General features: G+C 41.4%; 54 protein-coding genes and 2 pseudogenes (1 of these 56 running past the window's edge). 23 read left to right on the top strand and 33 right to left on the bottom strand.

Going from position 1 to position 57,671, the window contains the following annotated elements:
• Nucleotides 1-184, top strand: partial view of an Ig-like domain-containing protein gene (locus tag HC246_RS00280; protein WP_169361640.1) — the 3' portion only. 1,310 nt of this gene lie to the left of the window's left edge; 184 of the gene's 1,494 nt are visible here — the last part of the coding sequence; its start codon lies beyond the left edge, outside the window; it ends in the stop codon at nt 182-184.
• A gap of 56 nt (nt 185-240) precedes the next feature.
• Here HC246_RS00280 and HC246_RS00275 read toward each other — a convergent pair.
• Nucleotides 241-432 (bottom strand): annotated as a pseudogene (locus HC246_RS00275) (NADH-quinone oxidoreductase subunit C); the annotation flags it as partial.
• A gap of 309 nt (nt 433-741) precedes the next feature.
• Between HC246_RS00275 and HC246_RS00270 the strand changes: the two are divergent.
• Nucleotides 742-1,656: a restriction endonuclease gene (locus HC246_RS00270; RefSeq protein WP_169361639.1), complete on the top strand. Its 915-nt coding sequence runs from the start codon at nt 742-744 to the stop codon at nt 1,654-1,656.
• Here HC246_RS00270 and HC246_RS00265 read toward each other — a convergent pair.
• The 7 genes from HC246_RS00265 to HC246_RS00235 all read right to left on the bottom strand — a co-directional run bounded on the left by HC246_RS00265 (nt 1,635) and on the right by HC246_RS00235 (nt 6,654).
• Nucleotides 1,635-2,174, bottom strand: coding sequence for an ASCH domain-containing protein (locus tag HC246_RS00265; RefSeq protein ID WP_169361638.1), 540 nt, complete (start codon nt 2,172-2,174; stop codon nt 1,635-1,637). The two genes, HC246_RS00270 and HC246_RS00265, sit on opposite strands and share 22 nt — an antisense overlap.
• Nucleotides 2,171-3,253, bottom strand: a complete 1,083-nt coding sequence (locus HC246_RS00260; RefSeq protein ID WP_169361637.1) for a hypothetical protein — start codon at nt 3,251-3,253, stop codon at nt 2,171-2,173. Before HC246_RS00260 ends, HC246_RS00265 begins: the two co-directional genes overlap by 4 nt.
• Nucleotides 3,229-3,594, bottom strand: coding sequence for a PIN domain-containing protein (locus HC246_RS00255; RefSeq protein WP_169361636.1), 366 nt, complete (start codon nt 3,592-3,594; stop codon nt 3,229-3,231). The genes HC246_RS00260 and HC246_RS00255 overlap by 25 nt, the downstream gene beginning before the upstream one ends.
• A gap of 82 nt (nt 3,595-3,676) precedes the next feature.
• On the bottom strand, nt 3,677-4,612 hold the full coding sequence (locus HC246_RS00250) for an IS5 family transposase (RefSeq protein ID WP_169364403.1): 936 nt from the start codon (nt 4,610-4,612) through the stop codon (nt 3,677-3,679).
• A 34-nt stretch (nt 4,613-4,646) separates the two neighbouring features.
• On the bottom strand, nt 4,647-4,973 hold the full coding sequence (locus HC246_RS00245) for a PIN domain-containing protein (protein WP_169361635.1): 327 nt from the start codon (nt 4,971-4,973) through the stop codon (nt 4,647-4,649).
• 45 nt (nt 4,974-5,018) lie between these two features.
• Nucleotides 5,019-6,200: a transposase gene (locus HC246_RS25705; protein WP_169361634.1), complete on the bottom strand. Its 1,182-nt coding sequence runs from the start codon at nt 6,198-6,200 to the stop codon at nt 5,019-5,021.
• 103 nt (nt 6,201-6,303) lie between these two features.
• Complete coding sequence (locus HC246_RS00235; protein WP_169361633.1) at nt 6,304-6,654, bottom strand: GNAT family N-acetyltransferase; 351 nt, start codon at nt 6,652-6,654, stop codon at nt 6,304-6,306.
• Nucleotides 6,655-6,943: 289 nt separating this feature from the next.
• On the opposite strand from HC246_RS00235, the gene HC246_RS00230 reads away from it, so the two are divergent.
• Nucleotides 6,944-7,171 carry a hypothetical protein gene (locus tag HC246_RS00230; protein ID WP_169361632.1) on the top strand — a complete coding sequence of 76 codons (228 nt, stop codon included), beginning with the start codon at nt 6,944-6,946 and terminating at the stop codon, nt 7,169-7,171.
• Between the two features lie 74 nt (nt 7,172-7,245).
• Complete coding sequence (locus HC246_RS00225) at nt 7,246-7,929, top strand: Uma2 family endonuclease (protein ID WP_169361631.1); 684 nt, start codon at nt 7,246-7,248, stop codon at nt 7,927-7,929.
• Between the two features lie 70 nt (nt 7,930-7,999).
• Here HC246_RS00225 and HC246_RS00220 read toward each other — a convergent pair whose 3' ends face one another.
• The 3 genes from HC246_RS00220 to ndhC are packed head-to-tail and all read right to left on the bottom strand — an operon-like array spanning nt 8,000 to nt 9,616.
• The gene (locus tag HC246_RS00220; RefSeq protein ID WP_225902884.1) at nt 8,000-8,527 is read right to left on the bottom strand and encodes an NAD(P)H-quinone oxidoreductase subunit J; all 528 of its coding nucleotides are present in this window, start codon (nt 8,525-8,527) and stop codon (nt 8,000-8,002) included.
• Entirely contained in the window at nt 8,517-9,257 is a 741-nt protein-coding gene (locus HC246_RS00215) for an NADH dehydrogenase subunit K (protein ID WP_197725198.1), read from the bottom strand. The genes HC246_RS00220 and HC246_RS00215 overlap by 11 nt, the downstream gene beginning before the upstream one ends.
• The gene (gene ndhC / locus HC246_RS00210; RefSeq protein ID WP_126385882.1) at nt 9,254-9,616 is read right to left on the bottom strand and encodes an NADH-quinone oxidoreductase subunit A; all 363 of its coding nucleotides are present in this window, start codon (nt 9,614-9,616) and stop codon (nt 9,254-9,256) included. The genes HC246_RS00215 and ndhC overlap by 4 nt, the downstream gene beginning before the upstream one ends.
• A gap of 340 nt (nt 9,617-9,956) precedes the next feature.
• On the opposite strand from ndhC, the gene HC246_RS00205 reads away from it, so the two are divergent.
• Entirely contained in the window at nt 9,957-10,691 is a 735-nt protein-coding gene (locus HC246_RS00205; protein WP_169361630.1) for a biliverdin-producing heme oxygenase, read from the top strand.
• Between the two features lie 83 nt (nt 10,692-10,774).
• A complete protein-coding gene (locus tag HC246_RS00200) occupies nt 10,775-10,978 on the top strand; it encodes a hypothetical protein (RefSeq protein ID WP_169361629.1) in 204 nt (67 codons plus the stop codon).
• 41 nt (nt 10,979-11,019) lie between these two features.
• Here the strand turns inward: HC246_RS00200 and gorA are convergent, their stop codons facing one another.
• Together gorA and HC246_RS00190 are read right to left on the bottom strand one after the other, a co-directional pair.
• Nucleotides 11,020-12,387 (bottom strand): glutathione-disulfide reductase, encoded by a 1,368-nt coding sequence (gene gorA, locus HC246_RS00195; protein ID WP_169361628.1) that lies wholly within the window; start codon nt 12,385-12,387, stop codon nt 11,020-11,022.
• 231 nt (nt 12,388-12,618) lie between these two features.
• Complete coding sequence (locus tag HC246_RS00190; protein ID WP_225902883.1) at nt 12,619-13,425, bottom strand: carbonic anhydrase; 807 nt, start codon at nt 13,423-13,425, stop codon at nt 12,619-12,621.
• A gap of 230 nt (nt 13,426-13,655) precedes the next feature.
• Here HC246_RS00190 and HC246_RS00185 point away from each other — a divergent pair, with 230 nt between their 5' ends.
• From HC246_RS00185 to HC246_RS00165, 5 genes are all read left to right on the top strand, one after another.
• Nucleotides 13,656-14,180, top strand: a complete 525-nt coding sequence (locus HC246_RS00185) for a Ycf51 family protein (protein ID WP_169361627.1) — start codon at nt 13,656-13,658, stop codon at nt 14,178-14,180.
• Between the two features lie 471 nt (nt 14,181-14,651).
• On the top strand, nt 14,652-16,748 hold the full coding sequence (locus HC246_RS00180; protein WP_169361626.1) for a putative bifunctional diguanylate cyclase/phosphodiesterase: 2,097 nt from the start codon (nt 14,652-14,654) through the stop codon (nt 16,746-16,748).
• 295 nt (nt 16,749-17,043) lie between these two features.
• Nucleotides 17,044-18,915 carry a glutamine--fructose-6-phosphate transaminase (isomerizing) gene (glmS, locus tag HC246_RS00175; RefSeq protein WP_169361625.1) on the top strand — a complete coding sequence of 624 codons (1,872 nt, stop codon included), beginning with the start codon at nt 17,044-17,046 and terminating at the stop codon, nt 18,913-18,915.
• A gap of 71 nt (nt 18,916-18,986) precedes the next feature.
• Complete coding sequence (locus HC246_RS00170) at nt 18,987-20,414, top strand: flavin monoamine oxidase family protein (protein ID WP_169361624.1); 1,428 nt, start codon at nt 18,987-18,989, stop codon at nt 20,412-20,414.
• 257 nt (nt 20,415-20,671) lie between these two features.
• Nucleotides 20,672-21,394, top strand: a complete 723-nt coding sequence (locus HC246_RS00165; protein ID WP_169361623.1) for a ComF family protein — start codon at nt 20,672-20,674, stop codon at nt 21,392-21,394.
• Between the two features lie 26 nt (nt 21,395-21,420).
• Here HC246_RS00165 and HC246_RS00160 read toward each other — a convergent pair whose 3' ends face one another.
• Nucleotides 21,421-21,744 carry a DUF1825 family protein gene (locus HC246_RS00160; protein WP_169361622.1) on the bottom strand — a complete coding sequence of 108 codons (324 nt, stop codon included), beginning with the start codon at nt 21,742-21,744 and terminating at the stop codon, nt 21,421-21,423.
• A 126-nt stretch (nt 21,745-21,870) separates the two neighbouring features.
• Nucleotides 21,871-22,125: a hypothetical protein gene (locus HC246_RS00155; protein WP_169361621.1), complete on the bottom strand. Its 255-nt coding sequence runs from the start codon at nt 22,123-22,125 to the stop codon at nt 21,871-21,873.
• A 266-nt stretch (nt 22,126-22,391) separates the two neighbouring features.
• Between HC246_RS00155 and moeB the strand changes: the two genes are divergently transcribed.
• On the top strand, nt 22,392-23,564 hold the full coding sequence (gene moeB / locus HC246_RS00150; RefSeq protein ID WP_169361620.1) for a molybdopterin-synthase adenylyltransferase MoeB: 1,173 nt from the start codon (nt 22,392-22,394) through the stop codon (nt 23,562-23,564).
• Between the two features lie 140 nt (nt 23,565-23,704).
• Here moeB and HC246_RS00145 read toward each other — a convergent pair whose 3' ends face one another.
• A complete protein-coding gene (locus HC246_RS00145) occupies nt 23,705-24,601 on the bottom strand; it encodes a branched-chain amino acid ABC transporter permease (protein WP_169361619.1) in 897 nt (298 codons plus the stop codon).
• 211 nt (nt 24,602-24,812) lie between these two features.
• Here HC246_RS00145 and HC246_RS00140 point away from each other — a divergent pair, with 211 nt between their 5' ends.
• Nucleotides 24,813-26,828, top strand: coding sequence for a serine/threonine-protein kinase (locus HC246_RS00140; protein WP_169361618.1), 2,016 nt, complete (start codon nt 24,813-24,815; stop codon nt 26,826-26,828).
• A 240-nt stretch (nt 26,829-27,068) separates the two neighbouring features.
• Here the strand turns inward: HC246_RS00140 and HC246_RS00135 are convergent, their stop codons facing one another.
• From HC246_RS00135 to hemH, 7 genes are all read right to left on the bottom strand, one after another.
• Nucleotides 27,069-28,409, bottom strand: coding sequence for an ArsB/NhaD family transporter (locus tag HC246_RS00135; protein ID WP_169361617.1), 1,341 nt, complete (start codon nt 28,407-28,409; stop codon nt 27,069-27,071).
• Nucleotides 28,410-28,522: 113 nt separating this feature from the next.
• The gene (locus HC246_RS00130; protein ID WP_169361616.1) at nt 28,523-30,277 is read right to left on the bottom strand and encodes an ABC transporter ATP-binding protein; all 1,755 of its coding nucleotides are present in this window, start codon (nt 30,275-30,277) and stop codon (nt 28,523-28,525) included.
• A gap of 168 nt (nt 30,278-30,445) precedes the next feature.
• Nucleotides 30,446-30,811 carry a Rieske (2Fe-2S) protein gene (locus HC246_RS00125; protein WP_169361615.1) on the bottom strand — a complete coding sequence of 122 codons (366 nt, stop codon included), beginning with the start codon at nt 30,809-30,811 and terminating at the stop codon, nt 30,446-30,448.
• A 162-nt stretch (nt 30,812-30,973) separates the two neighbouring features.
• Nucleotides 30,974-32,272 carry a serine hydroxymethyltransferase gene (glyA, locus tag HC246_RS00120; RefSeq protein WP_169361614.1) on the bottom strand — a complete coding sequence of 433 codons (1,299 nt, stop codon included), beginning with the start codon at nt 32,270-32,272 and terminating at the stop codon, nt 30,974-30,976.
• A 301-nt stretch (nt 32,273-32,573) separates the two neighbouring features.
• Entirely contained in the window at nt 32,574-33,938 is a 1,365-nt protein-coding gene (accC, locus tag HC246_RS00115) for an acetyl-CoA carboxylase biotin carboxylase subunit (RefSeq protein ID WP_169361613.1), read from the bottom strand.
• Nucleotides 33,939-34,303: 365 nt separating this feature from the next.
• Nucleotides 34,304-34,570: a hypothetical protein gene (locus HC246_RS00110; RefSeq protein WP_169361589.1), complete on the bottom strand. Its 267-nt coding sequence runs from the start codon at nt 34,568-34,570 to the stop codon at nt 34,304-34,306.
• A gap of 844 nt (nt 34,571-35,414) precedes the next feature.
• Nucleotides 35,415-36,566, bottom strand: coding sequence for a ferrochelatase (hemH, locus tag HC246_RS00105; protein WP_169361612.1), 1,152 nt, complete (start codon nt 36,564-36,566; stop codon nt 35,415-35,417).
• 553 nt (nt 36,567-37,119) lie between these two features.
• Here hemH and HC246_RS00100 point away from each other — a divergent pair.
• The 5 genes and pseudogenes from HC246_RS00100 (at nt 37,120) to coaD (ending at nt 41,791) form a co-directional block, all read left to right on the top strand.
• Nucleotides 37,120-38,718: a phycobilisome linker polypeptide gene (locus HC246_RS00100; RefSeq protein WP_169361611.1), complete on the top strand. Its 1,599-nt coding sequence runs from the start codon at nt 37,120-37,122 to the stop codon at nt 38,716-38,718.
• 172 nt (nt 38,719-38,890) lie between these two features.
• Nucleotides 38,891-39,528, top strand: a pseudogene (locus HC246_RS00095) (Uma2 family endonuclease).
• Nucleotides 39,529-39,646: 118 nt separating this feature from the next.
• On the top strand, nt 39,647-40,474 hold the full coding sequence (locus HC246_RS00090; protein WP_169361610.1) for a YaaW family protein: 828 nt from the start codon (nt 39,647-39,649) through the stop codon (nt 40,472-40,474).
• Nucleotides 40,475-40,579: 105 nt separating this feature from the next.
• Nucleotides 40,580-41,200, top strand: a complete 621-nt coding sequence (locus tag HC246_RS00085) for a chorismate lyase (RefSeq protein WP_169361609.1) — start codon at nt 40,580-40,582, stop codon at nt 41,198-41,200.
• Between the two features lie 117 nt (nt 41,201-41,317).
• Nucleotides 41,318-41,791 carry a pantetheine-phosphate adenylyltransferase gene (coaD, locus tag HC246_RS00080; protein ID WP_169364400.1) on the top strand — a complete coding sequence of 158 codons (474 nt, stop codon included), beginning with the start codon at nt 41,318-41,320 and terminating at the stop codon, nt 41,789-41,791.
• Nucleotides 41,792-41,925: 134 nt separating this feature from the next.
• Here the strand turns inward: coaD and argF are convergent, their stop codons facing one another.
• The 7 genes from argF to HC246_RS00045 form a co-directional block, all read right to left on the bottom strand.
• Nucleotides 41,926-42,837 carry an ornithine carbamoyltransferase gene (gene argF, locus HC246_RS00075; RefSeq protein ID WP_169361608.1) on the bottom strand — a complete coding sequence of 304 codons (912 nt, stop codon included), beginning with the start codon at nt 42,835-42,837 and terminating at the stop codon, nt 41,926-41,928.
• Between the two features lie 137 nt (nt 42,838-42,974).
• Complete coding sequence (locus HC246_RS00070) at nt 42,975-43,511, bottom strand: YqeG family HAD IIIA-type phosphatase (protein WP_169361607.1); 537 nt, start codon at nt 43,509-43,511, stop codon at nt 42,975-42,977.
• An 87-nt stretch (nt 43,512-43,598) separates the two neighbouring features.
• Nucleotides 43,599-44,693 carry an endolytic transglycosylase MltG gene (gene mltG / locus HC246_RS00065; RefSeq protein ID WP_225902882.1) on the bottom strand — a complete coding sequence of 365 codons (1,095 nt, stop codon included), beginning with the start codon at nt 44,691-44,693 and terminating at the stop codon, nt 43,599-43,601.
• Entirely contained in the window at nt 44,656-45,210 is a 555-nt protein-coding gene (locus HC246_RS00060) for a DUF3727 domain-containing protein (protein WP_169361606.1), read from the bottom strand. The genes mltG and HC246_RS00060 overlap by 38 nt, the downstream gene beginning before the upstream one ends.
• A gap of 238 nt (nt 45,211-45,448) precedes the next feature.
• Nucleotides 45,449-45,877: a Holliday junction resolvase RuvX gene (gene ruvX, locus HC246_RS00055; RefSeq protein WP_169361605.1), complete on the bottom strand. Its 429-nt coding sequence runs from the start codon at nt 45,875-45,877 to the stop codon at nt 45,449-45,451.
• Nucleotides 45,878-45,911: 34 nt separating this feature from the next.
• A complete protein-coding gene (locus tag HC246_RS00050; protein WP_169364398.1) occupies nt 45,912-46,553 on the bottom strand; it encodes a bifunctional 4-hydroxy-2-oxoglutarate aldolase/2-dehydro-3-deoxy-phosphogluconate aldolase in 642 nt (213 codons plus the stop codon).
• A 105-nt stretch (nt 46,554-46,658) separates the two neighbouring features.
• Entirely contained in the window at nt 46,659-47,948 is a 1,290-nt protein-coding gene (locus HC246_RS00045; RefSeq protein WP_169361604.1) for a glucose-1-phosphate adenylyltransferase, read from the bottom strand.
• Between the two features lie 417 nt (nt 47,949-48,365).
• On the opposite strand from HC246_RS00045, the gene HC246_RS00040 reads away from it, so the two are divergent.
• The gene (locus HC246_RS00040) at nt 48,366-49,682 is read left to right on the top strand and encodes a thioredoxin domain-containing protein (RefSeq protein ID WP_169361603.1); all 1,317 of its coding nucleotides are present in this window, start codon (nt 48,366-48,368) and stop codon (nt 49,680-49,682) included.
• Nucleotides 49,683-49,789: 107 nt separating this feature from the next.
• Here HC246_RS00040 and HC246_RS00035 read toward each other — a convergent pair whose 3' ends face one another.
• Together HC246_RS00035 and HC246_RS00030 are read right to left on the bottom strand one after the other, a co-directional pair.
• Nucleotides 49,790-50,455: a hypothetical protein gene (locus HC246_RS00035; RefSeq protein WP_169361602.1), complete on the bottom strand. Its 666-nt coding sequence runs from the start codon at nt 50,453-50,455 to the stop codon at nt 49,790-49,792.
• Nucleotides 50,456-50,748: 293 nt separating this feature from the next.
• Nucleotides 50,749-52,578, bottom strand: coding sequence for an iron uptake porin (locus HC246_RS00030; RefSeq protein WP_169361601.1), 1,830 nt, complete (start codon nt 52,576-52,578; stop codon nt 50,749-50,751).
• Nucleotides 52,579-52,931: 353 nt separating this feature from the next.
• Here HC246_RS00030 and HC246_RS00025 point away from each other — a divergent pair, with 353 nt between their 5' ends.
• Together HC246_RS00025 and HC246_RS00020 are read left to right on the top strand one after the other, a co-directional pair.
• Entirely contained in the window at nt 52,932-53,555 is a 624-nt protein-coding gene (locus HC246_RS00025; protein ID WP_169361600.1) for a hypothetical protein, read from the top strand.
• 273 nt (nt 53,556-53,828) lie between these two features.
• On the top strand, nt 53,829-54,242 hold the full coding sequence (locus tag HC246_RS00020) for a bacteriohemerythrin (protein WP_169361599.1): 414 nt from the start codon (nt 53,829-53,831) through the stop codon (nt 54,240-54,242).
• A gap of 29 nt (nt 54,243-54,271) precedes the next feature.
• Here the strand turns inward: HC246_RS00020 and rpmF are convergent, their stop codons facing one another.
• On the bottom strand, nt 54,272-54,445 hold the full coding sequence (gene rpmF / locus HC246_RS00015; RefSeq protein ID WP_169361598.1) for a 50S ribosomal protein L32: 174 nt from the start codon (nt 54,443-54,445) through the stop codon (nt 54,272-54,274).
• 117 nt (nt 54,446-54,562) lie between these two features.
• Between rpmF and HC246_RS00010 the strand changes: the two genes are divergently transcribed.
• On the top strand, nt 54,563-56,182 hold the full coding sequence (locus HC246_RS00010; protein WP_169361597.1) for a SagB/ThcOx family dehydrogenase: 1,620 nt from the start codon (nt 54,563-54,565) through the stop codon (nt 56,180-56,182).
• Between the two features lie 299 nt (nt 56,183-56,481).
• A partial coding sequence (locus HC246_RS00005) for an AsmA family protein (RefSeq protein ID WP_169361596.1) occupies nt 56,482-57,671 on the top strand: 1,190 nt, incomplete at its 3' end.

Genomic DNA, 57,671 nt, shown 5'->3' with positions numbered 1-57,671 from the left:
TAGCGATGATGCCTCCGTTTCTCAGGCTATTCCTGAAGATTCAGCAAAAGCTACTCGCAGTGGTCGTAATTCTCAAGTTCCTACTCAGTTAATTTTGCTACCTATTAATACAGCAGAAAGTAACAAATTACCGCAACCTGATGTGTTGCCAATGTTTGGAACATTTCCTAAATGGTTGCCCTAAAGTTTCTTTCAAAAGACTACATATTAAAAAAGAAGCACCCCATGGGTGCTTCTTTTTTAATATGCGTCTTGCAATTCGTAAAAGTCTGGCGTGACGTAATCCTTTCGCATCGGATAGCCGATCCAGTCTTCGGGTATGAGAATGCGCTTGAGATTGGGATGTCCTTCGTAGACAATGCCATACATATCGTAGGTTTCGCGCTCTTGCCAATCCGCAGTTTTCCAGATCCAGTAAACTAAGGTAAAACGGATAATGGCGAAGATAAGTTTGATTGGGCAAGTAATTACCATCATTATCTAGCTTTACGCCAAGAATTAGAGATTAAGATAAAAAATGTCGCGTAATAGCTTTAGGGATTATTTTGATCAGTTAATTGCTTATAGTTAGCCGAATATTGCAATGGTTATTCAAGATGCGATCGCTTTTCTTAAGGGATTTGAAAGTAATGATATAGATTAGCGATCGCCATATCTGACGATTGTTTAACTACATCTGCTTTTAAAGCTTTAGTACAAAATAAAGGTATAATTTCGGTAAACCCTCTTAATTGTTTATAAATGGTTGTACCCACATATCAAGATTTTCTTTTGCCATTGCTCAAGGTTGCTAGTGATGATCAAGAACATTTGCTTAGTCAGACAATTGAACTTTTGGCAAATCAGTTTAACTTAAATGAAGAAGATCGAAAAGAACTTTTACCTAGCGGTAGACAAACAAAGCTGGCAAATAGAATTGGTTGGGCTATTACATATTTAAAAAAAGCAAAATTACTTGAAAGCGGAAAGAGAGGGACATTCTATATCTCTTTACGAGGGAAAGAAGTATTAGAGTCTCAACCTAGTTCAATTGATCGAAGCTTTCTCGAAAGGTTCACAGAATTTAAAGAATTTCAAAATATTAGATCAAGTGATGATCTGAAGATTGATATTTCAATAGTAGAAGATATCGATCAAACACCTGAAGAGAACTTTGAGATTAGCTATCAAAAATTGAAAAAAGAGTTAGGTGAGAAACTTCTTGAACAAATCAAGAATTGCTCTCCAAAATTCTTTGAGAAGCTTGTAGTTGATTTATTGCTTGCTATGGGTTACGGAGGTTCAAGAAAAGATGCTGGTGAAGCAGTTGGGAAGAGTGGCGATGGTGGAATTGATGGAATTATTAAAGAAGATAATTTAGGGCTGGACTTAATTTATATTCAAGCGAAAAGATGGGAAGCTTCTGTAGGTAGACCAGCAGTGCAAGCTTTTGCTGGAAGCTTGGAGGGCATGAAAGCTCGAAAAGGGGTAATGATTACTACATCTCAATTTACAAAAGAAGCTAAAGAATACGTCAAGATTATCGAAAAAAGAATAATTCTTATTGATGGTGATAAATTAACTCAATTAATGATTGACTTTGGTGTAGGTGTAAGCGAAATTCAAACTTATATACTCCAAAAAGTTGATTCTGATTATTTTGATGAAGACATTTGACATATATTAAGTTCAACTTGTTTAGATCTAGGTTGGAGTCTCATAGATATATTGGTCATATCATGTTCTGCCATAGTTCCTATCAAATCTACTTCCTCTATTGTTAAATATCTATAGCTTTGTGGAGGATGAAATCCATCCCATTCTCGTTGAAGTCTTGCAAGTCTTATTGGCTGATTAAATTTCTGGACATTTTGCACACAAATTGCATAGCCAGTTGAAACACCATTAAAATACTCAAGAAATTCTGATCTTTTTAGTCCTGAATCTTTATTAACAAGTTGCCAAAGATTACTTGGACTACTCTGTATAACTTCCTTGACTTCGCAAGAACCCAATAATACTTTCTCAGGTGAAGATACATATATAAAAAGAAAGTCACCCTTATCAACTCTAGGGCGAATTCTTCTTAGTTCTGCTTTTTTTGTCTCATTGAATATTAATTCAGCATATCTTGGCTGAAGCGATAAAAGTAAAACATATCCATCACTAGAAACTTTTATTGATTTATTATTCATATTGCAGTACCAAGAGAATAAATTTTAAAAAATGCTTCATTCGTGACTAGTCTTGGTGATTGTATTTGTGCTTTACTTGCTAAAACTTCATGTATTTTATCCAGAGAAATAGGGTTTATAAATATCTCTGTGTTACTAAATCTAATAGCCATGATTTCATTTCTTGAGTTTTTCGAGATTGATTTTATATCTTCCATCTTAAAAATACCAAGCCTTTGAAATTTCAGATAAAGTTCTTTAGAATTTCCAATAGCCACCTCATCTAGCGTTGAACAAGCACAAATTTTAGATGTTTTACTTGCATAAGCTCCATCTTTGTCACTAGATACATACCATAAAATACGTGCAGGACATGAAAAATTAACAGGTGTTGACTTTGTACTTCTATAATATACAGATTCCCAATTTAATGCTAATTCTGATTTTGATGCACCAAATAAACTTTCTCTAGCTAGTTCTTCATCAAACAATTCTTTTGCCCAGTGTGGCTTGATAGGAATTATAAAATTTGGAATGTTTGTATCAACAATCTTAGTAGGATACAATAGCTTCTCTAAATCAAATATAGAATCAGGGTTAGATTTGTCATTAGATCTCAAATTGTCAGAAAAACGTCTACAGATACTTTTATATTCTTCTGTAAGATCTAAACTAATATTGATTAAATGTTCTGACACTTCGACTGTTGATTTAGTGATTTTGGAGTTAATTTTAATCCAGTTTCCATCTATACAATAAAAGCCAGCATCTTGAATAACTCTAATAACAAAATCATCAATTGGACTTTCATTTATTCTAGTAAAGTTTCTTCCCTCCGAAACAGCCAAATTAATTGTACTCCAAACAATATGTCTAGTAAGTGTTTCTGATAAAGATTTGTAGCTAACTCTGAGTATTGGGACAGATAGTTCATACGAATTTTCTCTACTATATACAATTAAAGCGACAGGAGTATTACTATCCCAAACAGCAATACAATCATATTTATCTTTCTCAATAAGCATTCGAGAAAACTTATTTTTAAAATCAACTTCTTCATCTAAGGAAAAAGATTCTATAAGAATTTGTTTCTCTTCCAAGGCAACTTTTTTTTCGATAACTGAGTCCCTGCTAATCTTTCAGGTTGATATTCTGACTCTTTCCTAAGCTTATCTAACTTAACTATTAACTCAGTAGGGCTAACAAGTAGAACGCCGTGTTCTTTTTTGACTTGATCTGCATAGGATAGAAGATTTACATCTGTAGTTACAATAAATGTAGATTTTCCAGAAGCTATTGTTCGAGCTATCTGGCGAATATTCATGTCTGTAATTGGAAAGCTTTTATTAGCTAATAACTGAATCTTCAATGATTCATAAATATTATCGAATCTATCAGATGTACAACTTATCTTAAAGAAACTATCTGCAAATGAACGCATCTTATTTCTTTCTTTTACTACAGATCGTCTAGGCTTTGTTGCATGAATAAAAAGAAGCCAAAAGATGGAGGATCTTAGAAAATTAACGAACAACAGGAGAGGAGAGAGGTTTAGCCAGTTGAATCATGCGATTAAGAGCAGCACATTTGATGAACAACTCAACCGCCTGATTGTCAAATTTACGAGAACATAAAGTAGCACCAAAGATTTTTTTGAAACGAAACATCGTAGTTTCTGCCAAAGAGCGCCGATGATAACCTGAGTCACGTTTCCATTTTTTACGCCCATGTTTACGGATATAACGGAGATTTTGGTCACGCGGATGTGGTGGAGCATTGGTATTGCCATGCTGCCAGATTTTGGCATCTTTGCGCGGAGGAATCACGGCTTTAGCACCATGTTGGGCAATCTCGTCATAACAATGACGATGGTCATAAGCTCCATCTGCGGAAACTTGAGCAATTTCAGCATCAATCGCATCGAGAATATCGGCGAGTACTTCTCCATCGTGGCAATCATTCGTGGTGACGACCGCAGCCAGTATTTCTCCTGTTGATTCATCGGCTCCTAGGTGTAATTTGCGCCATGTCCGTCTCTTACTAATTCCATGCTGCCGTGTTTTCCATTCCCCTTCGCCGTATACTTTGATCCCTGTCGAATCAACTACTACATGCACTGCTCCCTGTTTCGGGATTACTGGTAAGGTCACACTTAAACTTGCTGTCCGTCTTGACACGGTGCTGTGGTCTGGTACTGGTAAATCTATTCCCATCAAGGCAAATATTGACTCTAACAGTCCTTGCGTTTGTCTTCCTGCTTGCTGATATACCGCTTTGACCGTGATAAATGTCGCTATTGCTATATCACTGTAATCTTTGGAAGCTCCCCGTTTGCCACTTAATGTTTGATTTAACCATCCTTCAATTACTTCTTCGCTCATCCAAAAAGTCAGGCTTCCTCTTTGTTTTAGCCCTGCGTTATACTCTGTCCAGTTGCGGATCTCATGTTTCTGTGTCATTTGCTGGGACTCCATCTCCTGATTTTTATCTAATTTACCTTCTCTTCCCCTTTTTATGCAACAACGCCGATCGTCTATTAATTTCATTGTATATTTCGTCAGTAGTACACAGTTCTAATTCGTCTTGAACCCAATCTGCCAGTAAAAAAGCGGATTCTCGATTATCTATAGCTTTTGACAAGCTCATTTGATAAAAGTCAAAAAACACACAAGAGTCAAGGACTACAAAAGTTTTTGTACTTACAATAGTTGAAAAAAGATCTGGATGACCGTGATTGTAAACCCAAGTTGTTACAAGTTTTCCTAACTTATTATTTCCAGAACACTCATGCATGGGGGTAAATCCAAATTTTTCCCACATACCATCAATACCGTAGTCTTGACGACCTGATTGACTGACAAAAGTCTATGAAGCATAGTCGAGAGTAGAAGCATAGAACTCAATGCGGAATAATTTCTGAAGATGTTTTCGACGAGAAGCAATAGCAGGGTGAGAGTCAAGATAAGAAGTAAAAGAGTAGAAAGGCAAGAAAGCCCAGTTTTTAGTGATAGCGGTGTGAATCCAGTTCCAGCCAATCTTGAGATAACTAAGCCCACGAAACCAATGAGGATCAACCAAACGACGATAGCCAGAATCAGCAACCGCCAGTCCTTGAGCCGTTAAAAACAAGGTGGTCAGTGCTATCACAAAACAAAGGCGAGAAATGGCAGGAGCCGAACGTAAACGCGAAGATTCTAAATCAAAGCCATTAGATTTATCATCCAAGAAATTCTCCTCAATATCGAATCTCAGACCATACTCCCAAAAAGTTTGGAGTGTGGTAGGTTCAGTACTGAGAATATACCAATACTCTCGGCTCCCAGATTCCCAAGCCGCCGCAATATGCACATCGGTAAGACGCTTGGACTCAGTTTTGTGAACTTTAACATTGTGGATCAACTTAGCTTCACCAAGACGAAGATGTAATTGTTTGACTGTTTGCCAGCCATGCTTGGGGGCATATATCCAGAAATTACCCTTGATCCGAATCCGACATTGCCATTTTAATTCCCACACATAGCGCACCAGTTCTGGATTAGCAAATGCTCGGTCTGCTAATAAAACTACTTTGACATTCACGGGCAACAGTTTCGATGCGCGTTTGAGCATGTCTTGATAGCTACTCATCTCCACACTACTACTGCGATGTTTGATTACACGCCAACATAACGGTAAAGCTCTTCCCTGATGAACTACACACAATCGGATCATGCTGTATTCTTCCCACAGTTGACTGGTATCAAAACTCAGATATATTTCTGGCTCTTTCCATTTAGCGATTAACTCTTTGATTACTGGACTGTATAGCTTAGCTGGATTTATGCGCGGATTGTTCAGCCATCTTGATAGTTGTCTTTGCGTGCTTTGGGCGATCAATGCTTTTGTGTTGATATGGCTTAACCACTTCGTTAAATTCACACTCCCTGTGGCGATCATTCCCACCATCATCCACGCCATTACTCCCAAATGGCGCACATCTGACCACTGGCTGTATTGACTCCCGAATTTTATTAGTTCATTATAGATACGTGAGGCGTTTTGGGTCATTTGTCCTATGCTCCTTTTTCTTCAAAAAACAGCATACGCCTCTTTTTTACTCAAATTCAATCTCTGTATACTTTCTCGCAACTTCTCTTACCACTTTTGTCAGTCAATCAGCTTGACGACACACAAGACGTATATCAATCAAATCTCTTGTTATGGTTTTTAGATGTTCTATGAGTTGTCTCGCTATACCTTTACCTTTGGATTCTTCTTTTAGACATAGATGATATATCCTGATTCGTCTTTCCTTTTTCTTAACTGTATATAGAAGATATCCAAGAAAATTATCATTTTCATCCAAAGCCACTAAGATATTCCCTTTCCATATATAGTCATCGAAAGCCCCTTCAGGAAAGAGAGATAAAGTACTTGAATTAGCTTTTCCCAGAGCTTTTACTTGTTCGGCATATTCTGATTTCCCTTTAATAGCCTTTATGTTAACGCCATTATTTTTCATAAATATATTATTTGCCTTGTATTCTTTATGTTTTAATTTGGATTTTATAATTTATTTAAGTTATTTTAGTTTAGCATCATAATTTATTATTGTACACTTATCAAAAAATGCCTTGTATATGGGTAATTTAATTACGAGTTGTACGATAAATAAAAGCTAAAGATATTCCTCAATCTTTGGTGTCTTATAACTTGAGGGGAGGAAACAGCAAGAAGAAGGCGATCGCTTACGTTCTCTAATCTCTGGTAAAAAACAAGAATTTGAAAATACTTTAAGGAGATAAACAACCATGCTCAAAAGTTATGAAGCAACCTATGAAAACGGACAAATTAAATGGCTTTCTGAACAACCAGAAATTAACTCAGCAAGAATTATCGTCACCATTCTAGAGGAAACTAAACCACAAATAAAACGCCGCCGCTTTCCTATCCCTGACATGGCTGGTAAGGGCAAAACATTAGGCGATATTGTTAGCCCAATCGTAGATGAAGAAGATTGGGAATGTCTGAAATGGTAGTTTAGGAAAATAGTAAAAAATTTGAGATCTTCAATTGCTGACAAAAAAGAAAATAAAATCCGTAGGAAATTACGATGACTGCGACAACACTAAGCAAATCCGTTAATTCATCTTTGATCGCTGATCAAGATCGCCCCCTTTCCGAATATCGCGTGACCTTACATAACGTTAGTTGGCAGACTTTTGAAAGTTTACTTGCCGATCTAGGCGATCGCCGCAACACCCTATTTCATTACCTCAATGGCACATTAGAAATTATGTCTCCCCTCTCAATTCATGAAGGTAGCAATCGGTTTATCGATGATTTAATTAGAGCATTTTCTGATGAGCTAGAAATTGATTTGCGAAAGCTTGGCTCTTTACTGATGAAAATCCCAGAACTAAAGTTAGGAGCAGAGCCAGATTCTTGTTATTACATTCAGAATGAGCCAATAATTAGGAATAAAGAAGTAATTATTGTGGGAGAAGATCCGCCACCTGACTTGGTTTTAGAAGTAGATATTACCAATCCTAGCGATCGCCGTTTACCGATATATGCCTTACTCGGTGTGCCTGAAGTCTGGCGCTATGATGGCTATAGTTTAGAATTTCTAGCTTTAGAGAATGGAGAATATAAACCGATTGAGAAAAGCTTAGCTTTTCCTGATTTACCCGCCATGATTATTGTCGAATATGTACAGCAGCGCTTAACTTTAGGAGAAAGTGCAACCTTAAGGGAATTTCGGAAATGGGTACGGGCTAATGTCGTAGTCACATAATATGCTAGAGGCGGCGCATTGCGCCGCCTCTTGTATATTAAGAAAGAAGCACCCATTGGGTGCTTCTTTCTTAATATGCGTCTTGTAACTCGTAGAAGTCTGGTGTGACGTAATCCTTTCGCATCGGATAGCCAATCCAGTCTTCGGGCATGAGAATCCGCTTAAGATTGGGATGTCCTTCGTAGACAATGCCATACATATCGTAGGTTTCGCGCTCTTGCCAATCCGCAGTTTTCCAGATCCAGTAGACCGATGGACAGCGAGGATCGGTGCGAGGGAGAAATACCTTAACGCGAACTTCCTCAAGGCGATCGCTTTTATCAATGCCCTCATCAGTTAGCTTAGCGAGATGGTAAACACTCACCAAACTGTCACCTGCGCCAGCATCATAACCACATTGACACATCAAGTAGTTAAAGCCATAGGCATAGAGTGCTGTGGAAAAGGGAAGTAAAAACTGGCGATCGATTTTGAGAATGGGAACGCCTTGTTGGTCAAGCCCTAGAAACTCATGCTCAAAGCCATTGTTAGTTAGCCATTGAGAAACTGGGGCAGTTGCCTCAGTCGTGACCAATGCTGCTTCTTGATTATCTGCCAACTGTCTCGACCTCCTTTTGAGCCATTTGCAATGCGGGTAAAGGAATGCCCGACTCGACTAGTTCCTTAGGCGGAGCCATACGGCTAGGCATTTCTAGATATTGTCCTGTGAGGATGGGACTAACCACCTTCATTTCATGCTTGACGGCATAGTAGCGATGGGTACGATTGAGGTTGGCTCTTTCGTTAAAGCCTTCAGTACCAATCTTTTTACGCAATTTGATAATCGCATCCATGATTGCTTCAGGACGGGGAGGGCAACCGGGGATATACACATCAACGGGAATTAACTTGTCAACGCCGCGTACTGTGGTGTAGGAATCGGTGCTAAACATACCGCCTGTAATCGTGCAAGCACCCATGGCAATTACATATTTGGGTTCTTGCATTTGTTCGTAAAGGCGCACCAGTGCAGGAGCCATTTTCATGGTGACTGTGCCTGCGGTGATGATCAAGTCAGCTTGACGAGGGCTAGAACGGGGTAATAGACCAAAGCGGTCAAAGTCAAATCTAGAGCCGATCATGGCAGCAAACTCAATGAAGCAACAGCTAGTGCCATAGAGCATCGGCCAAAGGCTAGACATTCTCGACCAGTTGTAGAGGTCATTGAGAGTGGTCAAAATGACATTATTAGATAAGTCTTGGGTGACTTGTGGCGTTGCGGCAGGATTAATAAGGCGCTGAGTTTGTTCTTCAATGCTGAAGTCCAGACCAACGTTTTCGGATTTCATGACCATTCTAAGGCTCCTTTTCTCCAAGCGTAGACTAGACCTAAGATGAGAATGCTAATAAAGATAAGTGCTTCAACAAAGGCAAGTAAGCCTAGTTTGCTAAATGCGACTGCCCAAGGATATAAAAACACTGTTTCCACGTCGAATATCACAAAGGCAAGGGCGAACATGTAATAACGAATATTAAACTGGATCCAAGCTCCCCCAACAGGTTCGCAGCCAGATTCGTAGGTAGTACGACCTGCGGCTCCAGACTGTTGGGGACTTAAAAGACCAGATAGGACTAATCCCGATATCGGGACAAGCGTACAAACGATGATGAATACCAGTAAGTATTCGTATCCGCTTAAAACCAAGATGTATTACCTCTTCAAGCTAGCTTGACTAAATCTAATTTATAACGGCGGATGTTAGCAACTGTTACAAATTAGGAGATCGTGACTACATTATATGGTCGCAGTGGTAGATGAAAATTTGTTACAGACTAGAAATTTTTCTATACATTGGCTTATATACTTGAATACTGTGCCAAATGCTTGTGATTTAAGGCTTTAGCGACAATCGCAGTTTTTTCGGCATATTGGCATCATCTTGATAAATCTCACCAATTTATCCCAAAATATATTCTTAATAACAAATTTAACTATCAATAAATTCGCTTAAATTCACCATCTTGATTTAAAAGTTTTAGGAGTTTTCATGAGTCAAGGTTTAGCAACAAAGTTGCGCGTAGGTACACAAAAATCTCACTCAGCAGCAGAGAGTACCGATTTTATTAAATGTTTTTTAAAGGGCGTAGTTAACAAGACCGCCTATAGCCGACTCGTCGGTAATCTTTACTTTGTTTACAAAGCGATCGAAGCAGAGTTTGAAGTCCACAAAAATGACCCGATCCTCAGCAAGCTCTACTATCGTGAGCTATGGCGCGAAAAGAGCCTAGAACTCGATATGTTGTTTTACTTCGGCTCTAACTGGCGTGAAGCAGTAAAGCCCACACCTGCTTGCGAAAAGTATCTGGCTCGTATCCGCGAAATTTCGGCTACTGACCCTGTATTGCTTGTAGCTCATGCCTACACTCGTTATATGGGTGATCTATCTGGTGGTCAAATCCTCAAGAAAATCGCTAAGGAGTCGATGGGTCTAGCCGATGGCGATGGTACTGCTTTCTATGAATTCGATGATATTCGCAATCACGGTGAATTTAAGAAAAACTATCGTGCTGCTCTCGATACTTTGCCTGTAGATGAAGCAACTGCCCAGCGCATTGTCGATGAAGCAAATGCTTCCTTCCATATGAACATGGCAATGTTCCGTGAGTTGGAAGGCAACTGGCTATTGGCTCTAACTAAGTTTGGCTGGAACTCCTTGGTCACCAAAATCAAGGGTGAACCCAAAACCACCTCTGTCCGCCGCGAATCAAATGCTGCTAGCTAAATAAAAAAGGGCGCGAAGCGCCCTTTTTTATGATCATTCAGATATGATAAAAGTATAAGCATAGGTTATAAACATTAAGCTTTATGGACAGCTATCAAGAAACTGAATATGTTTTGAGTAATTCCATCCTGATGCAACAGATCAGGCAGTTTCAAGATAACGCTAGAAAATCGTCAATTAATCAATTAAGCCAGTCAATTGATTTTGAATATCTTGTGAGCAATATCTATAGTTTTGATGATGAGAATATATACATCATTGCGATCGGGGGACACTATGAAGAATAAATTATCAAAGGGAGTATGTGCAAATCACATACTCCCTTTTGTTACATGGTGACAAACTCCTCGGCAGCAGTGGGGTGCATTGCCATCGTATTATCTAGATCTTTTTTGCAGCCGCCCATGGTGACGACTAGAGACATACCTTGAATGATCTCGGCGGCATCTTTCCCGACCATGTGTAAACCGACAACTCGTTCCTCTTCACCAACGACAATTAATTTCATCATTGTTTTGGCTTCACCACCTGCCAGACTGTAAAACATGGGGCGGAACTTTGTTTTATAGACTTTCACGCGATCTCCATATAGCTCAATGGCTTTTTCTTCAGATAAGCCAACGGTAGCGGCTTCAGGTTGGGAGAATACAGCCGAGGGAATATTTTTGTGGCTGATAAATCTTGGTTTATGTCCATAAACAGTGTCGGCAAAGGCGCGACCTTCGGCGATCGCTACAGGAGTTAAATTCACGCGATTGGTGCAGTCACCGATCGCATAGATATGCGGTTGATTGGTGCAGCTATCTTCAGTAACAGCGATCGCGCCATTAACGACTGCAATTCCTGCTTGGTCTAGACTGAGGGTTTCTAGATTGGGCTTGCGTCCTGTGGCTGCTAAGACAACATCAGCATTGACTTGTTGCGCCTTGCCTTCTCCATCATTAAAGGAAATCGTGAATGCATTTTCCTGTTCCTGACTATTCTTAGTGATCTTGAGGGAATTGCTATCAATGCAGGTATGGAAATTGATGCCATGATTGACCATCCCTTCTTGCACATTGGTACGCACATCATTGTCAAACCCTTTTAAGATATAGCGATCGCGGATGATTTGGGTAACATTGGCTCCAAGTCCACGCATGATGCCCGCAAACTCAGTCCCAATATAGCCACCCCCAATCACCGCAAATCGTTTGGGAAACTGCGGTAACAAAAACATCTCCTTGGAAGTGATGGCATATTCAATACCTGCTAAATTAGGCTTGAAGGCTTCACCACCCACCGAGATCAAGATGCGCTCGGCAGTAAATTGGCGATCGCCCACTGCCACCGTATGAGCATCAACAAATTTGGCAAATCCCGAAATTAGTTCCACATTGTTCTTTTCTAAGAAACTAATGTGCAATTGGTTTAAACGCGATACTTCCGATTGAATTGCATTACGAAGTTTCTCCCAATCCAAAGTCCCTTCAGGAATTGTCCAGCCATAGCTTGCGGATTCATGGGGGAAATGGGAAAAGTGGGACGCATAGACCATCAACTTTTTGGGGACACAGCCACGAATTACACAAGTGCCTCCTACTAAGTCACCCTCCGCGATCGCTACTTTTGCCCCGTAGCTGGCGGCGCGTTTTGAGGCGGCAAGTCCACCGCTACCTGCGCCAATTACAAATAAGTCATAATCAAACTTGGTCATATTATTCTTTGTAAATAATCTTATAAATATTATTTTAATGTGGGTTCGATATAGCTATTTGCGCTATGCTTCGCACTTCATAAATGACAGAAAATGGTAAGAATCGCTATGTGATTCTTACCATTTTCTGTCATTTGGCGAACTGACGTTATTTATGATTGTATTCATGGGAAACGATTCCAAACAAAAGACAACGAATCGCGTTGCTCTTATGTTTATCATTGATGCTTATCATTGATGTAGTTCGATGGTTCTTCCATTTGTTGGCTGGATTGGACGCGCATCAACTTGATAAATTTTGGCAAAAGCTTCAATTTGCTCTTCAGAAACAGTAATTGGCTCTACGAGAACATTCCATTTTACATCTTCACTACAGGGTGGAGTGGTTAGAGAGCCAGCATAGCTGTAATAGGATCTACCTTTTGGCAATAAATTAGCCGCATTGATTGTGCGATCGCTAACAGTATTTGTTTTGCCTGTTTCAGGAATATTCTGCCACACTTCCTCAATGACAGGGTTAGCATTACCTTCAGTAAGCAAAACTCCTACTACAGCAAGTTTTCCTGCATCGTTCCGATGAACTAAATGTAGTTCCAAAGCAGAGGCTTTGCTATTAATCGTATGTTCGCTAGGAGTATGAAAATGGAACTGAAGTAGAGAATACTTTTCACCATTAACATTCACGCTACTGCCTTGCTCATAGTTCACCTGAATGGTGTGACCATTATTGACTACTACTAAAGGAGTAGGCTTGTAATCAAAATTGATATTTGTTGGTGTACTGACGACAGGATTTTTGATATTGATAGGCGATTGCGATTTACCCAATTCACATAGTGCAAAATCCCTGTTAAGTTGTCCCCACTGTGTCGGGTTTACAGTACCTCCATATGCCCAATGCAAAGAATTGCCAGTACCTGCTGAACTAGCAAGTACTGGTGGTGATAAGAGCAAAGTTATTATTGTCACTATAGCGATCGCGAACATTAACAACATTCCATTGCTACTTTTATTACAATTTTGATTGGGTAAATTCATAGGAGTACTAGCTCTTTTTCTGAATAAGAACAAATATTAGCAACTATCAATCTAGATTCCTTGCAATCATAAACTAGACTTATACCATTCATCAGAAAATCTCTAGTTATTTAAGACCAATGAGGAGCAAACTTTTCAGGGTAGATACTGTCACTTTAATTTGGTTTGCAGTACAAGCCACTATAAAATGAACTCAGTAGTTTATTAAATAATTTAAGAATAGATAAGTTATGTCGCTAACGCCTGCTTTATTTGGTCAGCTTGCACAGGGAATGGGCATATTTGTCTTGGTATGTGCTTTGATTACAGGATTGGCTGTGTCTCAGCAGTGGAGTTGGCGCTATCGCATGGTAGGTGTGACCCTATTTTCAGTAGTACTAGTTGTCGGGCTATTTTCTCTCAGTTTCGAGCCAATTACCCGCTCATCAATCGAAGGCTCTGTCCCATATAAACTGGTTTATGATCGTTTTGGTCCCCAAGCAACGATCGCAGTTGAGCCAAACATCACACCTGAACAACTAGCATCAACCCTAGCCCAAGCCAGTAACAACCTATTCTCATCTGGGAGGAATGGTCAAGGTGAAGAACAACTGACAATTTACGCCAGAACCATTGTGCATCCTCAAGAAGGATTGTCGCAGCCTGTATATCTCGGTCGAGTCAAGCGATCGCTCAGTTTACGCAATGATCCCAATATTGAAATTGAAGTTTTTTCAGATCAATTCGCTAAGCTGAATCAGGATACGACTTCATAGAAAGTGTTCATCACAAACTTTAATATCCTCAAAATTGCAATTCTCATATAAAGATTTACAGATGTTTATTGCCCCACCTTCGGCGGGGCTAGTAAATCGCTTTAAGGTGTTATGAGGACAAGCCAGAGAAAATTTTGAAAGCGCGGCTTTGCCGCGCTTTCAAAATTTTCTCTGGCTTCAAAAGTCTGTGACTAATTTTTTAATCCTAATATTCAGCTTGTTTAGAAATGTATGACAATTATATGGAATAAACTTGTCCATCCATTTTGATAACCTTTAAATAATAAGTAAAATTTAACACAACCTCTATTAAAGTTTTTAAAATATACATAGCGATCCAAGATCATTGATCATTTGTAAAATTAAATGATTTAAGAAATTATCTCCTTAACGACATAATCTCTTAAATCATTTAGAATTGCTACATGGTTGAATTTTATGATTTATCCGTAACTAAACTTTTTGGAAATTATGCGAAAAAATTTTGCTGAGACACTCTTAGATTTATTGACAACTGTAGAGAGACTGAAGGCATCAGAAACTCTAAATAGTCAACAGCAAGATAGTCTAGAAAGCATCAAATCTCTTGGGGAAAATCTAGGTAAATATTTTGATAATGCGGAAAGAGAGATATCTAGTCTCAAACAAAGACTCAAACAGCTTTATCAGTCTAATCAATATATAGATTCGGAGAATGAGAATGAAATTGACACTTTACTTGCTTTAATGTTTGCAAGGCTGCGACAGTCGATCACTATAGATGAATTACTAGAAACAGTAGTATTAGAAATTCATCAGCTACTACAAAGCGATCATGTAATTGCCTATCAATTAAGTAATCAGTCTTCAGAGTCTAATAGCCCATTCGTTGAATATGAAGTGGTTAACGATCCGATCCGATCGCTATTAGGTAGGAGGCTACCCACCGCTTATACCGATTCCGATTGGCTAGAAAATTATCAAAGCTGTCTTAGTCAGGTTATTAATGACATTAACCTACCAAATGTTGATCCGAAGCTTAAAGAATCACTTATTCCTTTAGGCGTACAATCAACAATCGCGATCGCAATTCCCAGTGGCAAAAAATTGTGGGGACTGCTAATTATTCATAAATATGACATTGCTCGCGATTGGCAACCTTGGGAAGTCGAACTGCTCGAAAAATTGGGAACCCAGTTAGCGATATCCATTCATCAAATGCAATTATTAGTCAAATCCGACTCGATCAGATTAGAAAGAGATCAGATTATTGCGAGATTGCACTATAGCCAATTGCATGACTCGCTAACAGGACTTCCCAATCGTGATTCATTTATGGATTCCCTCAATCTTGCCTTTGCAAGGTTACAAACTACCTCCAATCGTAATTTTGCGATCCTCTTTATTGATTGCGATCGCTTCCAAGCGATTAATGATAACTTCGGCATATCCACAGGCGATCAGCTATTAAAAGGAATAAGTCAAAGGCTGAGCGTCTATCGCAAAATCAATGTGTCTATTGCTAGGGTTGATAGTGATGAGTTTGCAATTTTAGTTGAAAATATTGATGGTCAAGAGCCAATTATTGAGTTAGCCGAAACAGTTCTCGAGAGTATTAAACAGCCATTTATCATTGACGATAATCAAATTTTTACTTCTGTGAGTATTGGCATTGCGATTAGCGACTTGGAATATATTTATGCCAATGAAGTTCTCAGAGATGCCAATATTGCAATGCATTACTCCCGCCGCCTAGGTAGAGGTAAATACGCTCTATTTAGCGCTAGCATGAGCCAAGGTGCAAAAGTACGCTGGCAGTTAGAAAACGATTTGCGTCATGCCCTTGAACGCCAAGAGTTCCACTTAGTCTACCAACCAATAGTTTCACTACATCAACATCAATTAACGGGGTTTGAAGTCTTATTACGGTGGGTACATCCTTTACAAGGATTAATTTCTCCACAGGAATTTCTGGCGATCGCTGAAGAAACGGGGGACATTGTTGAGATTGGCTATTGGGTATTAAAAACAGCTTGTAACCAGTTGCAGCAATGGCAGCAAACTTTTCCACATATTCCAACACTTACATTGGGGGTTAATGTTTCCACCTTGCAGGTTGTACAGTCTGATTTTGTCGAACGTATTCAAGAAATAATTATCGAACGCCAAATTTCACCGAATTTAATCAAGTTAGAAATTACCGAGTCAATCTTGATGGAAAATATCGAAATCTCTTCACAAAAACTAGAGCAGCTTCGAGAAGTAGGGGTACAAGTCTATATTGATGATTTTGGTACTGGGTTTTCATCCTTTAGCTATCTCAAAAATTTACCGATCGATGTTTTAAAAATTGATCGGAGCTTCACCAATAAGGTCTCTACTGACATCAAGAGTCAAAGAATCATTCAGTCGATTCTAAGATTAGCCAATAGTCTTGGTATGGGAATTGTCGTTGAAGGGGTTGAGACATCTGAAGAGCTAGATTATTTTGAAAGTCTAGGGGGTAGCAGTATCGAGGTACAAGGTTACTTTATTTCGCATCCACTAGATACTGAGAAAGCAACCCAGTGGATTCAAACAACAATCTAAAACTCTAATTTGTTGTGGTAATGCAAAGCCTCGCCACAACAAATTAGAGTTTTAGCCGAAGGCTTAAAGTATTTTAAAAGCATGGCGAAGCAGCGCTTTTAAAAATTTCTCTGTATTTCAATAAATATAAAGCCCTAAAACCTGTAGCGCACGCGCAGCGTGCACTACAGGTTTTAGGGCTTTATATTTAATTGTGCTCAGCTACTTAGCAGGAACCTCACATGGTTAAATACGATCATAAATTTTCTGCGCTCAGCGTACAAAATTGTAATCGTATCTACTTCAACTTGACATTATGTGTGGAATTGTTGGCTACATCGGACATCGCTCGGCTAATGAAGTTTTAATCTCAGGACTACGCAAACTAGAATATCGCGGCTATGACTCCGCAGGCGTGGCAACAATTCCCCTAGGCGATCGCAGTTTGCATCGGGTCAGAGCCAAGGGCAAGCTGATCCAACTCGAAGAAAAGCTCAATGCCGATACGGCTCCCGAAGCACCCATTGGCATTGGTCACACTCGTTGGGCAACTCATGGTAAGCCCGAAGAACACAATGCCCATCCGCATACTAATACTATGGGTAACTTGGCGGTAGTCCAAAATGGCATCGTCGAGAACTATCACATTCTACGAACTGATTTAAAAGCGCTTGGTCATATTTTTGTCAGTGAGACAGATACAGAAGTAATTCCCCACATGATTGCCGAATTTCTGACCCAGCTAGAAAAGCAAGGCAATATTATTCCTGAGAAATCACCTTCAATTCTATTTGAAGCCGTCCGATTGACTGTGGCGAAATTGCAAGGAGCCTATGCGATCGCTGTAGTTCATGCTGATTATCCCGATGAATTGATTGTCGTGCGTCAGCAAGCACCACTTGTGATTGGTATTGGCAAAGATGAAAATTTCTGTGCTTCTGATACCCCTGCATTAGTTGCCTATACTCGCACTGTCATAGCTTTAGAAAATGGGGAAATTGCCCGACTAACTAAAGACTCGGTGCAGGTATTTAATGCCAAAGGCGATCGTTTGCGTCGTTCCCCCCAGACCCTCAACTGGAATCCGACGATGGTTGAGAAGCAAGGCTTTAAGCACTATATGCTCAAGGAAATCTACGAGCAACCGGGGGTGTTTCGGACAGGGCTAGCTAGTTATATTAGTGAAACTAACCAAATTCAGTTAGGACTTCCTCCTGATTTTATTAATTCCATCGAACGAGTAGAAATTCTTGCTTGTGGAACCAGTTGGCACGCTTCTCTGGTTGGTAAATATTTACTAGAGCAGATTGCAGGGGTTCCCACGAGCGTTCAATATGCCTCGGAATATCGCTATTCGCCACCACCTTCTTTAAAAAATACGCTTGTGATTGGAGTAACGCAATCGGGGGAAACGGCGGATACTCTGGCGGCTCTAGAGCTAGCTAAATCTAGAGGCGATCGCTGTCTTGGCATTACTAATCGTACTGAAAGCTCGATTGGACGCATTGCGGATGCAGTGATTGATACCCAAGCAGGAATAGAAATTGGTGTAGCAGCCACCAAAACCTTTGTAGCTCAATTACTAATGTTCTATTTACTAGCCATAGAATTTGGCATTACCAAAGGAACTTTGTCAGCAGAGAGAACTCAAGAATTAATTGAGGGATTACGCCAGCTTCCTGCCTATATGGAAAGGATTCTGGAAAGTCAAGAGCGCTATATTGAAGATCTCTCACGGCAATTTACCCATACGAAGGATTTCATTTTCCTCGGTCGAGGCATCAATTTTCCAATCGCCCTCGAAGGTGCGCTCAAACTCAAGGAAATCAGCTACATTCATGCTGAGGGCTATCCCGCAGGTGAGATGAAACATGGACCGATCGCCTTGCTGGATGAAGATGTGCCTGTAGTGGCGATCGCCACCCCCGGAGCCGTATATGAGAAAGTTCTTTCTAATTCGCAAGAGGCAAAAGCGAGAGATGCCAAATTGATCGGGGTTGCGCCTTTAGATGATCCTGCGGCGCATGAAGTATTCGATCACATTTTGCCAATTCCTGTAGTAGAGGAAATTTTCTCACCAATTCTCACGGTAATTCCTTTGCAATTGCTCTCCTACCATGTAGCAGCACATCGCGGCTTAGATGTCGATCAGCCCCGCAATCTCGCCAAATCTGTCACGGTTGAATAATCAAAAAGGCGGCGCATTGCGCCGTCTTTTTACTTGCAGAAATAGAAAATCGTCTTTCATAGACAAATTTCATGGACAAATATAATCGTCGTAAGTTTTTACTTCAGGCTCGTAACTTGACCTATGCTGGGGCAACAAGTTGGTTGTGTGGCTGTGGAGGAGCATTTAGCTCTAATCAGGGTTCAGCCAAGTCATCACCAAAAGAGAGCGAAGATGAACAGCAAATTATTGTGATTGGGGCAGGGATTGCGGGTATCGCGGCAGCCAAAAAATTACAATCTCAAGGTTATCGAGTAATCATCCTAGAAGGTCGCGATCGCATTGGGGGCAGAATGTGGACTGATGATTCTTTAGGTGTTCCTTTAGATCTTGGTGCTGCATGGATTCATACAGTTGATGATAATCCGATCTCTCCCTTAGTCAAACAATTTGGTATCCAAACTGTAGTTTCAGATATTCAATCGCAATGGAATTATAAAGGTATCAATCAACTGCTCAACGAATCAGAAGAACAGGATATAAGTCGAGCATTGCGAGTCTTTAAGAATAGAGTTAACAAACTCAAAAAAGCTCCTAGTTCATCAAGGCAGACTACTCTCGCAGAGATTGCTCAACAAATAATTGAGTCTGAAGAAATCACAGGTATCACTCTTAAAGGATTTCGAGCAGCCCTATCTTCAGCGATTGAGACTGAAGTTGGCGATGACCTTGCCAATTTAGGGGTCAAAGGTTTTGACGAAGATTCAGGATTCTCAGGGGCGGATGTTGTCTTTCCTAAAGGATATATTCAACTTGTGCAGGCTCTATCCAAAGATTTGGATATTCGTACTCAGCATCTTGTGCAGCAGATCGCCTATGATGATACAGGTGTGCAAGTGACGACTGATCGCGGAGTTTTTAGCGGCTCGCGAGTGATTGTTACGGTTCCTTTAGGTGTCCTAAAACGTGGAACGCTCAAGTTCTCCCCACCATTACCTGAATCGAAATTAGCGGCTATTCAGCAATTGGGAATGGGGGCATTAAATAAATTAGTCTTGAAATTTCCAAAACAGTTCTGGGCATCTGAGCCACACACGATGGCGTATGTCAATGGCAATAATCCCGATCGCTATGTTGAATTTTACAATTGGCAGAAATACATTCAACAGCCAATTTTAGTAGCTATATTTAGCGGTAATTTTTCGCGATCGCTTTCGCAAATGCCTCCAACTGATGCAGTACAGAACATCATGGCGGATTTACAAGCAATGTTTGGCAAAGATATTCCCTTGCCAACTGCCACCTTCTTAACTCAATGGCACAATGATCCTTTTGCCTATGGTTCTTATTCGACTTTTTCTCTCAATGGTTCTATTCAAGATTGCGATCGCTTAGCAGAACCCATCGGTGATCGGGTGTTTTTTGCTGGTGAGGCGACCTATGGCAAGCACTTAGGAACTGTCCATGGAGCTTTACTGAGTGGAGAGAGAGAAGCAAATAGAATTGCTAAAGTATCTTAAAACTTAAGTTATACCAATTCGCGAAAGTGTGACAACACTTTCGCGAATTAAAAAACAAACCCAGTAAGGATTTTGAAAACTAAAAATGGCGTAGCCATTTTTAGTTTTGGTATTAAATATGTCTTGGCTCAGACAATACTGACTGAGCGAAGCTAATGGCGAAAAATGGTAAAAATTGCGAAGCAATTTTTACCATTTTTCGCCTTCGTCGAACTGACGTTAAACTAGGTGATACCAAAAGACTAAATACAAAAACTATGCAGTGGCTCAAATCTATTGGTAGCAGTTTAAAAATTAATCACTTGGCGAATACTGTTAGAGACTCTCTTTGGCAAGCAAATTGTCCATTATGTAAGCGTCCTGCCGATCACATTTTATGCAGAGACTGTGATCGCCAAATCACAGCTTATCAATCACCAGAATTTTTACAGAAAGATAATCCTATTGCTCTAGAGATTCCGCTTTATAGTTGGGGGATTTATGATGGTGCATTGAAACGGGCGATCGCTGCGTGCAAATATGATAACCATCCTGAAATTATGGAAGTAATTGGCGAAAAAATTGCAAATACTTGGCAGCGATCGCCAATTACTAGAGCACTTGTGCAAAAGTACAAACAAATATCAGTAGTACCAATTCCCCTCCATGCCAACAAATTAAAATCTAGGGGATTTAACCAAGCAGAAGTTTTAGCGAAGCAATTTTGTGACTTGGCGCAAATTCCCTGTAAGCCCCAAATACTCCAACGGATTAAAGATACCAAAGCGCAGATGCAAACGAAAAGCGTTATAGAACGGGAAGAGAATCTATCGCAAGCTTTTACAGTTCCATCGATCAAAGCAAACTATCGAGATGTCATTTTATGTGATGACATTTATACAACTGGCGCAACGATCCGCGAAGCGATCGCTACTCTTCGTCGTCGAGATATTAATGTGCGAGCCGTAGTAGTTATGGCGCGTCCACAGTTCCAAAGGTAAAAAATATACTGATGTTTTTTCCTTCCCTAAGGTTGATTCTCCAATTCCGCCTTCATTCTTTCTAAGGTCAAATTCATTTGATCGAACATCTGCTGAGGAGTGATTCCAAAATTACCTAATTGGCTTTCCAACTGCTTTAGGGTCATCTGTGCCATAAAGTCATCGGATAATTCAAATCGCTTCATAAAAATTTTATAGCGATCCATCATCTCTTCCATCTTTTCAATGAAAAGGATTTTACCTTCGCGATCGAACTTGCCATAACTACCGCCAAGCTGAGTCAAGGCTTGATAATCTTGAAATAGATTACGAGCTTCATGTTGAACAATCTCAGAATCAAAAAATGCCATGATTAATGCTCTCGTTAACTTACATCTATAGTTAATTTTACAAGCTGACTCAACTTTACAGAAATTAACTAAAGTGGGGATATCACCCCCTTACAAAAAAATCGCGCTTTGCGCGATTTTTTTTGTTTAGGTCATGATTGGTACGGCGCGCTCGCGTTTGCGGGGTAAATATCTAACCGAAACACGCTTCAGACCAATTTTATTTTCAAGCTCATGGATATAGTCCACTGCTTCACCCTCATGCTCGCGATTGTCGAGAGTTTCCAATAAAGTGAGGATTTCTGTATCTAAACCTGGATTACCTATAAATAAGTGCATTAAGGTTTCGCAGTTGTCATCGTCTGGATAGATGGGAATGTAGTAGATATAAGGGATGTCCATAAGCTCCGTTAGCTATATTTTGCAGTTCAAATTTGGGGATGATGATCTACAGTACATTTGTTCAGCAAATCATCACTTCTTTAGGATTACCAACTTTTGTAAATACTAGATCGGAGATTAGCTAGTTAGCAGAACTGCAATAAAGATATAACATTCCTACAAAGCGTAAACTAGGAAACTACAATATAAATATCAAACAAGCATAGGCGATCGCCTTATGCTTTTAACGTGCCATTGCACGAATCAAAAGTGCGATTTATTTAATCATGCTCAACCCAGACCCAAATTCGATTCAACTCACCCAAGATGACTACGAGCGCTATTCGCGTCACCTGATCTTGCCTGAAGTTGGGGTAGAAGGACAAAAACGCCTCAAGGCTGCCAGTGTACTGTGCATCGGTACAGGTGGCTTGGGTGCGCCCTTGTTGTTATACCTCGCCGCCGCAGGTGTCGGACGCATCGGTATCGTAGACTTCGATGTGGTGGATACCTCTAACCTTCAGCGTCAAATCATTCATGGCACTAGTACTGTTGGTAAACCTAAGATTGAGTCAGCAAAAGCGCGAATCTTGGAGATCAACCCCTATTGCCAAATTGATCTGTACAACACGCATCTATCCTCGGCAAATGCTCTAGAGATCATGGCTCCCTACGACATTGTGGTTGATGGTACGGATAACTTCCCCACACGCTATCTCGTCAATGATGCCTGTGTATTGCTAAATAAACCTAACGTCTACGGCTCAATTTTCCGATTTGAAGGACAGGCGACGGTCTTCAATTATGAAGGTGGTCCAAACTATCGCGATCTCTATCCAGAACCACCACCACCCGGACTAGTACCTTCCTGCGCTGAAGGTGGTGTTTTAGGAATTTTGCCGGGGATCATTGGCGTGATCCAAGCGACGGAAACCGTCAAAATTATTCTCGGACAAGGCAATACCCTGAGTGGACGTTTGTTGCTTTACGATGCCTTGAAGATGACCTTCCGCGAACTCAAGCTACGTCCTAACCCAGTACGTCCTGTCATCGAGAAATTGATCGATTATCAGCAGTTCTGTGGTATTCCCCAACAAAAAGAAACTGAAATGGAAGCACAAAAGGCGATCGCCGAAATTAACGTCAAAGAACTTAAAGAGATCATTGATGCTGGTGCGTCGGATTACGTGATTATCGATGTGCGTAACCCTAACGAATGGGAAATTGGCAGAATCCCCAATACTGTACTAGTACCTTTGCCAGAAATCGAAAATGGTAATGGTGTAGAAAAGGTAAAGGCTTTGCTCAATGGGCATAAGTTAATCGCGCATTGCAAAATGGGTGGGCGATCGATGAAGGCTCTTGGCATTCTCAAGCAAGCTGGCATTGATGGGATCAATGTACAGGGCGGTATCAACGCATGGAGCGATCAAATCGATCCTTCTGTTCCCAAATACTAAAAACGCATTTCTTTTGCTATAGCAATGTAAGTTTTGCTTAGGACATAAAACCCAAATAAGTGAAGGCGGCACGAAGTGCCGCCTTCACTTATTTGGGTTTTGAACAGATAAAAAAAGAGGTTGCAAAGCAACCTCTTTTTTTATCTGTTTAAAGTTAATTCATCTTTATTACCTAAAATTCCCTGTGGTCGCCAGAGCATCAGGATAATTAAGGTCAAACCAATCAAAATCAACTGAATCGCCTCAAACCTGCCCCCATCGGCACGGAGTTGTTCAGGTAGAAATCTGGGTACAGCATTGTAAAACTGAAACAGTGCAGCACCGAGGAGCACGCCAAGGTTATTTCCAGCACCACCAATGGTGACGATTGTCCATGCTTGGAATGTAATCAGGGGAATAAAGTTATCGGGATAGACCGTGGTTAATTGCCAAGCATAGAATGCACCTGCCATACCACCGATCGCACCGCCGATCGCAAAGGCTTGTAGTTTATACCAAAATACATTTTTGCCTAGAGCCTTAACTACTTCCTCATCTTCACGGATCGCTTTGAGGACTCTTCCCCAAGGCGATCGCACTAGCCATTCCAAGCGCCAATAAACGATCGCCACGACAACTATTAATAGGGCAGCCAGAATAAAAGAATAGTTCTGACGAGCCACAATATTGACCAGTGGAAGCGGAAAGTCCTGTACGCCACCTGTACCTTTTGTCAGCCATTCTTCGTTATTGACAAATAGGCGCACCATTTCCGATACACCAATGGTGACGATACCAAGATAATCCTCGCGCAGTTTAAGTGCTGTGCTGCCAATGAGGATGCCGAGTAAACCTGCGATCGCAGCGGCAATCAAAAAGGCAAAGAACCAAGGCACACCATTGAGGCTTAGTAAAACGGTGGTATATGCACCGACGGTCATAAAGGCAACATGCCCAAAATTTACTAATCCTGCGAAACCCCATTGCAGATTGAGTCCAAGACTAAATAGGGCAAAGATTGCTGCATTGATAACAAGTGTTGTGATGTATTCGATCATGAATTATTCGGTAACAAGGTGCTAAGCAATCTCTTTGCTTTTATGGGCTTTTTATAGGCTTAAGGACTGCCGTACAACAAAGAACCCGATTTTTGTGGCGCGGCTTCGCCGCGCCACAAAAATCGGTTCTTTATTAAATCGCATAACCCTTACGATAAATTTGACTGCGCTAGAGATATAGTAAGTCTAGACTGGTACGCTTTAAAACACCATGCGTCTATGTATTAATCCTAATTGTCCAATCCCTGACCATCCCGACAATGATAATTATCCAACTTGTCAAGGATGTGGCTCGGAACTGTTAATCGATGGCTGCTATACCGTAACTAAATTATTGAGCGACTCTGGGGGCTTTGGAGTCGTATATGAAGCTGAGAATCCCGCAGGACAACCTAAAATCCTGAAAGTCTTAAAACAGGATTTGAATGAAGATAGCAAGGCGGTCTCACTGTTTCAACAGGAGGCTTTGGTGCTAGGTCAGATTGAACATGCGGGTATCCCCAAGATCGAAACCTATGTGCATCACATTCTAGAAAATGGTCAAACTTTGCATGGGATCGTCATGCAAAAAATTGAGGGGGTAAATCTCGAACAATGGATCAATCAACGTAATGGTCAACCGATCGCCCAAAAACGAGCGATCGTCTGGCTACGACAGTTGGTAGAAATTCTTGCCTTAGTGCATAGCAAAGGATATATGCACCGCGATATTAAACCAGCAAATGTGATGTTGTCGCCATCGGGTCAACTAGTCCTAATTGACTTTGGAACTGCTCGCGAGGCAACACACACCTATCTTGCCAAAATTGGTGGTATTCAAGGAGTTACCAGTATCTGTTCGGTGGGCTATACATCTCCCGAACAAGAAAAAGGTTTTGCTGTGCCGCAGTCCGATTTTTATGCCCTAGGCTGCACAATGATCCACTTGGTGACGGGTAAGTATCCTCTGGATACTTACAATCCCGATCGCGATGTCTTTGAGTGGCGAGCATCTGCTCCTGAAATTTCCGAAGAATTTGCCGAGCTCATTGATGCGCTGATTGCGCGTAAGCCTAGCGATCGCCCCATGAACTGTGAATCTATCTTAAAGATTCTTAAAGAGATAGAACAGCTTGAAAAACTTGCTCCTAATGCTAAGACTAACGCTAAACGCAAATCAATTAAAAAAGCGATCAAAGAGTCTACCCGTAAACCAACTTCGCCAATTTTGTTAGTGGTATCGGTCTTGGTAGCGGCAACCTTCGGCTTAGGGATTGGTACGGCGATTAAGGTGTCAGCTCTTGGTAGCTTTGAGGAAATTAATTTCCATCTGCCTACTTTGCAGAAGAAACGCTTGACCCCGATTCGATTCCTGCAAGGACATTTAGATACTATTCAAAATGTGGCGCTGAGTCCTGATGGCAAAACTATCGCTAGTGCTAGTGATGATGGTACGGTGAAGTTCTGGGAACTAGAAGGAGATACTAATTCAACCCGTGAAATTAAGGATCAAGGTGGGTGGGTTCGCGCTGTAATATTTTTGTCTGATCGACAGATCATCACCGCAGGTCAGGATAAAAATATCAAAATCATTGATATCCCCTCAGGCAAGGTAGTTAAAACTTTTAGCGGTCATACTAACCTTATTAATAATTTGGCGATCGCACCTGCTAGCGATCTCTTAGTTAGCGGTAGCTATGACAATACGGTAAATGTTTGGCAACTTTCTACGGGTAGGTTACTGCGATTGCTTAAAGGTCATAGTGACAAGATTTTTGGGATAGCAATTTCCCCTGATGGCAAACAAATAGTGAGTGCGAGTCGAGATAAGACCTTAAGGATTTGGGATGCCAAAACGGGGGAAACTGTAAAAACTCTTTCTGGGCATTTAGCGGGGGTGACCTGTGTGTTAATTACGCCTGACGGTAAGCACATTATCAGTGGCAGTAATGATAAATCGATTCGGGTTTGGGATATCGCTACGGGAAATCAGTTGTTTATGCTCACTGGGCATAAGGAAGTCATTGGCGCAATCGCGATTACTAGTGATGGCAATTATTTGATCAGTGGAGGCAAAGACAATCCTGATTCTATTCACCTATGGAATCTCAAAACTAAGTCTCTAATTTGGGATTTAATTGGTCACACAGATCTTGTTACATCTCTAGTAATTACTCCAGACAATCAGAAACTAATTAGTAGCAGTCAAGATAAAAGTATTAATATTTGGGAACTCCCTAAACCTTAATTTTAGAAATGCTTTCCCTCTTTAAGAATAGGCGGCAGCGCCGCCTATTCTTACCTATTAATCCCTATCGTAACGTCAGTTCGGGTTAAGCTGGAAAATTTTAAAAGCCCAAAAGTAAAAGCCTTGTGTAGCAAGGCTTTTACTTTTGGGCTTTTAGAGAGGGTTTGCGTAGCAAACCCTCTCTAAAAGCCCGTCTCAAATTATCCTGAACTCGCGTTATCGTAGCAAGGGAAAGCATTTCTAAACAATCAGAAATCTGAGCGTGACATAGATTGTTGCGGCAATCAATTGCAAAATCATGACGGGAATGCCATAACGCAAAAACACTTTAAAGGAAATGCGTTTGCCGTGCTGCTCGGCTACTCCAGCCGCAACAATATTGGAGGAAGCACCGACTAAAGTTCCATTGCCTCCTAAGGTTGCGCCATACATCATGGCATAGAAAAGTGGTAGTACCACGTTGGGAAATTGTCCTGCGAAATCGGTCGCAAGTACTTCAGGGCTGGCTAAACCGACATTTACTACATATTGCTTGAGTAAGGGAACCATCGCCACCACAAGAGGAATATTCGGAACTACACTGGAAATTAATCCTACAAAAAAGATTAAGGAGATAGAACCAAGGGCAATATTTTTCCCTAATACAATTGCGAGTACTCCAGACATACTGGCGATTACACCTGTTTTCTCTAAGCTGCCAATCAACACAAAAATACACATGAAGAAAATCAAGGTACTCCAATCAACATCTCGCAAAATATGCGGTACGGTATCCATTTTGCTATGGTGAGCTAGCATAAGAGCGAGAGCAGCCCCCAACAAAGCAACGGTTGCAGGTGATACGGGAACTGGTAAAGTTTCGCCAATCACAAAAAATGTCAGCACAAAGGCAGTAATAATTGCGCCAATAATCAGAGTGCGGGGATGATTAATTTTGGGATGAGGAAGACGTTCAAGGTTTTCTAACTTCTTATTCCAGATTTTGCGAAATAAGAATGGCAAAATTGCCACAATTACACCAACTGCGATCGCGCCTCCCAGACTAAGTTTCATGAGATAGTCTACAAAACTCATATTGATGGCATCACCAACAATGTAAGTAGCGGGATCGCCAACTATGGTAAGTAAACCTGAGCTATTCGCCACAAATACCATCAAAATCAACAGTGGCACAAAATCTACACCGATTTCCTGTGCCATTGGCGGAATTAATGGTGCAAGTAGCATCACCGTGGTGGCATTAGGTAAAACCGCACAGATCGGTGTGGTGATTGCGACTATACCTAATAACAAGCGATCGCCTCTTCCCTTGGCAAGAATCACCATCTGGGTGGCAAGGTACTCAAAGACCTTTGTAGGTTCAAAGGCTCGTACCATCACCATCACACCAAAGAACAGCCCCAACGTACCGTGACTTTTGCCGATATAGCCGATCGCCTCAGGCATAGTTATTACGTTAGTGATAATCAGAAGCAATGCACCAAGAAAAGCGGCTACTACAAAATGTATCCATTCAGTAATCAGTAAAAATATGACCCCGATGAAGGTCGCTAGGGATGCTATCGCTTGCCAAGTTAACATTTAGGTTTCTGCGATTTAATAAATAAGGAGCAAGATTTTTGGTGGTGTAGCTTTGCCGTATCACCAAAAATCTTGCTCCTTATTTTATGCATATCCTTTAGTCTAAGTCTCTATTAGCGAAGGGAAACTTCAAGTTTATGTTGATTCCAGAGTTTTTGATAGAGCGACGAATCGGCAAGTAATTCGGCGTGATTGCCTACTTGGATGATTTTGCCTGCATCCATCAAAATAATGCGATCGCAAGTTGAGGCAGCCGATAAATTATGCGTAATAAAGAGAACTGTTTTATTGCGGGGCAAATTACTTAAAATTCCCGTTGCTGTTTGATTATCAACACTAGACAGCGCATCATCTAGTACCAAAATCGGCGTATCTACTAGTAATGCTCTAGCTAAGGCAGTGCGCTGTCTTTGACCACCAGATAAGGTGATTCCACGTTCACCCACCAGCGTATCGTATTGCTTAGGGAATTTTAAAATTTCCTGCTCAATACGAGCTTGATTCGCGAAGTTTTCTACTTCATGATTGTAGGCTTGAGGTTTACCATAGCGAATGTTATCGCGCATTGTGGCACTGAATAGAAAACTATCCTGCGGCACAAAGGAAATGATCGATCGCAAGTCTTCGATCCGCATTTTGGTAATATCCACCCCATCGATAAAAACTTGATCCGATGGAACTTCCACTAAGCGCATCAAGGCACTAGCTAACGTGGATTTCCCAGAACCTACCGTTCCTAAAATTGCGACCGTTTCTCCTTGATGAATCGTAAAACTGACGTGATCAAGGGCAGGTTGACCCGCATTAGGATAGGTAAAACAGAGATCTCTTGCCTCAATTTTGCCTGTAACTTGCTCTTTGTTGAGAGCGATCGCATTCGGTGGATCGATAATCGCAGGGGGGATATCGAGAATGCCCTGAATTCGCTCAATGCTGACAATACCCCGTTGATAAGTCACCATCACAAATCCCAAAATCGCTGTTGGGAAGATCAATCGTTCTACATAAATGATCAGTGTTAGTAGATCACCAATCTTAAAAGTAGTATTGGCAGGATTAGCAAGCTTTTCGCCACCAAACCAAATCAATACCAAAAAGCTAATACTGGCGATACCACCGAGTAATGGAAATAAAATATTACGACTACGCGCCATGCGTAAATTGGCATCGAGCAAGCGATCGTTCAGCTTACCAAATGCATCCCGTTCATTCTGCTCCTGTGCATAGGTTTTGATCAGTGCCATGCCATTGAGATCTTCTTGGAGCAACGAACTGACCTGCGATAGTTCTTCCTGCACTTCTAACTGCTCATCGCGCAACTGACCACTAAAGCGCTGCACGATCGCTAACATGATCGGATACACCGAAATTGATAGCAAAGTTAATAAAGGATCAATTGCCACCATTGCTGGCAATGTCAGGCTATAGACAAATATCGAGTTGATAATGCTCAGTAGTGCGAACCCCATCAAGCGGCGAATATTCTCGACATCGCTTGTGACAATACTGATCGTTTCCCCTGCGGAATTGTTGGCAAAGTAGCTTGGGGGTAGCTTGAGTAAATGCTCGAAAATTTGCTGCTTGAGACTAAACTCGATTTTGCGACCAATTCCAAAGATCCAGACGCGGGATGCCATGCGGATGACCCACATCAATGATGACAATCCTGCGATCAGCCACACGTAATTCATCAGGTGATGAAAATCCCCAGTTTTAATCTTGCCAAGATCGTCAACTGCACCCCTGATCAGCGAAGGAATATATGTACCCAGAACATTTGCCAGTAGTAGGGCAACTGTGCCAATAGCTAAGTCACTCCAGTAAGGACGGAGATACTTTTGAAGATTTTGAAATTGCGATCGCGCCATAATATATCCATACTACTTTATTTTGGCAAAAGCCTTCCTAGCAAGCCTTTGAGACAACAATGGGCGACGCTTAGCGTCGCCCATATTCAAAATACTTGTAGTGCTAATTCAAGGTAGCATTTTTCCTGCAAGCTGTTTTCCTGCCAAAGAAGGGGAAACAGCTTGTGATTAAGCATCAATAAATAGATCTTCACCTTCTTGGGTAACAGTGAAGCTGGCGACATCGGTAGAAGATTTGCCCATCGAAACAATCTTCTTGGCAAAATCGGGCAAGGGAATACCTACAACAGAATCTACCCACTCGACGTTTTTGCCAGTACAGATCTCGAACTTAGAGCCATGAAAAGGACAAGTAATGACACCATTTTCAAATTTACCCTTGGCTAAAGGCAGTCCAAGGTGAGGACATTTGTTAGCGATCGCGCAATGTTTGTCTCCAACTTTTGCCACGATCACTGATTGACCATTAGCACTGGTTTTCAAGACCTTGTTAGCACTGATATCTTTAGTGGTAGCGATTTTGACTTTAGCCATGACTAGATACTCCTGAGTATGAAAGATTTGTAAAGTTTTTTAAAATAACGATCAAACAGATCATACAGGATTGAATGTTTTGAGTTGGAGTTACAACCTACACCTTTAGATACAAATAAAAAAAGCTAGGGGGCTTTGCCCCTAGCTTTTTTTATTTGGACTTTAAACTGCTAGGGCAGGTTCTTTAGCAGCAATCGTGGGGTAATCCAATTCAGGATAGAGAGGGAAGCGATCGCATAGTGCTTGCACTCTGGTGATGCAATCCGCTTGGACGGCATCACTTTCAGGATTGAGTAAGCGATCGGCGATGATATTAGCGATTTCGCGGAAGTCGGTTTCCTTGAGACCACGAGAGGTCATTGCAGGAGATCCGAGACGCAAACCACTAGTAACAAAAGGTGATTCAGGATCGAAGGGAACTGTATTTTTGTTAGCCGTGATATTGATACCGCTTACTAATAGGTCAGCAACCTTACCAGTCATACCAATGGAACGCAGGTCAATTAGCAGCAAGTGGTTATCAGTGCCATTAGAAACTAATTTCAAACCACGTTCTTGTAATTGGGTAGCAAGAGCTTGGGAGTTAGCAATTACTTGTCCGCAATAGGTCTTGAACTCAGGACGTAATGCTTCACCAAAGGCAACAGCTTTAGCCGCAATCACATGTTCGAGGGGACCACCTTGCGATCCAGGGAAAACTGACTTATCAAACTTTTTGCCGAGGGCAGCATCGCGAGTCATGATCAAGCCGCCACGGGGACCGCGCAGGGTTTTGTGGGTAGTAGTGGTGACGACATCGCAGTAGGGGATGGGGTTAGGGTGATGACCAGAAGCCACCAGACCTGCAATATGGGCGATATCCGCCATCAGGTATGCGCCAACTTCATCAGCGATCACTCTAAATTTCGCAAAATCAATAATCCGAGGATATGCGGAATAACCACAGATGATTAATTTGGGCTTGTGCTGCAACGCCAAATCACGAATCAAATCAAAATCTAGCTGCTCAGTTTCTTTATTTAAGCCGTAATGGACTTTGTTAAACCATAGACCTGATACATTCACGGGGGAGCCATGAGTCAAATGTCCACCATGGGACAAGTCCATACCTAAGAAGGTATCCCCTGGTTTAAGCAGGGTGAGAAATACGGCAAAGTTTGCCTGTGCGCCAGAATGGGGCTGAACGTTCGCATGGGCAGCACCGAATAATTCTTTGATGCGCTCGATCGCGATCGACTCGATTTCGTCTACAAATTCACAACCGCCGTAATAGCGTTTAGAGGGCAAACCTTCGGCATACTTATTGGTCAAAACTGATCCCTGCGCTGCCATCACCGCAAGGGAGGTAAAGTTTTCGCTGGCAATGAGTTCGATATTGTTGCGCTGTCTCTCGATTTCTTTACCGATAAAGCCTGCGATAGTAGGATCGGATGCGGCGAGGAGGGAAAACAAATTGGTCATTTTTCTGAGCTTCTGTGCTGATTGTCTGAATGATTCGGTCTAAGGCGGTGCTGGGCTAGCATTAACAAAAACACCCAATTACACCCAATTAATTTATGCTAACACGCACCGATCTCAAGCGTGAAATGTCACATATAGCTATCACCATTCTTGTTAGGACATAAAAACCAAATAGTGTAAGGCGGCGCGAAGCGCCGCCTTACACTATTTGGTTTTTGATTTGTCCTGATACAGGTGACTATAGTTTTATAAAATGCTAGGTAATGCTGATAATAAAAGCACCCTGTTGGGGTGCTTTTATTTATTTTTGTTCTTCGAGTCTGGCTTGTAGCAATGGGACATAGTTGGTGTAAACATGACCCTGTCTAAATTCTTCGTCATCTAAAACCTTTTGATGAAAAGGAATCGTCGTTGGTACACCCGTAATGGCACATTCACGCAAAGCCCGCTTCATCCGTAAAATCGCCGCAGGGCGATCGCTACCCCAGACAATCAACTTGGCAATCAGCGAATCGTAATAGGGTGGAATCACGTAATCAGTATAAACATGGGAATCCATGCGGACACCTGGCCCCCCTGGGGGCAAATAGCCACTAATCCGACCGGGGTTAGGACGGAAGTTATGATCGGGGTCTTCAGCATTGATTCGACATTCGATCGCATGACCACGGATCTCAATATCCTTTTGATGGAAGCGCAGCTTGTCGCCTTGGGCAACCCGCAATTGCTCAGCAATCAAGTCAATACCTGTGATCATTTCCGTCACTGGATGCTCTACTTGAATCCGAGTATTCATCTCCATGAAATAAAACTTGCCGTATTTATCCAGCAAAAACTCGACCGTACCCACACCCACATAATTAATTGCTTTGGCAGCCTTAACCGCTGCATCGCCCATTTTTTCGCGTAACTTGGGATTGACCGCACTACTAGGCGCTTCTTCTAATAACTTTTGGTGGCGACGCTGGATCGAGCAATCTCTTTCACCTAAATGCACGACGTTGCCATGCATATCTGCCAAGATTTGGATCTCAATATGGCGAGGATCTTCGATCACTTTTTCGATATATACACCGCCATTACCAAAGGCAGCCTCTGCTTCACCTTGAGCAGCTCGTAGCAAACGAAGTAAATCATCAGGATTATTAACCAGACGCATACCACGACCGCCACCACCTGCCGTAGCCTTGATCATCACAGGAAAGCCGATATCATGAGCAATTTTTACTGCTTGCTCTTCTGACTCAATTAAACCTTCACTCCCCGGAATAGTTGGCACACCAGCCTTTTGCATCGTCTTTTTGGCGGTAGACTTATCGCCCATTGAGCGAATTGAGTTGGGGCTGGGACCAACAAACAATAAGTTGTGATCGGCGCAGATTTCTGCAAATCGGGCATTTTCTGACAGGAATCCATAGCCGGGGTGAATGGCTGTAGCATTGTGTGTCAGAGCTGCCGAAATGATATTCGGGATATTGAGATAGCTTTTGCTGCTGGGAGAATCGCCAATGCAGACCGCTTCGTGGGCTAGCTGTACATGCAACGAATTGCGATCGACATCGGAATAAACAGCAACGGTGGGAATTCCTAGTTCTTCGCAAGTCCGAATAATTCGGAGGGCAATTTCACCTCGATTGGCAATCAGTAGTTTGGCGATTGGAGCCATGTTTCGGTTTCTTAATGAACAGTTGTTAATTGGTGCTTAGTAATTGGTGCTTGTTAAAATCGGTTGCTCTGATTTGGTGCACTTCAAATCCCGATTATGCTTTGAGTTATTGATTTACGCTGTTATTTAGTAGTCGATGACTCAAGGCTTTTGAATTTTAACTTTTTTTGGACTGCTTATTTCAGGAGAATGTCCAACGAAGTTGTGACGGGTCTGTGAATATATACAAAATCACCCATAGGGCTAATCAAAGCTAATCAAAATTTTGACTCTCTCAGATTTGATGAAGTGGTGCATCGCTTCTAAGAGAGTCATTGTTTATAGTAAGTAATTGCATCTAAATCGAAACTTCCCCATGTTGTAACTTAAATGTGAAAAGCAGCAACATCTCTAGTTCGAGAGTCGTTAGTTTGTCTTTGGGGTAGAGGTGTGAGGCGTGTAGCAATTGGCTTAAGTGCCTGTGGACGTGATGGCAACCCCGGGGCATAGGACTCAAGTACGTGACCACTACGAGTGCACATGACTAATAAATAGTCACAGTCATCACATTGGGTTTTTACTTGAGCAAGATAAGGGAGATGGTGACGCTCAGCGATCGAACCACAATTGGGGCAACGAATAGATTCAATCATTTTGAGTAGCTCCTTGAAATTAATATTGGGTTAAATATCTTGTTTATAAAAAACCTATTAGGTGTAACTTTTAGGTTTTGGAAGTGAGCCTAGCAGCCGTACATCATCTTGTTACCTTATTTAGCGATTGTCAGGGACTCACTACTATAACAAGTTGATTTTTAGAGAAACTAGAAAGTTAATGGGGTGGTTTTAAGATTTTTACAAAGAATAACTTTCTAAAAGTTTGGTTTATTGGGAAATTTATTTTTAGATAAATATGTAATCGAATAAATTTTTAAAATTGGAATAAACCATGTGACGATTATAAGCATAAAAAACGGGGATCATTACTAGATGAGCGATCCCCGTTTCTGGAAAGACAATAATTAAACACTGGATCTTGCCTAGCAGCAAGGGATCAATCGATGTTTAAAAAATAGTTAAGTATCAATACCCCCTATAAAGTGCTTATAAATCTTTACAGATCTGCTATCTCTATACCAATATAAATATTCTTAAAGGTATATTGATATTCTTAAATATTTCTTCACAATTAGCTGGCAAGCAATATATCTATTTAGAATTATTTGCAGATTGGGACATGGTTATAGGTGACTATAAAGTAAAGTTTTATATCACAAATACAAATATTAAAGTCGTTTATTAATCTATTTACTGAAATTTACATTGTGCTAAATGGCAATAATTTGCACATTCTAAGAAGGTAGTCAGTGATTTGTGCACTGACTACCTTTAATTTGGGGTAGTCCTAAAAAGGAAAGGATTTATTTTGGTAAGGATGGACGGCACGAAGCGCGCCCATCCTTACCTATTTAGCACTACTTAATTTTGTAAATATTATTTATTGCAAAATTTGTCCACGCCCTAGCCATAGCTCTAGGAGGAGAATGAGGAAACCAATCATAGCTAAACGTCCATTCCACACTTCCGCAGAGGGGGTCATGCCCCACTCCCAGCGCTCTTGAGGATAGAGCTTGGTATTTTTTTGCGGTTGAATGGTTGCGGAGAATGGGATTGGTCGATCGCTTAAAGCTTTAATCACCACATCGGCTAAGGCTTGGATAAATGTGGGGTCAGTATCAGGTGCAGGTACACGCGCAAAGGTTTCAATGCCTGCATGTTCCGCAATTTCGCGATATTCCATATCGATTTCTTCGAGGGTTTCGATATGCTCTGAGACAAAGCTGATTGGTACTACTACTAGTTCTTTAACTCCCTCTGCAGCTAATTCTTCGATCGCAACATCGGTGTAGGGTTGCAGCCATTCAACGGGACCCACACGACTTTGATAAGCCAACTTATAAGGATTTGGTCGATTTAGCTTTTGCATAATTAACGCTGCACAAGCCTCTATTTCCTTTTGGTAAGGATCGCCTGCTTCTTCGATGTAACTAACTGGTACACCGTGGGCGCTAAAAAAGACATGGGCTGTACTAGGATCTTTGACCTGATCTAGTTTGTTGGCGATCAAGTTTGCCATTGCCTGCAAATAGCCAGAATTTTCGTACCAAGATGGGACAACGGTATATTTTATTTTTTGCAATTCGGGATCGGTTTGCCAGATGCGATCAAGTAAACGGAAACTCGAACCTGTAGTACTGATCGAAAACTGTGGGTATAGCGGTAAGATGACTAGCTCTTCAATTTTGTCGCGCTTAATTTGGGCGATCGCCTCCTCAGTAAAAGGATGCCAATAGCGCATTCCCACGTAAACTTGGACATCATGCCCATTTTGCACAAGTTGCGATCGTAGAGCTTGAGCTTGTTCCTCAGTAATGCGACGCAGGGGAGAGCCACCACCAATTTTTTTATAGTTTTGCTGAGACTGCTTGGCGCGTAGGGTGGAAATGAGCCAAGCTAATGGTGCTTGCAACAATGGCGATGGCAAGCGAATAATTTCTGGGTCAGAAAATAAGTTATACAAAAATGGACGGACATCTTCCAATTTGTCTGGCCCGCCGAGGTTCAGCAGTAAAACTCCTAATCGCCCCATATCAATCGCTATATCCTTTTATACAATTTATATACTATGAGTTGTTTCTATGTGGCATTGATAAAAAGCGCTAAGAATCTTTGATCAATACTCTAAATTTTGGCTAAATATTGGTCAGTAGTGCTAAATAGCATACTGAATCTAGTTAGCACTTAAAACAATACATTTATTTGGCAGACCGCAAAACTAAATTATTGCTATTAATTTGCATTATGCCAATTAGTCTAACTGGTTGCAGCCCTTAATATGCTAACTCAAGTTTTTTCCGCTTCGGGCTTTATCGAGCTTTTACCAAATTCTGCGATTCCTTTTAAGACACCCACAGATGAATAGCGCCACTAAGTAGCTGGGCATAATCAAAACCCAGAATCCAAAACTATTGCGCGTGCGCCATAGTTTTTTGGGTTTTATATTTAATCAGCACAACGTGCTGTAACAATTCCAACAGAACTTTGTTTGCAGAGACATTTTTACGGAATACTTATATGGATTAGTTTAGATAAAGTATATTGATGCGTGATCGTAGAATTGCGATCGCTAGGATGAGTTTGATATGAAAAGTTTAGATATTGATTCTGTAAACACAGGCTCAGATGATTACAGAAGTCAGCCAGTCAAGATTGAATTTACGGGTGGTATTCAGAAAGGGAGAACGCAGGGGACGATTCAGACAGTTACTGTTGCCTATAGTTCTCTTTCCAAGAAATTGCAATCAATTCATCGGCTAGGCGGCAAAATCATCAATGTATCTATTCCTCGCTTTCAGGCTGAAAATGTTGATACGGAGCATATAGCCTCTGACATTTCTGAAAATATTCCTGTGATCGCCCAAGCCCTCGAACACATTGTTAATGTTGCCAAAGGAATTCACGATCAGGATATTCCTGCAATCAGTCAACATGTTATTGAGCAAGTCGAGCTTATTGATCAGAATGAGCAGTATTACAGTATTGACATAGGCTGTTTGGAGAGTAATTTAGATGTTACTCAGGATGCTAGTGCGATCGACCTAGAGCCTGTGGAGGTGATTTCTAAATTGGGAACTACAACTGAAATTGTTTCTAGCGAAATTGCGGATAGTGAAACTGAAAATACTGCTGAAGTTGCTTCTAGTGAAGTTTTAGAAAGTATTGTTGAGTCTGAAACTATTTCTGAAGTAGTCTCTGAAATTGCTCCTGAAGAAATTTCAAATAATCTTGCTGAACCTGAAACTACTTCTGAAAAAATTGTAGAAGCAACAGTAGAGACTGCAACTATACCTGAAATTGTTTCTACAAAGATTGAGACTAATGAGCCTAAATCTGAACATATTGAAAATACTTCGGTAGTTACAGAGCCGAAAACAGTTAGTCCGCAAAAATCTAAACCGATCGCGTTAACAGCAAAACCTAAAAAATCCAGAGCTTCGGCAAAAAATCATGGGTTCAATAAACGTGAGCCTAAACATACAACGCATGAACCGATTGTTGTAGATGTAATTGATTCTTCTCATCACAATGTTGCTCTAGCTTTAGAGAAAGAACCTGAGCATTTAATACAACAGGTTGTTGAAATTAATCCTAATGTATCTGTGGAACCTGTAGAGCAAGCTAGTGTCTCTATTGCTGATCAAGAGGTTTCTGAGCAGGATCTAATCCCCAAATTGGTAATAGAAACTGCTCCTATATTGGCGGAATCAGTAATTTCTAATATGGTTGCTGATGTGTTTACAGAGACAGTCACGGAATCTGATTTAGAAAATTCTGAACCAGTTATAGAGACTCAAGAAATTGCTGTCGAAGTAGTTGCGGAAACATTTATTCCTGAGGCTTTAGCGCCTAATCTAGAGACTGCTGAAACAGTTGTTGCAGTTGCAGATGAAGCTTTAGCGATTAAAGTTGATGCTGTCGTTAATGAGCAATTGCAACATGAAGAACCTATCCCAGAACTCAAAGAATCTAATCTTGAACCAAGCCAGACGGGTATTACCGAAACAGTAGAACCACTGGTCGAAGATATCCATGCGATCGCTACGGAAAATATCTCTACATCTATTCCTCAAGTTGAAGCAGCTACACCATTAGCGAAACCTAAAAAATCGAAAACTGCTAGTAAGGGTTTCAATAAACCAAAATCTCCAAACAGTTCAACTTCGCGATCGCCCCGTAATTAACGCAAGCTCGGGATAATTTAAAACGTGCGGAAGCATTTGCGTAGCAAACACTTCCTCTAAGATGGAAATAAAAAGCCTTGCGTAGCAAGGCTTTTTATTTCGGAAAATTTGCACGCTTAACTCGAACTGACGTTAACTATAATATTTTCATAGTTAGCAGAGGCTAATAGCTATGACCCAAACTCTCCCCCCCAGATCTGTTATTCCAGCTACGACCTTTGAAGAGTTTATTCAATGGTTGCCTGAAAATACTGGATCACGTTACGAGTTACACAATGGAAGTATTTTTGAAATGCCTCAACCAGTAGGAGCACATGAAGAATCTAAAGGCTTTTTAGTCATAAAGCTTAGTGGACTGATTGATAGACTTGATCTTCCGTATTTAATTCCTAGTCAAACACTTATAAGACCAGATGGCAAAGATTCTGGTTATTTGCCAGATGTGTTGGTGTTGAACCGCGAAAACCTAATTAACGAACAATGTTGGAAAAAGGAATCTATTGTTAGTGATGGTGCATCTATACCGCTAGTAATTGAAATCGTGTCTACAAATTGGCGCGATGATTACTATTTAAAATTTGCTGACTATGAAGAAATGGGGATTGCTGAATATTGGATCGTTGACTATGCAGCATTAGGCGGACGTAAATTTCTTGGTAATCCTAAGCTACCAGCAATCTCAGTTTGCAATCTTGTGGATGGAGAATATCAAGTTAGTAAGTTTGTGATGATCAACGAATTATTTCCCAATCTTTTCCTGAATTAAATCTTACAGCAAATCAGATTTTTCAGGCTGGAAATGTAATCTAAGGATTAGCAACTTTAATAACTTTGTCATTTGAGTAATTAGTACTAGAATCTTCTAAGCTAAGGAAAGCTTGAGATACTGTTCGTTAACAAATCAATAGATAGGGCAATGGATGGGACAATGGACGAATTAAGCAATGTTCTAGCATTGGCAACCGATGAGGAGCTATATCAAATTGCGGATATACTGTTTCGGCGCAAGTTCAACCCTATTGATTATGTGGCTACACCTCCTGTCAAAGAATTACAAAGTTGGGATCGAGATGAACTAATTGACGCGATCTCTAAGCGTTTTCGATTTTTGGCTGCCGATGGCTTGACGGTACTCCGCCGCAAAACTAGTAATGTCAGTTACCGTGAAGTCCTAGAGCGTGTCTGTCAGCACCTCAATATTAAATATTCTAAAAATCAAAGTGTTGAAGATATCGAATCAGAGCTGTTTCTGAATTTGATTAGCAATTCTTGGAAAAAGCTCTCACCGCAAGAGCGCTCTAACATTGATGAATCCTTGCAAGCAGCTCTTACGGAGTCAGATTTAAAAAAATCCTTACCCCTTGATGCTCAGCGTAACCCGATGAGTCTGTTGCTCAAGGGTGGTAGCGCGATCGCTGTGAGTACCGTCATTCGTTCGGCGGTATTAAATGCGATCGCCCGACAAATGGCATGGCACTTTGCCTCTTACCAAGTAGGCTATGAAGTTTTGAAGGCGGGAGGAACAGCGATCGCGACAAGGTTAAATGCCTATGTCTCTACTTATTTAGCAAAACGCGGGATGGCAGTTGCGGCAACTCAATATACTGCGGCTAGAACTGTTTTTTCAGTAATTACGCCTGCGCTTTGGGGGTTATTTTTTGCGGATCTGGGTTGGCGGGCGATCGCCACTAACTACGGACGGATTATTCCCGCTATTTTCATCATTGCCCAAATCAGATTATTGAGAATGTCTTAGTATTTATCGCTGAGATGCAAATAAAAAAGAAACTTGCATAGCGAGTTTCTTTTTTATTTGAACTACAATAGAGGATATGTTACGGATTGTTAAGAGAAATCCTGTATGACCCTCACCTCAGCTCAAAGCATCCAAAGTATTACTGCTCGACCTTGGAATCGGATTGAAGAACCCATGTGGCAAGGCAGCGAAGATGATATTCGTAAAGGCTTGCCCTTCAATTTGCTGTCTCCGACTTGGCAAATGTTTTTAATGGGCGATGGTGCACCGACGCGACATTTACAGCTATTGACTCAATCAGATATTTCGGTTGAGGTACTAGCAATGACTAATATTGGTGATGATGACGACAATGCCCCTTCGGATATTTCCTTGATTGCCGCACCAAGAATTCGTCGCCAAATCTTTTTGCGATCGCAAAAGACAGGAGAGATTTTTTCCCATGCGACTTCATGGTGGTCAGAGGCAGCGATGCAAAAATATTTGAAAGATCCATCTTTGCCAATCTGGGTCAGCCTCAATCAAAAGTACACAGAGCTTTATCGCGATCTCAAAGGTATTTACAAGGGTGCTTGTCCTCAATTAGCACAGGCTTTTGGCTATCCAGAGGTCAAGGAGTACTGGGCAAGACATTATTTGCTCTGGCATGGCGGTGAGCCAATCACCATGCTCTATGAAATTTATTCACCAGCGATCGGCAAATATCTCGGCTCAAGCAGTCTCTAAAAAAACGAGTAGCGGCGCAAAGCGCCGCTACTCGTTACGAAAAGAAACACACTTTGTGTGTTTCTTTTTTTACGCGCAAGCGCTATATAATCGCGTTGTAGCGAGTCGGTGACTGCATTGATTGCCATTTATCCAGGTAGTTTCGATCCAATTACCTTTGGGCATCTCGATATTATTAAACGCGGCAGTCATCTTTTTGATCGCGTGATTGTTGCTGTATTACGCAATCCCAATAAAACGCCTCTCTTTACAATGGAGGAGCGAATGACACAGATCCGTGAGGCAACGCGACATTTAGATAATGTTGATGTGGATACGTTTACGGGATTGACTGTCACCTATGCCCATCTCATGAAAGCACAAGTTCTGATTCGGGGCTTACGTGCAGTTTCCGATTTTGAAATGGAATTGCAGATGGCGCATACCAATAAGACCTTAGCTAATGATATTGAAACTGTATTTCTCTCTACTTCCAATGAATATAGTTTCTTGAGTAGTAGTGTAGTTCGGGAGATTGCCAGATTTGGTGGCGAGATCGATCATCTGGTTACTCCCGAAGTAGCGATCGCCCTAAGACAAAAATTTCTCTAATACCAAATCAAAAAAGTGTAGTTACACTTTTTTGATTTGGACAACAAACCCAGTATGGATTTTGAAATAAAGAAATGGCGTAGCCATTTCTTTATTTGGTATAAAACAAAAGCCTCGCATCGCGAGGCTTTTAACTATAAAACGCTAGCTAGCAAAGCTTTTTGGGCATGGAGACGATTTTCCGCTTCATCCCAAATGCGTGACTGATCACCTTCCATCACTTCATCGGTAATCTCTTCGCCGCGATGGGCTGGCAAACAATGCAAAGCGATCGCATCGCGATCGGCTAAAGCCATGAGTTCGGAATTCAGTTGATAGGGTTGGAAAATGGGAATGCGATCTTCTGCTTCTGATTCCTGCCCCATGCTTGCCCACACATCGGTATACAAGACATGAGCCGCTTGGGAAGCGAGTTTAGGATCATCGGTGACAATGACTTCGGAATTAGTCGCTAAAGCCTTTGCCTGCGAGACAACTGCGGGATCTGGCGTAAAGTTTTTCGGGGAAGCAATCCGCACATTCATGCCAACTAGCGCACAACCAATCATCAGGGAATGCGCCATATTATTACCATCACCGAGATAGGTCAGGGTCAGCCCTTTGAGTGTGCCGAAATTTTCTAATACGGTGAGCAAATCAGCTAATACTTGGCAAGGATGCTCTAAATCACTCAAGGCATTAATAATGGGAATCTTAGAAAATTTGGCAAAGGTCTCTAGCTCCGCTTGCTCAAAGGTGCGAATGGCGAGAACATCCAAGTAGCGATCAAGAACTCTGGCAGTATCTTGTATTGGTTCACCACGGCTGACTTGGGTCACACTTGGATCAAGATCGATGACATGTCCCCCCAATTGATGCATGGCAACGGTGAAGCTCACACGAGTTCGGGTTGAGGCTTTGCGAAACAGCAAGCCAAGGGTTTTGCGCTGAAAGTCAAACTTTACTTCTCCTGCCTTGAGTTGTTGAGCAAGGGTGAGTAATTCTTGAATCTCGTTGGGTTGTAAGTCTGCCAGACTAAGAAGATCGCGTCCCTGAAGGTTTCCCATTGTTGTTATTAAATTAAATAAGCTGGTGATGAATTGATCTTGAGATTATAAGTTACCGAGCAATTAGACAAATAACTGTTCTACCAACACAAAATTTTAAGGCAGTGCTTTGCGCTGCCTTAAAATTTTGTTGACTTCTAAATCTTGACCCCAGATTTGCGAGCGATCCAAATTTCCCAATTGCGGAGAAAGCTCGATCTCGCTTTGAAAATAGTTGCAATATTGGGTTTAAATACTAGCTCCTCACAAGGGGGCTGTACCAAAATTGTAAATAAGCCAAGACGATTGCCCACAATCGTATCGGTAAATAGGCGATCGCCTACCATCGCAACTTGATCAGGTGGTAATTGCATCGCTTCGAGAACTTGACGCACAACGCGGCGGGATGGCTTCCCTGCGCGACTACGGTAGGGAAGATTGAGGCTTTCGGCAACCTTTTGAATGCGGCGATCGCTAAAGTTATTACTTGCTAACCAAATGGGATATTGCTGACGCATTAGTTCTATCCATTGACGAATCTCATCTGAAACATCGGATTCATCATCACCGATGAGGGTATTGTCAACGTCCAAAATGAGACCACTTAACCCATGTTTTTGCATTAACTGTGGAGTAATCGTGTAAATCGGTGCTGACAAAACTAAGTCAGGAGCAATCAGTCGCCAAGGTTTCACAAGGATTTTAGTATTTTAATTAAATAATTAAGAATATCTTAACTCAGAATCTCCACAAAATTAAAAAGCGGGGCAATGCCCCGTTTTTTAGTTATTTTTAGGAGTTTTTTGCTGAATTTTTTTATCGATCGCCTGTAATGCTTTTTCGTGATCTTCTAAATTACGACTAAAGACATGACTGCCATCATATTTAGCCACAAAGAACAGATAGTCAGTACTAGCAGGATCAAGCGTTGCTTTCAGGCTAGCTAATCCCACCGAGGCAATCGCCCCCGGTGGTAAACCTTCATTGAGATAGGTGTTGTAAGGAGATGATGTCCGCACCTGATCTAGCGTCAGTGGATTTTCGGGAGTCTGCTTAATATTTAAGCCATACTCCACGGTGGGATCTGACTCTAGGCGCATATTCTTTTTCAGGCGATTCCAGAAAACCCCCGATATAATGCGACGCTCTGAATCAATCACCGCTTCTTTTTCGACAATACTCGCCAGCGTTACCCAATCTTTGAGACTAACTTTAACCTTTGGTTTACCAGATTGATTGTCTTTGTAAACAGGTAAAGCTACTTGCTCAAAGCGATCTAGCATCAGATCAATAATTCGATCTGGAGTTGCTTCCGATGGCAGAATTTGATAGGTATCAGGAAATAGAAATCCTTCTAAACTGGGGATATCCTCAGGTAGCCAAGGACGACGCTTGGGGCTAGTGCGTTGAGCTGCTGCCACAAAGTCCTTTGCTGCAAAAAAACCTTGCTTCTCAAATAGATCTGCCATCTGAGCGATCGACCAACCCTCAGGAATTGTAAAGCGAACTTCTGTCAATTTCGCTGTTTGGATCTGGGCAACAACTTCTGGCAAAGATTGGTTAGTGGAGAAGTCATAGGTTCCTGATCGCAAGGAGACTGCTTCACTACCTCGCAAAGATTGCCATTGTAGCCATAGGCGCAACGCTAAGCTAGAGCGAATTACGCCTGCGGCTTCTAGCTCTTGGGCGATCATTTGAGTTGGCATCCCGTCAGGTATAGTAAGTCTGACTTTTGCTCCAAAGGTGCTAGGAGCAGCACTTGCCCAAATCCACCAAGAGCTACTGACTAGGCCAGTAAATAAAATCGTTAGTGGGAAAGCAACACCATAAAACAGCCAATTAGAACTCTTCTTCGGCATCTTCTGTGCTGAGGACATGGTCTAGATATTGCTCCACATAAGGCTCAAGGGCTGCCATTTCCGCAGGGGTAAGAACTTCAGGTTGACCATCATCTCCCACCTTGGCAATAAACATTAGAGGGTCAAGGGCAGTAAATACAGAAAAAGCCTGCTCTTCATAGTAGAAGTGGGCTAGCTCTTGGAACTCGCCACAATTACCATCTTCTTCAGTATCAATTTCGATGATATCTTCTTCAGTTGGCTCAGGTAATTCACCTGAAACTGTTAATGTGTAAGCTGAGCGCCGTAACGTAAGGTTTTGTTCCGATAAAACAGCTTGAGCAGTTGAGAAAATTAAATCGATTTCTTCTTCGGTGACATCGACTAATTCAGTTTCTTCTTCGTCATCTGTTTCTTGCCATGCAAAGATTTGCACAGAAAAGTCAACTGGTTGCAGCAACAAGTATTCGGTGCTGTCCACTTTAAACTTGGTTTCGACAGTGCAAGGCAAGCTCTTACCTGTTTCATCCGTGAGTACAATCGTCGATCCTTCCATAGATTGCTTTTTTGTATCCTATAGCACTACTAGCTCAGAGAAACCCTCTTATATAAGGCTTTTGGCGCTCTTAAGCATTATGACAGCAAAGGGGACAAAAAATTAGAGACGCTAACAAGCTCTATAGGAATGCTTGATCAAAAAATGATGTCAGTGCTTCGCACTGACATCATTTTTTGTGGAAATTTGCAGTAAAACAAAAACTGGAAGTAGAGTCATGGCGCGAAGCGCCATGACTCTACATAATTGCTTGCTGTTTGATGGCTAACCATTGCTGCAAGATAATGGCGGCGGCTTTACGATCAATCATCGCTTTGTTTTCCCTTGTGGAAATACCTTGCGATCGCATCATCTCTTCAGCCTCATAGGAAGTAAGGCGCTCATCGACAAATTCCACGGTTATACCTAAATGTTTCGCCGCACCATTGGCAAATTTTTGGACTTGCTTGGCTTGATAGCCTAACGATCCATCCATGTTGTAAGGTAAGCCAATTACGAGGGTGTCAATATTGCGCTCAAGGATCAACGATCGCAGTTCTGCCATATCGTCTTGCCATGACTTACGGATAATCGTGGTAATGCCATGGACAGTGATGCCAAGGCGATCGCATCCAGCTACGCCGATACGTTTGCGACCTACATCTAGTCCTAGTGCTGCATACTGCATAAATCTTCTGGGGATAGTGGGCGTTTCATAGTACTTATCCCGCCTGAAATGGTTGAACTTTTTGAATTAAGGCTTGCGATCGCGAAATAATTGTTGTCCAGTCATCCTCAGCGATCACCTCTGGTGAAAATAAATGACTAGAGATACCCACTGCGATCGCCCCTGCTGCTAGAAATTTATCGGCATTTTGGAGACTAACCCCACCCGTAGGAATGAGAGGAATATCTCGAAGTACTGGCTGTAAACATTGGAGATATTCCACACCACCCAGAACTTTAATTGGAAAAACCTTGACTGCGGCAGCTCCCGCTTGCCATGCCGTAATAATTTCTGTCGGGGTTAATGCACCTGCGATTACAGGAATATTATTTTCTAAACCCTTGGTAATGAGTTCAGGATTAGTATGAGGCGTAAATAAAAAGCTACATCCACAGGCGATCGCGCGTTCAGCATTCTCAAGATCTAAAACCGTGCCTGTACCAATTTTGCAATCTGGTAGTTCCTGTTGCAGCTTAGGAATTAATGATTCAGCGCGATCGGTATTCCATGCAATTTCAATCAGCTTAATTCCCCCTGCTGCTGCTGCAAGTGCCATTTCTCTAGCAATACTGACATTATCTGCCCGAATAACGGCAATAATGCGATGCTGCTGCAACAAACTGAGCCAAGGATTCACAGGATTTTGTAAAAAAGGACGATCCAATTAACTGCCACAGATCATGGCATAAGGACATGATTTTTGAAAGTGCTGCTTTGCAGCACTTTCAAAAATTGAATTGATCTAGATAATGGTGTTATCAGGGATTACAGCATTTTTAACGACGACAACGATACCATTGCAAATGCAATAGCCTTGTTCTTCACGATTGACATCTTGGATGCGATCCTTATTGATAATCTGCACATTTTTACCAATTCGCGCATTTTTATCGATAATTGCACGGCGGATGATTGTATTTTCACCGATTCCCATTGGTACTTTGTTAGTAGCAAGATCGGACGCACGTTCTTCCTGTGGCTGATAAAAATCACAACCCATCAGCAGCGTATCTTCAATCGTGCAATTGGCTTCGATATGCATTCTGATACCAACTACTGAGTTAGTAATGGTTGCTTGATTGAGGATACAGCCTTCACCAATGACTGAATCTTTAACTTTACAGTCATGAACCTTGCTAGGTGGCAAATAACGAGCGCGAGTATAGATGGGCTTTTCGGTCTCGTAGAAATTAAAGGCAGTAGCAGGATGACGAGTTAAGTCAAGATTAGCTTGATAGAAAGATTCGATGGTTCCAATATCTTCCCAGTAGCCAGAATATAGGTATGCCTGTACATTCAGGTTTTGAATTGCCGCAGGGATAATTTCCTTACCAAAATCTGTATATTCTGGATTATCACTGAGCAATTTCATCATTGCTTGTTTGTTAAAGACATAGATACCCATCGATGCAATAAATGGATTAGCGATCGCTTCAGTAGCATCTAAGCCAAGCTTGGTGGTATCTACTCGCATTCCCTCTAGAGCTTCACCCTTAGGCTTCTCAAGGAATTTAATAACTTTGCCTTCGCTGTCAGTTTTCAATAAACCAAAGGCAGATGCTTTTTTCTGATCGACAGGTAATACAGATAGGGTGATGTCAGCGCCTGTTTCACGGTGATGTCTGACAAATTTCTCATAGTCCATGTTGTACAGATGATCGCCAGATAGAATCAAATATTCGCTTACATTCCATGATTCTAAAAGCCATGCATAGCGACGTACTGCGTCGGCTGTACCTTGGAACCAATCTGGACTATCGGGGGTTTGTTGAGCCGCAAGAATTTCTACAAATCCGTCAGAATAGGACGCTGGACGATAGGCCTGATTGACATGGCGATTGAGAGAGGCGGAGTTAAACTGTGTCAGGATATAAATTTTTTCAATACCTGAGTTGATACAGTTGCTCACAGGAATGTCGATCAGTCGATATTTTCCTGCTACGGGGACTGCGGGTTTAGCCCGTGTTTTTGTGAGGGGATATAGTCGGCTTCCCTGTCCACCGCCCAGAATAATAGCCAGTACGTTTTTCATAAATTCTTCGGATTATCTTGGCTTTTTTATATGCTTACTTTTCTGAATGCAAACATTGTCTATCTTTGCGGGGATCGTTGCAAGTGATGTAAGAACACAATGCCCATAAATCAAAAAAGTTGAGACTCCTGAAAGTAATAGGCTAGAGAAGCGCAGCAAAATTAAAGAACCAATTTTTGGTGGCATGGTTTTGCCACGTCACCAAAAATCTAAACCTCAAAACCTTTTATGGACGCAAGGCAATTCTTCGCATCTATAACAAAGGTTTATATAGCATGTAGATTTTGGGGTTTGTGGAAGTGCACCCCGAAGGGGTGCACTTCCACAAACCATTTAGGATTGTTATAGGAACAATATGAACAATAAATACGTCGGGCGGGGTAAAGTTACAATCATGCGATTAGGAAAATTCTGAAGATGCTTGTAAAGAAAATGTCGGCTAATTCATGGATGATTAGCATTGGCTTAGGGGCGATCACTTTAGCAAACATCGCTACACCACAGGCTAGAGCCGAACAGCCCATTGTAGATAACCTTGTCCAGCAAGCCGCATCCAAGGATCAAGCTACATCGCAACTGGCGATCGCCAAATTACGGGAATTTAAAAATGCAGGGGTGGATGCATTTTGGGCTACCTATCAAAAAGATTTACCTAATAATTCACAATTACGAGCTACTTTAGATGCCATTTGTCAGCAAAAGGACTGTGATGCCTCCCGCTTATATTGGTACAAGGATTTGGAAGCTGCAAAAACTGCTTCTAAAGAAACTGGCAAACCAATTTTGTCTCTACGTTTACTCGGCAATCTCGCCGATGAATTGAGTTGTGCTAATAGTCGATTTTTCCGTACTGCTCTATATCCGAATGCGGAAGTATCGCAACTACTGCGCGATCGCTTTATTCTGCATTGGCAGTCAGAGCGCCCTGTCCCTAAAGTCACGATTGATTTTGGCGATGGTCGCAAGCTAGAGCAAACGATTACGGGTAATAGTATTCATTACATTCTCGATAGTGAAGGTCGTCCCATTGATGCGATTCCTGGGTTATATAGTCCACAGGCTTTTATAGAAAATCTCAAGGATGCTGAAGGTGTCGCGCGATCGCTGCAATCTAATAATAGCGATGCTCATCGTCGTGAGGTTTTAGTTAACTACCATCGCGATCGTTATGCCAAGTTAGAGAAAAAATGGCGAGCAGATTTAACACGCTTACGCTTACCCTTACAGCCATTACTACCTCTAGCAGTTACAGACCCCAAAGCGAGTGCAGCCATTGCCAGCCGTCTAACAGTGAGCAAAATGATGGTGGAGTTGCCAACATTAAGCCGTACCGTTGGCGAACCCTTAACTGAACTCAATCCCTCTTCTCCCTTTGACAAACTCAGTGATGCTAATTGGGCAAGATTAGCGAGTCTTTATCAAAATCGGGTCTATCTCGATCAAGGTAGTCTTAAATTAATGGAGCGGAAGATATCACCTACTGCTTCTATGCGAACGGTAGTCAATAGTTTTGAAAAGGCGATCGCGCAGGATACTGTTCGCAATGAATATGTATTTCATGCCCAGATCCATAATTGGTTCGCTAAGGGAGACTTTGTTAATAGTGATTCAGCGAGTTTAAGCGCTCTCAATCGGCGCGTTTATGATCAACTATTTCTCACTCCCGCTAGTGATCCTTGGTTGGGATTGGTAAATGAGAATATCTATACAGGAATTAGTAGCAAATCCGAATAGACGCTTTAGTTTTAAAGCGTCTATTCGGATTTGTGCCTTTTTGCATGAAATGGTAGAGTCCCATCTGCCATTTCATGACTAGGAATACAAGAACTTTGGCTAAGCTCTTATTTGTCTTCTAAACCGAGAATGCGTCCACCTTCAAAAGAAGAGGAATGAAAATCATTTCTATACTCTTGTTGATATTCAGGCTCATTCTGATCTGAGGATGGTAGGCTCGAATAAGCAATATGCAATTTATCGCTAACTGGGAGGTAGTCGGAGCTAGATACTACTGGTAATGTAATCGAGCCACCTGTAATATTTAGATTTACACTTGTTAATGAAGCAAATGATGAAGTAGAAGGAAGTGTTGCATTAAGAGTAGTCAATGCATTGGTAAATGCACCATTTGGACTTGAGCCATCCGTAGTACCTGTAAATACCATTGAATATACTGTGTTAGTGTGAAAATGAGCAGAATGACCACTAGAAAAAGTGATGTTTGAAGATGTAACATTTACAGAAGTTGGAGAACTTGGTGGGCGACTAAATTCAGCTTGACCATTGAAAGCACTAATATTTACAGCTCCAATAGAAGTTAGAACTGTAGTATTTGCAAATGATGAATAATCAAAGTAACTGAAGCCATCATAACTTCCTTGCACTGCAATAGTTCCACTAGCAATAATTGGTAGTGTAACAGTTTGACCGAAACTAGGTGATGGCAATGCAGAAAGAAGTGTAGCTGTAGCTGCACTAAGCAAAGCAGACATGGCAATTAGTTTTTTCATGATTTTTAGATTCCCCAGAAAGTTAAGAATAAATACTTTACGGCAAGCTAACAGTTCTTAAGATCCTGATTCCCCTACAAGATCTTTTAACTGAAGTAGCTATATTAATCTGTGATTAGATTACAGATTTACTTGATAACTAATATACCCCAATATCAGAAGCGATCAATCATTTTTAATAAAACTATTTGATAAGAGTTGAAATAGTAAATAGGTAAACATTTCAACTCTTATAGAGTTTCCAATTTTAATGAAGTATAGAATTGGAAACTCTATATTAGAAAAGCAAATTACTAGAACGTAAATGTAGTTCTAATAGCGCCAATTGTAATTGTGTCGCTGCTGGCTGTATTGCCGGGAGCAAAGACAAACACTAGACCGGGGGTGATACTAATATTTTTGGAAATGGGATAGCGATAGAATAACTCAAGATGAGTCGTAGCAGCAGGTTGAGCACCTGTTACACCACCTGTTCCACTCAGCAAACTAGGGAAATTGATATTTCCACTCAAATTACTTGCTGTGATGCTAGGTGGTTGTCCGACATAGAGACCGAATAGATCGCCTTCCTTGAAGAGGTCAATCAAATTGGCATAGGTCATCCAATTAAAAGTATTCACATTGCCAGAGAATCCAGCATTCTGAATATTAGAATTGGTGAAACCAAGCCAACCACCAACATTGAGTTTATTGGTTGCCCGCCAAGAGAGCGAACCACCAAAGGCATTGGTATTAAACTTGGAGGCAACATTAGTGGGGAAGGTCACACCAATGAAGTTGTCACCGACAGCATTGTTGAGTGTACCGTTGTTGGTATAAGAGTTGAGATAATAGAGCGCAGTATCAACGCGATCAAAAATCGTAGCTGCTAACTGTACCCCAATCTGAGTTGGTCCGCCAAATAGACCACCGTCACCAGATGCACTTGCTGCATTGCCAGCCGAATAAACACCTTGCAGGCTCAAACCCTTGCTGATTTGCCAGTCAAAGCCTAAACCAGCTTGTCCAGCATTCATACTGATAATCGGGTTGCGCTGAGCAAAGAGTGAAATTGGTCCATTCCCTGCACTCTCAATGCGATTTGCGCCACGAAATACGTTAATCGCATTTACACCCCTAGGTCCGACAATCACCGCAAGGCGATCGCCGATATAAAAACGATAATTGAGGTCAGTTAGGGTAAATGTATTACCTGTATTACCTTCGTAGGCAAGGCGAGTAAAGCCATTGTTGAGGGCATTAAAACTGGTAATAGGAGCATCCGTGGAAAGATTTCCTGCTTGCAAACTGGTTAGTAACAAGCTGCGATCGGGAAACTGCGTGAGTAAACTAAGTTGTACCTGAGCGCCGAAGTTAACATTTGTTGCAGGGTCAGCAGACACACTACCAGCAGTTCTAGGAATATTGGCGTTATTATTTAGCCTGCCTTGCAAACCAAAAATCGCCTGACCAAAAAGCTTAGTCGTTGTAGAGAACTGTTGGGCTTCAAGTTTTGCAGTCTTTGCATCAAGTGCATCGACACGACCACGGAGGGTCGCAAGTTCTGCGGCAAACTCTTCTTGCAGCTTTCTCAAAGTAGCGAGATCTTCTTTGCTGACTTTATCGGCTAGTCCTGCGGAGATTATCTCGTTGATTTTATCTAAACAGGCATTCAATCCAGCCGCAAACTCATAGCGACTAGTTGCTTGTCTGCCGCGAAAGGTGCGATCGGGATAACCAGCAATACAGCCATAGCGCTCAACTAATGATTGCAATGCAGTGAATGCCCAGTCAGTAGGACGAACGTCACTTAGCTGTGAAACCGATGAGACATTTTGAGCTGTCTCGTTTGCGTCAATACCACTGATCTTGTCTTGCTCCATTCTTTGAAAGAATGTCGATTCGACAGAGGTACTGTTGGTCGGACTAGTTTTATCTGTAGGCGGTGTAACAATTGGATCGTTAGCGATCGCCTGAATCAGACTAGTATTATTAACATTATTAGTATTAGTACGGCTAGTTGTGGCTGGCGTGTCAGCTTGAGCGATCCCTCCGATGAGCGTAGAAGACGCGATCACTGTACCAAGCCAAAACAAACTTGATTTGTACTGATTGAGTTGCAAAGACATCGTAGAACCTAACACCACTTTATTTTTTTAGGCATATTGAATTGGCGATTATTTGGAGTGATTTAATTGCAAAATAAGGCAATAAAATAGTAAATCTGGCACTAATCTTTAAATAAGTGCTTTATATCTACGTTGTTTTTACCCCTGTAAAATATTCGCTCCAAACCCCGTACTGAACTGGTAGTTCAGCACTCCGAATTCATCTATTACTAAGATATAAGCATGAATAAATTAAGTCAAGTTATACCTAAATATAGGGTTATATATCTTAAACTTAATTCATAATATTTACAGTGACAATTTGCCCAAAAATCATCAATTCAATTCACATAATGATGTGGTTGACAAGCAAATAAATAGCTAAATCTATGACTGATCAACCTAAGAACTCAGAAAATCAACAATCTCAGGTAGAGCAAACTCAAAAAAAAAATAGTCAGCTTTCTGATAGTAATACATCTCAAGGAACCCGAAAATCAAAGTTTCCTAAAATCGGTTTACCAAAGTTCAAAATACCAAAGCTGGGCTTACCAAAATTTAAGATTAATCTAACTGTCCTATCTGATAAAAAACGTAATTTTTTGTGGTTATGGTTGCTAACTATTTTAGCTAGCTATGCTTGTATGGGCTATTTCCTATCAATATTAATGACAATCCCCTCAAGAAAAAACTTAGCGATCGCAGGTTTTACAATAGTTGCTTTGTTACCGACAATTACTGGTTTGGCTGACTATGAACTAATGAAATGGGGATATTTTTTAAGCGGATTGTTGATCGTGGGGGGACTAATTTTTGTAGTTAAGATTAAATTTTACTTTATGGTTTTGGCGATCATGTCATGGCTTGGTATTACCGCGATCGCTTTTGTTGGTGAGTCCCTCATCAAGAATAAACATAAATTTATAATTGCAATTATGATCCTTACAATTCCCTGTTTGTTAGGGTTAGGAATTGGCTGGCAAATCTGGAAATTAGCAACCCAATGGAGTTAAAGGCTTTGCTTTGTTGAGACTATTACAGCAGTTTGCACTGACTTGAAACCCATAGAAATTTTTGATGGCTCGGAGAAGCAGGGCTATCAAAAATTCTTTTAAGCCTTAGGCTGTATCAAAATGGGGCTTAAGTTTATATTATTTTTTGAGGATATGAAATTCATTGGCGAGACAATAAACATATAGTGATCGTAAATAGTTTATTCAAGGGCATCCCTTCAAGATGTACTTGAATAAACCTCAAAATCTACAATCGATCTAAATGGAAAAACCATGAAAAGATTTGAATGGAGTGACTCTCTGAGTACAGGTGTCCCAATGATTGATTCTCAACATAAAGAATTGATTGCCGCTACAAACGAGATTGGTGAAGCGATCGAAAGGGGCAATGGGGCAAATGCAATTAAAAAACTATTAGTATTTCTTAAGTTTTATGCTGAGTGGCACTTTGGTAATGAGGAGAACTGCGCCGCAAAACACCAATGTCCAATGGCTGGTGTTAACCAAGAAGCTCACAAAAAATTCATTGAGACTTTTGGTAAATTGCATGATCAATATCGTCAGAGTGATGCCAGTGAGGAGATTGCGCTCAAAATCTATGATGAATTGAGCGAATGGCTAGTCAGTCACATTTTGAAAATTGATACACAAATCGGGGCTTGTATAAAAGAGAGTTTAGCTAAGTAAATCTAGGGCAGGTAACACCTGCCTTAGATTTACTCTTCTTCTGCCTCTTCAGCCAATGGATAGACAAAACCATCATTATTGCCTGATAGGATTGACTTACCTAATGAGATTGCTCTTTGAGCGTGAACTGCGGCTTTGCGCTTCCATACAGCTTTGCGACTATCGCGCTTAGATTTAGAAGTGCGTTTCTTGGGTACTGCCATGATGTTATCCCTGTACTAATGTGATAATTTTCCGATTTTGGTTTAGAAAATTTTTGACAACCTTTCCATTATACAGTAGTTTGCAAATCAAAAGGATATGTAGACTAAAGCAAAGCTATGCCTGATGCCCAACTTTCCTTCGCTGAATATTATCACGAACGTACTAAGTATGCGCCTGAAACTCTTGCTAGCAAGAGTCAGGGCTTAGATTGGAGCACCCAGCCATCTCCCTATAAGGACTATAAAATTGGTACGGTTTACGATCTCAAGCCCTATTTGACTGAGGATATTCAATCCGATCGCGATGGACTATTGGCAAGTCGTTGGCGTAGACTTTCGCGGTTACTATTTTGTAGCTACGGCTTAACAGCACGAGTTCCTACGGTGACAGGGGAGGCTTTTTATTTGCGGGCGGCTCCATCGGCGGGAGGCTTATATCCTGCGGAGATATATGTGATTTCGGCAGGAACACCTCTACTATCCGCTGGAATTTACAATTATCAAGTCCGTACCCACAGCTTGATTCATTTCTGGCAAGACAATAATGTATGGAACGGTTTGCAACAGGCTTGTTTTGAGCATCCTGCCTTACAAAATACTCGTCTTGCGATCGCCATTACTTCCATATTCCAGCGATCTGCTTGGCGCTATCAAGATCGTGCTTATCGCAGGATTTTTTTGGACACAGGACATCTATTAGGAAATATCGATCTAGCTAGTGCGATCGAAGATTATCAAGCTTCTCTCATTGGTGGTTTCGCTGATGATGCTGTGAATGAACTTCTCTTTTTAGATAAGGAAGTAGAAGGAGCGATCGCGATCGTGCCAATTCTAGATCTCCAAGATGAGGAGAGTATCGGTAGAGGTCAAGAATCACGCGCACCGATGCAACGATCAACCAATCTCTCAAAAGGACTCATCACCGCTTTACCCTCAGCAACTGTTACTAATTATCCTAAACTTCCAGATGGTCAATTATTAGAATATTTACATCAAGTCACCCAAATTAAGGAAAAGCTAAATATTACTAAGCTTGCAGAACTGACAAGGGATCTAGAAACTACGCCTGAGACTGGCGATCTCCCAACTGCCCAAGATTTAGATAAATATAATTTCCCTTTCTGCACCAAAGTTAGTACTGTCACGGAAAGTATTCATTGGGGAGATGATCTAGAACTTCTCGAAAATACAATTTTGCAAAGACGTTCAACTCGCGAATATAGTGGTACGAAATTAGAGCTAGCAGAACTCAAGGCAATTCTTGATTTTACCTACCAGCCTCAACACTATAGCGATCAAGGCATTGATGGTAGTCCTGATTATTTCGATCTGAGCCTCATCGAAACCTTCGTTGCCGTAACAGGTGTAGTTGGCTTAGAAGAGGGTTGTTATTACTACGCGCCTAAATCTCAAGAGTTACGCCAAATCCGCTTCAAAAATTTCCGTGATGAGTTGCACTACCTTTGCCTCGGCCAAGAACTAGGTCGTGATGCAGGAGCCGTCATCTTTCATACTGCCGATCTCAAAAAAGCTGTAGCCAAATATGGCGATCGCGTATATCGCTATTTACATATGGATGCAGGACACCTAGGACAGAGGATCAACTTAGCAGCGATCGGGCTAGGAGTCGGCGTAAGTGGTATTGCTGGGTTCTTTGATGATTTAGTCAACGAAGTTCTAGGAATTCCCAGTGATGAAGCAGTTCTTTATATAACAACTCTAGGTAGACCCCGTTAGGTAAGGCTCTTGTGGATAAAAAATGAATGTCCCACCAAAGTTTTCTAGCTTCGACTCCGCTCAGCTAACGTTGGCTGAGCGGAGTCGAAGCCATAGGTACTTTAATTAACGCGAGTTCGGGATAATTTGAAACGTGCTTTTAAAATTTGCCAGCTTAACCCGAACTGACATTAATTGATGACACGCCCTAGGAAACTAAATAAATAAATTTAAGTCTTTGCTTTGCAAAGACTTAAAATCTGAAAATTGCGTACATGTGTAAAAATGGTGTCGTGAGGGCATCAATGGAGTGAAAATTTGTGGGACAGGCTCAACTACCACCGCAGGAACCAGCCAACTCTACACTCGCCAGAAACCTTGGGCGCGTGGGTGTTGGACTAGCGATCGCATTAACTGCCAGCAGCTTAGGAGCTTTTTGGTATGGACGCTATTTTCTGAATGAGCGACTATCACCTTTATTAGAGGTGGAGTTAACCAAAGCCCTCAAACGCCCTTTACAGCTTGGCAAGGTCGAGCGAGTGGGCATGTCTAGCATCAGGTTTGGTAAGTCGATAGTACCGCCAACTGATAAAGAGTCAAATTTCCTAGCCGTTGAAGCCATTGAAGTTAAAGTTGATCCTTGGACTTATCTCACCCGTCGCCAAATTGGATTAGATGCGATCGTTGAGCAGCCACAGGTATTTCTAAAGCAGGACGTTACAGGTTTCCTGCAATTACCGAAAATTACACCACCCGAACGCCCTACCCAAGAGGGCTTTATTGATTTACGGACAATTACCTTTACCGATGCCCAGATTACGATCCAGTCGATCGCTAAAGGTGAATTGGTTTCCCTCAGTCAGGTGCAGATTGATAGCAACTGGAAAATTACGGATATCAACAATCAAAGCCTAAAAATGAATGGGAAAGGTCATGTGACTTTACCAAACATTGCCGCGATCGCTGCGCCGCCAAATCCTGAACAATTGAAAAAGGCGATCGAAACTGTCAACGCAGATAAAGACGGCAGCAAAGGTAGTCTGGCTTTTGATGTTGACTGGGATTTGACCAGAGGTCAGGGGACTGTGGAGCTTCAGTCTCCCAATTTGCAAATCGCCGCAGTCCAAGGTTTTGCCGTGAATTCGCCCGTTGAAATCCAGCAAGGTTTACTTGATTTTGAAGCGAAAGTTGCCATACTTGCAGGCAAAGAAGCTCCTACTGTATCCATAACAGCCCAGCTCAGTGAAGGCGCGATTAAAGCTCCACAATTAGCCAAATCAATTACCGAAATCGGTGGCAAAGTTAGCTTTGATGGTACAACTGCTACTTTAACGGAGTTTTCTGCTCAATATGGGTTACTAAAGGGAATCGTTACTGGCACTTTTAATCAACAAAAGGGCTTTAATCTTGATTTTTCCACAGCGGCGCTCGATTTAGCTAAAGGTATTGAGAGTTTCGGAGTCAAAACTCCTGTAGCGATCGCAGGGGAGATTAAGGTTGGTGGTAAGCT

Origin of the sequence: Pseudanabaena yagii GIHE-NHR1, from assembly GCF_012863495.1 — a bacterium.
Classification (GTDB): domain Bacteria; phylum Cyanobacteriota; class Cyanobacteriia; order Pseudanabaenales; family Pseudanabaenaceae; genus Pseudanabaena; species Pseudanabaena yagii.
This window is presented reverse-complemented; position numbering and strand designations above follow the sequence as displayed.

Excerpts from the sequence above, each read along its gene's own strand:
- HC246_RS00205 (WP_169361630.1), top strand. The coding sequence starts at position 9,957 with ATGAGTCAAGGTTTAGCAACAAAGTTGCGCGTAGGTACACAAAAATCT.
- HC246_RS00140 (WP_169361618.1), top strand. The coding sequence starts at position 24,813 with ATGCGTCTATGTATTAATCCTAATTGTCCAATCCCTGACCATCCCGAC.
- moeB (WP_169361620.1), top strand. The coding sequence starts at position 22,392 with ATGCTCAACCCAGACCCAAATTCGATTCAACTCACCCAAGATGACTAC.
- HC246_RS00255 (WP_169361636.1), bottom strand. The coding sequence starts at position 3,594 with ATGCGTTCATTTGCAGATAGTTTCTTTAAGATAAGTTGTACATCTGAT.
- HC246_RS00250 (WP_169364403.1), bottom strand. The coding sequence starts at position 4,612 with ATGACACAGAAACATGAGATCCGCAACTGGACAGAGTATAACGCAGGG.
- HC246_RS25705 (WP_169361634.1), bottom strand. The coding sequence starts at position 6,200 with ATGACCCAAAACGCCTCACGTATCTATAATGAACTAATAAAATTCGGG.
- gorA (WP_169361628.1), bottom strand. The coding sequence starts at position 12,387 with ATGACCAAGTTTGATTATGACTTATTTGTAATTGGCGCAGGTAGCGGT.
- HC246_RS00245 (WP_169361635.1), bottom strand. The coding sequence starts at position 4,973 with ATGTGGGAAAAATTTGGATTTACCCCCATGCATGAGTGTTCTGGAAAT.
- mltG (WP_225902882.1), bottom strand. The coding sequence starts at position 44,693 with ATGTCCTCAGCACAGAAGATGCCGAAGAAGAGTTCTAATTGGCTGTTT.
- glmS (WP_169361625.1), top strand. The coding sequence starts at position 17,044 with ATGTGTGGAATTGTTGGCTACATCGGACATCGCTCGGCTAATGAAGTT.
- HC246_RS00100 (WP_169361611.1), top strand. The coding sequence starts at position 37,120 with ATGAAAAGTTTAGATATTGATTCTGTAAACACAGGCTCAGATGATTAC.
- HC246_RS00180 (WP_169361626.1), top strand. The coding sequence starts at position 14,652 with ATGCGAAAAAATTTTGCTGAGACACTCTTAGATTTATTGACAACTGTA.
- HC246_RS00165 (WP_169361623.1), top strand. The coding sequence starts at position 20,672 with ATGCAGTGGCTCAAATCTATTGGTAGCAGTTTAAAAATTAATCACTTG.
- HC246_RS00190 (WP_225902883.1), bottom strand. The coding sequence starts at position 13,425 with ATGAATTTACCCAATCAAAATTGTAATAAAAGTAGCAATGGAATGTTG.
- hemH (WP_169361612.1), bottom strand. The coding sequence starts at position 36,566 with ATGGGGCGATTAGGAGTTTTACTGCTGAACCTCGGCGGGCCAGACAAA.
- glyA (WP_169361614.1), bottom strand. The coding sequence starts at position 32,272 with ATGACCAATTTGTTTTCCCTCCTCGCCGCATCCGATCCTACTATCGCA.
- HC246_RS00025 (WP_169361600.1), top strand. The coding sequence starts at position 52,932 with ATGACTGATCAACCTAAGAACTCAGAAAATCAACAATCTCAGGTAGAG.
- HC246_RS00090 (WP_169361610.1), top strand. The coding sequence starts at position 39,647 with ATGGACGAATTAAGCAATGTTCTAGCATTGGCAACCGATGAGGAGCTA.
- HC246_RS00020 (WP_169361599.1), top strand. The coding sequence starts at position 53,829 with ATGAAAAGATTTGAATGGAGTGACTCTCTGAGTACAGGTGTCCCAATG.
- HC246_RS00045 (WP_169361604.1), bottom strand. The coding sequence starts at position 47,948 with ATGAAAAACGTACTGGCTATTATTCTGGGCGGTGGACAGGGAAGCCGA.
- argF (WP_169361608.1), bottom strand. The coding sequence starts at position 42,837 with ATGGGAAACCTTCAGGGACGCGATCTTCTTAGTCTGGCAGACTTACAA.
- HC246_RS00040 (WP_169361603.1), top strand. The coding sequence starts at position 48,366 with ATGCTTGTAAAGAAAATGTCGGCTAATTCATGGATGATTAGCATTGGC.
- HC246_RS00060 (WP_169361606.1), bottom strand. The coding sequence starts at position 45,210 with ATGGAAGGATCGACGATTGTACTCACGGATGAAACAGGTAAGAGCTTG.
- HC246_RS00155 (WP_169361621.1), bottom strand. The coding sequence starts at position 22,125 with ATGGACATCCCTTATATCTACTACATTCCCATCTATCCAGACGATGAC.
- HC246_RS00200 (WP_169361629.1), top strand. The coding sequence starts at position 10,775 with ATGGACAGCTATCAAGAAACTGAATATGTTTTGAGTAATTCCATCCTG.
- HC246_RS00110 (WP_169361589.1), bottom strand. The coding sequence starts at position 34,570 with ATGATTGAATCTATTCGTTGCCCCAATTGTGGTTCGATCGCTGAGCGT.
- HC246_RS00135 (WP_169361617.1), bottom strand. The coding sequence starts at position 28,409 with ATGTTAACTTGGCAAGCGATAGCATCCCTAGCGACCTTCATCGGGGTC.
- HC246_RS00270 (WP_169361639.1), top strand. The coding sequence starts at position 742 with ATGGTTGTACCCACATATCAAGATTTTCTTTTGCCATTGCTCAAGGTT.
- HC246_RS00010 (WP_169361597.1), top strand. The coding sequence starts at position 54,563 with ATGCCTGATGCCCAACTTTCCTTCGCTGAATATTATCACGAACGTACT.
- HC246_RS00085 (WP_169361609.1), top strand. The coding sequence starts at position 40,580 with ATGACCCTCACCTCAGCTCAAAGCATCCAAAGTATTACTGCTCGACCT.
- HC246_RS00130 (WP_169361616.1), bottom strand. The coding sequence starts at position 30,277 with ATGGCGCGATCGCAATTTCAAAATCTTCAAAAGTATCTCCGTCCTTAC.
- rpmF (WP_169361598.1), bottom strand. The coding sequence starts at position 54,445 with ATGGCAGTACCCAAGAAACGCACTTCTAAATCTAAGCGCGATAGTCGC.
- HC246_RS00125 (WP_169361615.1), bottom strand. The coding sequence starts at position 30,811 with ATGGCTAAAGTCAAAATCGCTACCACTAAAGATATCAGTGCTAACAAG.
- accC (WP_169361613.1), bottom strand. The coding sequence starts at position 33,938 with ATGGCTCCAATCGCCAAACTACTGATTGCCAATCGAGGTGAAATTGCC.
- HC246_RS00235 (WP_169361633.1), bottom strand. The coding sequence starts at position 6,654 with ATGAAAAATAATGGCGTTAACATAAAGGCTATTAAAGGGAAATCAGAA.
- HC246_RS00145 (WP_169361619.1), bottom strand. The coding sequence starts at position 24,601 with ATGATCGAATACATCACAACACTTGTTATCAATGCAGCAATCTTTGCC.
- HC246_RS00230 (WP_169361632.1), top strand. The coding sequence starts at position 6,944 with ATGCTCAAAAGTTATGAAGCAACCTATGAAAACGGACAAATTAAATGG.
- HC246_RS00265 (WP_169361638.1), bottom strand. The coding sequence starts at position 2,174 with ATGAATAATAAATCAATAAAAGTTTCTAGTGATGGATATGTTTTACTT.
- ruvX (WP_169361605.1), bottom strand. The coding sequence starts at position 45,877 with ATGCAGTATGCAGCACTAGGACTAGATGTAGGTCGCAAACGTATCGGC.
- HC246_RS00035 (WP_169361602.1), bottom strand. The coding sequence starts at position 50,455 with ATGAAAAAACTAATTGCCATGTCTGCTTTGCTTAGTGCAGCTACAGCT.
- HC246_RS00185 (WP_169361627.1), top strand. The coding sequence starts at position 13,656 with ATGTCGCTAACGCCTGCTTTATTTGGTCAGCTTGCACAGGGAATGGGC.
- HC246_RS00215 (WP_197725198.1), bottom strand. The coding sequence starts at position 9,257 with ATGAAATCCGAAAACGTTGGTCTGGACTTCAGCATTGAAGAACAAACT.
- HC246_RS00170 (WP_169361624.1), top strand. The coding sequence starts at position 18,987 with ATGGACAAATATAATCGTCGTAAGTTTTTACTTCAGGCTCGTAACTTG.
- HC246_RS00160 (WP_169361622.1), bottom strand. The coding sequence starts at position 21,744 with ATGGCATTTTTTGATTCTGAGATTGTTCAACATGAAGCTCGTAATCTA.
- HC246_RS00225 (WP_169361631.1), top strand. The coding sequence starts at position 7,246 with ATGACTGCGACAACACTAAGCAAATCCGTTAATTCATCTTTGATCGCT.